This is a genomic window from Pseudidiomarina woesei (genome assembly GCF_001418345.1).
In the GTDB taxonomy this organism is placed as follows: Bacteria; Pseudomonadota; Gammaproteobacteria; order Enterobacterales; family Alteromonadaceae; genus Pseudidiomarina; species Pseudidiomarina woesei.
The window spans coordinates 1-48,938 of sequence record NZ_LIPW01000011.1 but is presented as its reverse complement, the minus strand read 5'-3'; the positions used below and the strand labels follow the sequence as shown (position 1 = coordinate 48,938).

Annotated in this window: 56 protein-coding genes; 18 read left to right on the top strand and 38 right to left on the bottom strand. The window is 47.2% G+C overall.

All coding sequences use genetic code 11. The annotated features are described in order from the left end of the window. A partial coding sequence (locus tag ASC40_RS11905) for a hypothetical protein (RefSeq protein ID WP_141656154.1) occupies positions 1 to 502 on the bottom strand: 502 nt, incomplete at its 3' end. Between the two features lie 304 nt (positions 503 to 806). Here ASC40_RS11905 and ASC40_RS11315 point away from each other — a divergent pair. Next, the gene (locus ASC40_RS11315) at positions 807 to 1,451 is read left to right on the top strand and encodes a phage integrase N-terminal SAM-like domain-containing protein (RefSeq protein ID WP_072243453.1); all 645 of its coding nucleotides are present in this window, start codon (positions 807 to 809) and stop codon (positions 1,449 to 1,451) included. A 13-nt stretch (positions 1,452 to 1,464) separates the two neighbouring features. On the opposite strand, the gene glmS is transcribed toward ASC40_RS11315, so the two are convergent. The 18 genes from glmS to ASC40_RS11225 form a co-directional block, all read right to left on the bottom strand. Beyond that, positions 1,465 to 3,297, bottom strand: a complete 1,833-nt coding sequence (glmS, locus tag ASC40_RS11310) for a glutamine--fructose-6-phosphate transaminase (isomerizing) (protein WP_055439924.1) — start codon at positions 3,295 to 3,297, stop codon at positions 1,465 to 1,467. Between the two features lie 5 nt (positions 3,298 to 3,302). Beyond that, positions 3,303 to 4,667, bottom strand: coding sequence for a bifunctional UDP-N-acetylglucosamine diphosphorylase/glucosamine-1-phosphate N-acetyltransferase GlmU (gene glmU, locus ASC40_RS11305; protein ID WP_055439923.1), 1,365 nt, complete (start codon positions 4,665 to 4,667; stop codon positions 3,303 to 3,305). A gap of 131 nt (positions 4,668 to 4,798) precedes the next feature. Beyond that, complete coding sequence (locus tag ASC40_RS11300) at positions 4,799 to 5,215, bottom strand: F0F1 ATP synthase subunit epsilon (protein WP_055439922.1); 417 nt, start codon at positions 5,213 to 5,215, stop codon at positions 4,799 to 4,801. 17 nt (positions 5,216 to 5,232) lie between these two features. After that, positions 5,233 to 6,618, bottom strand: a complete 1,386-nt coding sequence (atpD, locus tag ASC40_RS11295) for a F0F1 ATP synthase subunit beta (RefSeq protein WP_055439921.1) — start codon at positions 6,616 to 6,618, stop codon at positions 5,233 to 5,235. 39 nt (positions 6,619 to 6,657) lie between these two features. Next, positions 6,658 to 7,524, bottom strand: coding sequence for a F0F1 ATP synthase subunit gamma (atpG, locus tag ASC40_RS11290; RefSeq protein ID WP_055439920.1), 867 nt, complete (start codon positions 7,522 to 7,524; stop codon positions 6,658 to 6,660). A gap of 58 nt (positions 7,525 to 7,582) precedes the next feature. Further along, positions 7,583 to 9,124 carry a F0F1 ATP synthase subunit alpha gene (gene atpA, locus ASC40_RS11285; protein ID WP_055439919.1) on the bottom strand — a complete coding sequence of 514 codons (1,542 nt, stop codon included), beginning with the start codon at positions 9,122 to 9,124 and terminating at the stop codon, positions 7,583 to 7,585. Positions 9,125 to 9,138: 14 nt separating this feature from the next. After that, complete coding sequence (gene atpH / locus ASC40_RS11280) at positions 9,139 to 9,672, bottom strand: F0F1 ATP synthase subunit delta (protein ID WP_055439918.1); 534 nt, start codon at positions 9,670 to 9,672, stop codon at positions 9,139 to 9,141. Between the two features lie 18 nt (positions 9,673 to 9,690). Further along, positions 9,691 to 10,161, bottom strand: coding sequence for a F0F1 ATP synthase subunit B (gene atpF, locus ASC40_RS11275; protein WP_055439917.1), 471 nt, complete (start codon positions 10,159 to 10,161; stop codon positions 9,691 to 9,693). 47 nt (positions 10,162 to 10,208) lie between these two features. Then, complete coding sequence (atpE, locus tag ASC40_RS11270; RefSeq protein ID WP_055439916.1) at positions 10,209 to 10,442, bottom strand: F0F1 ATP synthase subunit C; 234 nt, start codon at positions 10,440 to 10,442, stop codon at positions 10,209 to 10,211. Between the two features lie 55 nt (positions 10,443 to 10,497). Next, on the bottom strand, positions 10,498 to 11,355 hold the full coding sequence (gene atpB / locus ASC40_RS11265; protein ID WP_055439915.1) for a F0F1 ATP synthase subunit A: 858 nt from the start codon (positions 11,353 to 11,355) through the stop codon (positions 10,498 to 10,500). 16 nt (positions 11,356 to 11,371) lie between these two features. Further along, the gene (locus ASC40_RS11260) at positions 11,372 to 11,767 is read right to left on the bottom strand and encodes an ATP synthase subunit I (RefSeq protein ID WP_245622270.1); all 396 of its coding nucleotides are present in this window, start codon (positions 11,765 to 11,767) and stop codon (positions 11,372 to 11,374) included. Positions 11,768 to 11,840: 73 nt separating this feature from the next. Further along, the gene (locus ASC40_RS11255; protein ID WP_055439913.1) at positions 11,841 to 12,743 is read right to left on the bottom strand and encodes a ParB/RepB/Spo0J family partition protein; all 903 of its coding nucleotides are present in this window, start codon (positions 12,741 to 12,743) and stop codon (positions 11,841 to 11,843) included. A gap of 14 nt (positions 12,744 to 12,757) precedes the next feature. After that, the gene (locus ASC40_RS11250; RefSeq protein ID WP_055439912.1) at positions 12,758 to 13,555 is read right to left on the bottom strand and encodes a ParA family protein; all 798 of its coding nucleotides are present in this window, start codon (positions 13,553 to 13,555) and stop codon (positions 12,758 to 12,760) included. A 4-nt stretch (positions 13,556 to 13,559) separates the two neighbouring features. After that, positions 13,560 to 14,180 (bottom strand): 16S rRNA (guanine(527)-N(7))-methyltransferase RsmG, encoded by a 621-nt coding sequence (gene rsmG, locus ASC40_RS11245; protein WP_055439911.1) that lies wholly within the window; start codon positions 14,178 to 14,180, stop codon positions 13,560 to 13,562. 3 nt (positions 14,181 to 14,183) lie between these two features. Beyond that, positions 14,184 to 16,085, bottom strand: a complete 1,902-nt coding sequence (mnmG, locus tag ASC40_RS11240; protein ID WP_055439910.1) for a tRNA uridine-5-carboxymethylaminomethyl(34) synthesis enzyme MnmG — start codon at positions 16,083 to 16,085, stop codon at positions 14,184 to 14,186. Positions 16,086 to 16,473: 388 nt separating this feature from the next. Then, on the bottom strand, positions 16,474 to 16,923 hold the full coding sequence (locus ASC40_RS11235) for a flavodoxin domain-containing protein (RefSeq protein ID WP_055439909.1): 450 nt from the start codon (positions 16,921 to 16,923) through the stop codon (positions 16,474 to 16,476). Positions 16,924 to 16,956: 33 nt separating this feature from the next. Then, positions 16,957 to 18,360, bottom strand: a complete 1,404-nt coding sequence (locus tag ASC40_RS11230) for a sensor domain-containing diguanylate cyclase (protein WP_055439908.1) — start codon at positions 18,358 to 18,360, stop codon at positions 16,957 to 16,959. A gap of 9 nt (positions 18,361 to 18,369) precedes the next feature. Next, the gene (locus ASC40_RS11225; RefSeq protein ID WP_169782100.1) at positions 18,370 to 19,764 is read right to left on the bottom strand and encodes a sensor domain-containing diguanylate cyclase; all 1,395 of its coding nucleotides are present in this window, start codon (positions 19,762 to 19,764) and stop codon (positions 18,370 to 18,372) included. A gap of 179 nt (positions 19,765 to 19,943) precedes the next feature. Between ASC40_RS11225 and ASC40_RS11220 the strand changes: the two genes are divergently transcribed. The 5 genes from ASC40_RS11220 to ASC40_RS11200 are packed head-to-tail and all read left to right on the top strand — an operon-like array spanning position 19,944 to position 25,289. Beyond that, complete coding sequence (locus tag ASC40_RS11220) at positions 19,944 to 22,397, top strand: M1 family metallopeptidase (RefSeq protein ID WP_055439906.1); 2,454 nt, start codon at positions 19,944 to 19,946, stop codon at positions 22,395 to 22,397. Then, positions 22,397 to 22,885 carry a DUF6702 family protein gene (locus tag ASC40_RS11215; protein WP_055439905.1) on the top strand — a complete coding sequence of 163 codons (489 nt, stop codon included), beginning with the start codon at positions 22,397 to 22,399 and terminating at the stop codon, positions 22,883 to 22,885. Before ASC40_RS11220 ends, ASC40_RS11215 begins: the two co-directional genes overlap by 1 nt. Positions 22,886 to 22,942: 57 nt before the next feature. Beyond that, positions 22,943 to 23,404 carry a hypothetical protein gene (locus ASC40_RS11210; RefSeq protein ID WP_055439904.1) on the top strand — a complete coding sequence of 154 codons (462 nt, stop codon included), beginning with the start codon at positions 22,943 to 22,945 and terminating at the stop codon, positions 23,402 to 23,404. Continuing rightward, positions 23,401 to 24,483: a PQQ-dependent sugar dehydrogenase gene (locus ASC40_RS11205; protein WP_055439903.1), complete on the top strand. Its 1,083-nt coding sequence runs from the start codon at positions 23,401 to 23,403 to the stop codon at positions 24,481 to 24,483. Before ASC40_RS11210 ends, ASC40_RS11205 begins: the two co-directional genes overlap by 4 nt. Continuing rightward, complete coding sequence (locus tag ASC40_RS11200; protein WP_055439902.1) at positions 24,480 to 25,289, top strand: S1/P1 nuclease; 810 nt, start codon at positions 24,480 to 24,482, stop codon at positions 25,287 to 25,289. The genes ASC40_RS11205 and ASC40_RS11200 overlap by 4 nt, the downstream gene beginning before the upstream one ends. Here ASC40_RS11200 and ASC40_RS11195 read toward each other — a convergent pair whose 3' ends face one another. From ASC40_RS11195 to flgA, 3 genes are all read right to left on the bottom strand, one after another. Next, positions 25,290 to 25,748 (bottom strand): flagella synthesis protein FlgN, encoded by a 459-nt coding sequence (locus tag ASC40_RS11195; protein WP_055439901.1) that lies wholly within the window; start codon positions 25,746 to 25,748, stop codon positions 25,290 to 25,292. Positions 25,749 to 25,754: 6 nt separating this feature from the next. Continuing rightward, positions 25,755 to 26,027 carry a flagellar biosynthesis anti-sigma factor FlgM gene (gene flgM / locus ASC40_RS11190; RefSeq protein WP_055439900.1) on the bottom strand — a complete coding sequence of 91 codons (273 nt, stop codon included), beginning with the start codon at positions 26,025 to 26,027 and terminating at the stop codon, positions 25,755 to 25,757. An 88-nt stretch (positions 26,028 to 26,115) separates the two neighbouring features. Then, positions 26,116 to 26,871 carry a flagellar basal body P-ring formation chaperone FlgA gene (gene flgA, locus ASC40_RS11185; RefSeq protein ID WP_055439899.1) on the bottom strand — a complete coding sequence of 252 codons (756 nt, stop codon included), beginning with the start codon at positions 26,869 to 26,871 and terminating at the stop codon, positions 26,116 to 26,118. Between the two features lie 151 nt (positions 26,872 to 27,022). Between flgA and flgB the strand changes: the two genes are divergently transcribed. The 11 genes from flgB to flgL are packed head-to-tail and all read left to right on the top strand — an operon-like array spanning position 27,023 to position 36,296. Beyond that, complete coding sequence (gene flgB / locus ASC40_RS11180) at positions 27,023 to 27,427, top strand: flagellar basal body rod protein FlgB (protein WP_055439898.1); 405 nt, start codon at positions 27,023 to 27,025, stop codon at positions 27,425 to 27,427. A 13-nt stretch (positions 27,428 to 27,440) separates the two neighbouring features. Beyond that, a complete protein-coding gene (flgC, locus tag ASC40_RS11175; RefSeq protein WP_055439897.1) occupies positions 27,441 to 27,845 on the top strand; it encodes a flagellar basal body rod protein FlgC in 405 nt (134 codons plus the stop codon). Between the two features lie 10 nt (positions 27,846 to 27,855). Further along, positions 27,856 to 28,533: a flagellar hook assembly protein FlgD gene (gene flgD, locus ASC40_RS11170; RefSeq protein WP_055439896.1), complete on the top strand. Its 678-nt coding sequence runs from the start codon at positions 27,856 to 27,858 to the stop codon at positions 28,531 to 28,533. Positions 28,534 to 28,544: 11 nt separating this feature from the next. After that, positions 28,545 to 29,729: a flagellar hook protein FlgE gene (gene flgE, locus ASC40_RS11165; RefSeq protein ID WP_055439895.1), complete on the top strand. Its 1,185-nt coding sequence runs from the start codon at positions 28,545 to 28,547 to the stop codon at positions 29,727 to 29,729. A gap of 24 nt (positions 29,730 to 29,753) precedes the next feature. Further along, positions 29,754 to 30,497, top strand: a complete 744-nt coding sequence (locus ASC40_RS11160) for a flagellar basal body rod protein FlgF (RefSeq protein ID WP_055439894.1) — start codon at positions 29,754 to 29,756, stop codon at positions 30,495 to 30,497. 22 nt (positions 30,498 to 30,519) lie between these two features. Next, positions 30,520 to 31,302, top strand: coding sequence for a flagellar basal-body rod protein FlgG (flgG, locus tag ASC40_RS11155; RefSeq protein WP_055439893.1), 783 nt, complete (start codon positions 30,520 to 30,522; stop codon positions 31,300 to 31,302). A gap of 31 nt (positions 31,303 to 31,333) precedes the next feature. Beyond that, positions 31,334 to 31,996, top strand: a complete 663-nt coding sequence (locus tag ASC40_RS11150; protein ID WP_055439892.1) for a flagellar basal body L-ring protein FlgH — start codon at positions 31,334 to 31,336, stop codon at positions 31,994 to 31,996. A 14-nt stretch (positions 31,997 to 32,010) separates the two neighbouring features. Continuing rightward, positions 32,011 to 33,105, top strand: coding sequence for a flagellar basal body P-ring protein FlgI (locus tag ASC40_RS11145; RefSeq protein WP_055439891.1), 1,095 nt, complete (start codon positions 32,011 to 32,013; stop codon positions 33,103 to 33,105). Continuing rightward, positions 33,105 to 33,419, top strand: a complete 315-nt coding sequence (locus ASC40_RS11140) for a rod-binding protein (RefSeq protein ID WP_055439890.1) — start codon at positions 33,105 to 33,107, stop codon at positions 33,417 to 33,419. The genes ASC40_RS11145 and ASC40_RS11140 overlap by 1 nt, the downstream gene beginning before the upstream one ends. A gap of 52 nt (positions 33,420 to 33,471) precedes the next feature. Then, positions 33,472 to 35,076, top strand: coding sequence for a flagellar hook-associated protein FlgK (flgK, locus tag ASC40_RS11135; protein WP_055439889.1), 1,605 nt, complete (start codon positions 33,472 to 33,474; stop codon positions 35,074 to 35,076). 23 nt (positions 35,077 to 35,099) lie between these two features. After that, positions 35,100 to 36,296 (top strand): flagellar hook-associated protein FlgL, encoded by a 1,197-nt coding sequence (gene flgL / locus ASC40_RS11130; protein ID WP_055439888.1) that lies wholly within the window; start codon positions 35,100 to 35,102, stop codon positions 36,294 to 36,296. A 142-nt stretch (positions 36,297 to 36,438) separates the two neighbouring features. Here the strand turns inward: flgL and fliR are convergent, their stop codons facing one another. The 13 genes from fliR to fliF form a co-directional block, all read right to left on the bottom strand. Next, entirely contained in the window at positions 36,439 to 37,218 is a 780-nt protein-coding gene (gene fliR / locus ASC40_RS11125) for a flagellar biosynthetic protein FliR (protein ID WP_055439887.1), read from the bottom strand. Between the two features lie 11 nt (positions 37,219 to 37,229). After that, the gene (gene fliQ / locus ASC40_RS11120) at positions 37,230 to 37,499 is read right to left on the bottom strand and encodes a flagellar biosynthesis protein FliQ (RefSeq protein WP_055439886.1); all 270 of its coding nucleotides are present in this window, start codon (positions 37,497 to 37,499) and stop codon (positions 37,230 to 37,232) included. Positions 37,500 to 37,508: 9 nt separating this feature from the next. Next, positions 37,509 to 38,252, bottom strand: coding sequence for a flagellar type III secretion system pore protein FliP (gene fliP, locus ASC40_RS11115; protein ID WP_055439885.1), 744 nt, complete (start codon positions 38,250 to 38,252; stop codon positions 37,509 to 37,511). After that, positions 38,252 to 38,623 carry a flagellar biosynthetic protein FliO gene (fliO, locus tag ASC40_RS11110; protein ID WP_055439884.1) on the bottom strand — a complete coding sequence of 124 codons (372 nt, stop codon included), beginning with the start codon at positions 38,621 to 38,623 and terminating at the stop codon, positions 38,252 to 38,254. Before fliO ends, fliP begins: the two co-directional genes overlap by 1 nt. Beyond that, on the bottom strand, positions 38,620 to 39,024 hold the full coding sequence (gene fliN, locus ASC40_RS11105) for a flagellar motor switch protein FliN (protein ID WP_055439883.1): 405 nt from the start codon (positions 39,022 to 39,024) through the stop codon (positions 38,620 to 38,622). The genes fliO and fliN overlap by 4 nt, the downstream gene beginning before the upstream one ends. Beyond that, on the bottom strand, positions 39,014 to 40,129 hold the full coding sequence (gene fliM / locus ASC40_RS11100) for a flagellar motor switch protein FliM (protein WP_055439882.1): 1,116 nt from the start codon (positions 40,127 to 40,129) through the stop codon (positions 39,014 to 39,016). The genes fliN and fliM overlap by 11 nt, the downstream gene beginning before the upstream one ends. A 45-nt stretch (positions 40,130 to 40,174) precedes the next feature. Further along, entirely contained in the window at positions 40,175 to 40,666 is a 492-nt protein-coding gene (gene fliL, locus ASC40_RS11095) for a flagellar basal body-associated protein FliL (protein ID WP_055439881.1), read from the bottom strand. 65 nt (positions 40,667 to 40,731) lie between these two features. Beyond that, a complete protein-coding gene (locus tag ASC40_RS11090) occupies positions 40,732 to 41,949 on the bottom strand; it encodes a flagellar hook-length control protein FliK (protein WP_169782099.1) in 1,218 nt (405 codons plus the stop codon). A 16-nt stretch (positions 41,950 to 41,965) separates the two neighbouring features. Further along, a complete protein-coding gene (gene fliJ, locus ASC40_RS11085) occupies positions 41,966 to 42,412 on the bottom strand; it encodes a flagellar export protein FliJ (RefSeq protein ID WP_055439879.1) in 447 nt (148 codons plus the stop codon). Continuing rightward, entirely contained in the window at positions 42,409 to 43,782 is a 1,374-nt protein-coding gene (fliI, locus tag ASC40_RS11080; RefSeq protein WP_055439878.1) for a flagellar protein export ATPase FliI, read from the bottom strand. The genes fliJ and fliI overlap by 4 nt, the downstream gene beginning before the upstream one ends. Next, entirely contained in the window at positions 43,775 to 44,461 is a 687-nt protein-coding gene (fliH, locus tag ASC40_RS11075) for a flagellar assembly protein FliH (protein ID WP_072243452.1), read from the bottom strand. The genes fliI and fliH overlap by 8 nt, the downstream gene beginning before the upstream one ends. After that, positions 44,445 to 45,482: a flagellar motor switch protein FliG gene (fliG, locus tag ASC40_RS11070; protein ID WP_211256888.1), complete on the bottom strand. Its 1,038-nt coding sequence runs from the start codon at positions 45,480 to 45,482 to the stop codon at positions 44,445 to 44,447. Before fliG ends, fliH begins: the two co-directional genes overlap by 17 nt. Continuing rightward, positions 45,469 to 47,238 carry a flagellar basal-body MS-ring/collar protein FliF gene (gene fliF / locus ASC40_RS11065; RefSeq protein WP_055439876.1) on the bottom strand — a complete coding sequence of 590 codons (1,770 nt, stop codon included), beginning with the start codon at positions 47,236 to 47,238 and terminating at the stop codon, positions 45,469 to 45,471. Before fliF ends, fliG begins: the two co-directional genes overlap by 14 nt. A gap of 171 nt (positions 47,239 to 47,409) precedes the next feature. On the opposite strand from fliF, the gene fliE reads away from it, so the two are divergent. Beyond that, entirely contained in the window at positions 47,410 to 47,754 is a 345-nt protein-coding gene (fliE, locus tag ASC40_RS11060) for a flagellar hook-basal body complex protein FliE (RefSeq protein ID WP_055439875.1), read from the top strand. A 23-nt stretch (positions 47,755 to 47,777) separates the two neighbouring features. Here fliE and ASC40_RS11055 read toward each other — a convergent pair whose 3' ends face one another. From ASC40_RS11055 to ASC40_RS11045, 3 genes are all read right to left on the bottom strand, one after another. After that, positions 47,778 to 48,125 carry a flagellar protein FlaG gene (locus ASC40_RS11055; RefSeq protein ID WP_055439874.1) on the bottom strand — a complete coding sequence of 116 codons (348 nt, stop codon included), beginning with the start codon at positions 48,123 to 48,125 and terminating at the stop codon, positions 47,778 to 47,780. 91 nt (positions 48,126 to 48,216) lie between these two features. Beyond that, on the bottom strand, positions 48,217 to 48,567 hold the full coding sequence (locus tag ASC40_RS11050; RefSeq protein ID WP_055439873.1) for a hypothetical protein: 351 nt from the start codon (positions 48,565 to 48,567) through the stop codon (positions 48,217 to 48,219). 161 nt (positions 48,568 to 48,728) lie between these two features. After that, the coding region (locus tag ASC40_RS11045; RefSeq protein WP_281175495.1) for a flagellin at positions 48,729 to 48,938 on the bottom strand (210 nt) is incomplete at its 5' end.

Genomic DNA, 48,938 nt, shown 5'->3' with positions numbered 1-48,938 from the left:
CAGACTCGTGACAATTACCATAATATTCAAACTCTACCGGAGACAATTGTTTAGTATTTTCATCCGCCTTAAATAGCTCAGCCTTGCATGATCTTGAAAACGAATGAAGTTCACCAGAAACTTTAATTTCATAACTCTCATTTGCTTTGGGACTAAATGAGGTGTAGATAGCGCAATTAATTGGGCCAGCAACTGACAAAATCATAAAAGTATATTTCTTATCTATTGACAATCTTACACCGGCTGGATTCAACTCAGAAATTAGTGGATTACCCTTGTCTAAAACCACAAGTCTTGCACCGCTATCAGAGCCAAACGATTTGCCACAAGGTTCTTCTTCTGTATGAACATTTACAAATGTTGAGTACCCAAGAAAAGGTGCTTCAAAATCGTGTTTAAATAGTAGCTTAGAAGAGGGTGTATCAGTTGGCGGTTCTGCATAATCCGGCAAACCAGCACATCCAGCGACTAGGCATACCAATAAAACAATGTTAAATCTCAAAATAACTCCTCAGGAACACATAACATTTGTATAGTGTTCTAGCACATGTCGTAATCGTTCGGTTTACTTGGTAACTCACCAAAAACAAAATAAAAACCATCCAAAAAGTCGCCTTTTCTTGCAAGCAAAGTAAGCACGCTCACTTTGCTTTTCGACTACGCCTGATAACACTATTTTTGTTTAAATTATGTAATTGAAAATAGGACATATTTATCCTCCATGCAAGCTTTAAGTGTGCGACTTTGAGCCGTGAAGCGTGCCGATTGATCGATTATGCTTAACTCACGATTATCAAAAATCATGGATGTTAATGATGCCGAGCCCTTTTATTGAAAAGCTTCGCGCTGATATGCGATTGCGTGGCTATAGCTTAAAAACTGAGAAATCTTATTTAGGTTGGATACGGCAGTTTATTTATTTTCATAAAAAGCGACATCCTAATGATATGGGTGCAGAAGAGGTGAAGTCCTTTTTAAGCTGGTTGGCGAATGAGCGCCATGTTGCTGTTAATACGCAAAAAGTTGCTCTAAATGCTTTGGTGTATCTTTATCACAAAGCGCTTAATCACGAACTGGGAGATCTCAATTTTAGCCTGGCCACTAAACAGCGTCAGTTACCTGTTGTGCTCTCACCTGAGGAAGTTCAGCGTATTTTAAACCAGCTTAGTGGTCGCAATAAGCTGATTATCGAACTCCTATACGGTAGCGGTTTGCGTGTAAGTGAGGCGCTACAACCTGCTGTGAAGGCGGCGAAAATCTTTAAAAAGGTCAATTGTCATACGTTTCGACATTCGTTTGCCACCCACTTATTACAAGCAGGATGCGACATTAGAACAGTGCAAGAGTTGCTAGGGCATAACGATGTGAGTACAACTCAGATTTATACCCACGTCATTGGTCAACATTATGCGGCCACAGCTAGCCCGCTTGATCGACTCTTCAGCAGCTAGTAAAACGGTGGAATTACTCCACCGTTACCGATTTAGCCAAGTTACGCGGCTGATCCACATCGGTGCCTTTTATAATGGCCACGAAGTAGGAGAGCAACTGCAGCGGAATGGTGTACACAATGGGCGCTATGAGTTCATCACAATGAGTGACGTTGATCACGCGCATGCTGTCGTCGCCTTTGAAATGGGCGTCTTTGTCAGCAAATACATACATGATGCCACCACGCGCGCGTACTTCTTCCACATTCGATTTAAGCTTCTCTAGCAGCTCATCGTTTGGTGCAACCACAATCACTGGCATGTCGGCATCAATCAGTGCCAACGGGCCGTGTTTGAGTTCGCCTGCAGCGTAGGCTTCAGCGTGAATGTAGGAAATTTCTTTCAGCTTCAACGCGCCTTCCATTGCAATAGGGTATTGCGTACCGCGGCCTAGGAATAAGCTGTGGAATTTATCCGCAAACTCTGGCGCTAAGGCCTCAATAGCGTCACTTAACAGCAGGGCTTCTTCTAATTTAGCTGGCAAGGTTTTCAGCGACTTGATCACGGTTTCTTGCTGCGCGGCGCTCATGCCACGGAACTGGCCAATGGCCAACGTCAGCATGAGCAAGCCCACCAACTGGGTGGTAAAGGCTTTGGTTGAAGCCACGCCAATTTCGGTACCGGCGCGTGTCATATAGGCTAAGTCTGATTCACGCACCATTGACGAGGTAGACACGTTACAAATGGTTAAGCTGCCTTTGTAGCCAAGCTCTTTACTTAATCGCAGTGCCGCTAGGGTATCAGCGGTTTCGCCAGACTGTGAAATAGTTACCAACAAGCTGTTACGGTGCACGTGCGACTGACGGTAACGGAACTCTGAAGCTATTTCCACATTGCACGACACGCCAGCCATGGACTCAAGCCAATAGCGCGCCACCATGCCAGCGTGGTAAGAGGTACCACAGGCAACAATTTGTACGTGCTCAATGTCTTTTAGTAGCTCTAGCGAGCCGTTACCGAACACGTCATCAGCCACATGGCCATCAACAATGCGGCCTTCAAGAGCATTACGCACAGCGCTTGGCTGCTCGTGAATTTCTTTGAGCATAAAGTGGCGGTACTCGCCTTTGCCGCCAGCGTCATAATTACCGTCCGACTCATGCACTTCACGCTCAATGCGCGCACCTGAAGCATCATACACTTTCACTTCAGTGCGAGTAATATCGGCCATGTCGCCTTCTTCAAGGTACATAAATTTGCGGGTTACCGGCAGCAAGGCCAATTGGTCCGAGGCGATAAAGTTTTCGCCAATACCTAAGCCAATAACGAGTGGGCTACCTGAGCGCGCCACGACTAAGCGACCCGGTTCACGGCAGTCCATCACCACGGTGCCATAAGCGCCTTCAAGTTGTTTAACGGCTGCTTGCACGGCTTCAAACAAATCGTCATGGGTTTTGCGCTCGTGGTGCACCAAGTGACAAATCACTTCGGTGTCGGTGTCAGACGCAAAAGTGTAGCCTAGGCCTTTCAGTTGCTCGCGCAGTTTTTCGTGGTTTTCAATAATGCCATTGTGTACCACGGCAATACAGTCATCAGAAATGTGTGGGTGGGCATTGGCCTCGGTAACACCGCCATGAGTTGCCCAACGGGTATGAGCAATACCTGTTGTGCCTGATAGTGGGTGCTCACCAACTGCATCTTTCAATGCTTGTACTTTACCGGTACGGCGTACGCTTTCAATCACGCCTTGGTCGTTCAACACGGCTAAGCCGGCTGAGTCATAACCACGGTATTCAAGGCGCTTTAAGCCTTCTAATAAAATTTCGCTAATACGGCGCTCTGAAGTTGCACCAACAATTCCACACATAGTTCTTATCCTTTTTTCACTGGGCGTTGCCAGCCTGTAATATTCCGTTGTTTGCCGCGCGCAACGGCTAATTCTTCATCTTCGACATTCTTGGTTACCGCAGAACCGGCGCCTACTGTTGCGTTTTTGCCTACGCGCACCGGGGCGACTAATGAGCTGTTCGAGCCAATAAACGCGCCATCATCAATTTCCGTGACAAATTTATTCACGCCGTCGTAGTTACAGGTAATAGTGCCTGCACCAATATTTACCCCAGCACCAATCATGGCATCGCCAAGGTAGGTTAAGTGGCTGGCTTTAGAGCCTTTACCCATACGGGTTTTTTTAATTTCAACAAAGTTGCCAACTTGCACACCTTCGGCTAACTCAGCACCAGGGCGCAAACGCGCATAAGGCCCTACAGCACAGTTTTCGGCTAATACAGCTTCTTCAATCACGCTATTGGCTTTAACCCGTGAGCCTGCGCCAATTTTGCAATTACGCAGCACGCAGTTACTTTCGATAACCACGCCTTCGCCAAGTTCCACACGGCCTTCAAAAATAACGTTCACGTCAACCACCACGTCATTGGCAATAATCACCTCGCCACGCACGTCAACGCGTGCGGGGTCCATTAACGTGGCGCCATCTAGCATTAATTGCTCAGCCTGCCATGCTTGGTAAGCTCGCTCTAAGCCTGCCAACTGCACCCGGTTATTCGCCCCTTCCACTTCACTAATAGCCTGTGGTTGCGCAGTGGCAATATTCACACCTTCGTCAGCTGCCATAGCAACAATATCGGTTAGGTAGTATTCGCCTTGGGCATTATTGTTTGACAAATTGCCGAGCCAGCGCTTCAAAGCCGCACCCTTTACCGCCATCATGCCGGTGTTTACTTCGCTAATGGCCAGTTGCTCGGTATTCGCGTCTTTTTGCTCAACAATTCCCACTACGGCACCGTTTGCGTTGCGCACAATACGGCCGTAACCGGTTGGGTCGGGCAGGGTAACAGTTAATAAAGCTAAATCGGTATTGATTGCAGCATCTAACAACCCCTGCAGGGTTTCTTTGCGCGTTAGCGGTACGTCGCCATATAAAATCAATACCGTTTCATTATCGCCTAGGTGCGGCACCACTTGTTGCACGGCATGGCCGGTGCCAAGCTGCTGCGCCTGTTCGACAAAATTCAATTGCTGCCCAGCGAGTTTATCCATTAAGACATCGCCACCATGACCATAAATAACATGCACGTTTTCAGGCGCAAGCGTGCGCGCAGTGTCAATCACATGCTGAACCATGGGCTTATGAGCAACCGGGTGTAATACCTTAGGTAAGGCCGAACGCATACGCGTGCCTTTGCCTGCGGCAAGTACAACAACACTCAGAGACATGAATCCTTCCGTTTCTGTTTAGTAAATTAAGCGTCTATTTTAATGCTGTTTACAACAAATTAACAGGCGAAAAAAAGACCCACAAACCGAGATTTGCGGGTCTTTTCGATTTTTTAAAGCTGGCGTGCTGATTATTTGCGTAATTTACGAATAATCTGCAACTGAGCCATCGCTCGAGCCAGTTCTGCTGCTGCTTCTGCGTAGCTTAAGTCAGAACTTTGATCTGCAATTGCTTCTTCAGCGTGTTTCATAGCTTCCAGAGCTTTTTGTTCGTCAAGCTCTTCACCACGAATGGCTGTGTCAGCAAGGACCGAGACGTTATGCGGCTGCACTTCAAGCACACCACCAGCAACGTAGATGATTTCTTCTTCGCCACCTTCTTTAACCACACGAACCATACCTGGCTTGATTGTGGTTAATAACGGGGCGTGACCTGGGTGAATACCCAGCTCACCTTCGCTACCGGTCACTTGCAGGGTCTCAACGGCACCTGAGAACAAACGTTCTTCGGCGCTGACCACGTCAAGCTGTACAGTTTTAGCTGCCATTTAAACCTCCCGGTTTATTACATTTTCTTGGCTTTTTCGACCGCTTCTTCGATGCTACCAACCATGTAGAACGCTTGTTCTGGAAGGTCGTCGTAGTCACCGTTTAAGATGCCTTTAAAGCCAGCGATGGTATCTTTAAGCGATACATATTTACCTGGTGAGCCGGTGAATACTTCAGCAACGAAGAACGGCTGTGACAGGAAGCGCTGAATTTTACGCGCACGGGCTACGGTCATTTTGTCTTCTTCAGACAATTCGTCCATACCCAAGATAGCGATAATATCTTTCAGCTCTTTGTAACGCTGCAATACTGACTGTACGCCACGCGCTGTGTCGTAATGCTCTTTACCGATTACCAACGGGTCCAACTGACGTGACGTTGAATCCAACGGGTCAACCGCAGGGTAGATACCCAGTGACGCGATGTCACGTGACAATACTACGGTCGCGTCTAAGTGAGCGAACGTGGTTGCTGGCGACGGGTCGGTCAAGTCATCCGCAGGTACGTATACCGCTTGGATTGACGTGATTGAACCAGTTTTGGTTGAAGTAATACGTTCTTGTAGTACACCCATCTCTTCTGCAAGAGTTGGCTGATAACCTACCGCAGACGGCATACGACCTAACAATGCAGATACTTCGGTACCGGCAAGTGTGTAACGGTAGATGTTATCTACGAAGAACAATACGTCACGGCCTTCGTCACGGAACTTCTCAGCCATAGTCAAACCGGTTAACGCAACGCGCAAACGGTTACCAGGAGGCTCGTTCATCTGGCCATAAACCAGCGCAACTTTGTCCAGTACGTTTGAATCTTTCATTTCGTGATAGAAGTCATTACCCTCACGCGTACGCTCACCAACACCTGCGAATACTGAGTAGCCGCTGTGCTCGATAGCGATGTTACGGATAAGCTCCATCATGTTTACGGTTTTACCTACACCTGCACCACCGAACAGACCAACTTTACCACCCTTAGCGAACGGACAAATCAAGTCGATTACCTTGATACCGGTCTCTAACAGTTCAGTTGCACTTGACTGTTCTTCGTACGACGGTGCAGCACGGTGAATCGACATACGTTCTTCTTCACCGATATCGCCCGCTTCATCAATTGGCTCACCCAATACGTTCATGATACGACCTAGGGTTTGTTTACCCACTGGTACCATGATTGGCTCGCCGGTGTTTTGAACGGTAATTCCACGACGCAGACCGTCAGTAGTACCAAGTGCGATACCACGCACAATACCACCGCCTAACTGCTGCTGAACTTCCAGGGTCAGACCCTTGAGGTCACCGTCGGTCACCTGCAGCGCGTCGTATACCTTTGGCACGTCTGTTTGTGGAAATTCGATATCCACAACCGCGCCAATAATTTGCACGACCTTACCTTGACTCATGACATTTCCTCTAACTCTAAAATTCTTGCAAGCTTCGCCTTAAACCGCTTCGGCGCCCGATACAATTTCCGAAATTTCCTGCGTGATCGCTGCTTGGCGTGCTTTGTTGTACACCAATTGCAACTGATCAATAAGGTCTTCGGCGTTGTCGGTAGCGGCTTTCATTGCCACCATCCGCGCTGCCTGTTCACTAGCGATGTTGTCCACTACGCCCTGATATACAGTCGCTTCTACATAACGACGAATCAGTAATTCTAAAATTGGCTGTGGATTCGGCTCATACAAGTAGTCCCAGCTACCTGATTGAACTTCGTCACGAGACTCAGCTTTTGGCAACGGTAGCAATTGCGCTACTGTTGGTTCTTGCTTCATGGTGTTCACAAACTTGTTGTACACCACAAACAGGCGGTCAATTTTGCCTTCATCAAAGGCATCTAACATTACCTGCACTGTCCCGAGCACATCATTCACGCTTGGCTTATCGCCCAAACCTGATTTTTGCGCCAGTAAACGGCCTCCAAAGCGTTTAAAGAAACCCGTAGCCTTGTTACCAATGGCTGCAAAATCAACGTCTACGCCGCTGTCTTTGTATGCTTTTGCGTGCTTAACCACCGCTTTGAATTCGTTGGTGTTTAAGCCGCCGCACAAACCGCGGTCGGTTGAAATTACAATGTACCCAACTCGTTTCACATCGCGTTCTTCTAAGTACGGATGCTTATATTCTAAGTTGGCATGGGCAACATGGCCGATCACCTTGCGAATGCTGTCGGCATACGGACGGCTAGAAGCCATACGTTCCTGCGCCTTTTTCATTTTAGACGCGGCAACCATTTCCATTGCGCTGGTGATCTTCTGAGTATTGTTAATACTCCCGATCTTGGTTTTTATCTCTTTACCGCCGGCCATGATATTCTCCTGTTAACTCAACGACTTGTGGCTACACACCCGTGTAGCCACGCTCCGCTTACCAAGACTGCGTCTTCTTGAAGGTTTTCAGGCCTTCGTGCAGCTTCGCTTCGATGTCGTCGTTATAGTTGCCAGTTTTATCAATATCAGCCATTAGTTCAGCGTGCTCGCTACGCATGTACGAAATTAACGCACCTTCGAAGTCGAGGATTTTGTCTTTCTCTACGTCTTTCAGGTAACCCTTTTCTGCAGAGAAAATAGACACTGCCATTTCAGCCACGCTCATTGGCTTATATTGGTTCTGTTTCATCAGTTCAGTAACACGCTGACCGTGCTCTAACTGCGCGCGAGTTGCTTCGTCTAAGTCTGAAGCGAACTGAGCAAACGCCGCCAATTCACGATACTGTGCTAATGCCAAACGGATACCACCACCAAGTTTTTTAATGATCTTGGTTTGTGCTGCACCACCTACACGCGATACCGAGATACCTGCGTTTACAGCAGGGCGGATACCGGCGTTGAACAAGTCAGTTTCTAAGAAGATCTGACCGTCGGTGATTGAAATCACGTTGGTTGGTACGAACGCAGATACGTCACCCGCTTGAGTTTCGATAATTGGTAGCGCCGTTAATGAACCGGTTTGACCTTTCACTTCACCGTTAGTGTACTTTTCAACGTAGTCAGCGTTTACACGCGCTGCACGCTCAAGCAAACGTGAGTGAAGATAGAATACGTCACCTGGGTAAGCTTCACGACCTGGCGGACGACGGAGCAACAATGAAATTTGACGATAAGCAACAGCTTGCTTCGACAAGTCATCATATACGATTAGTGCGTCTTCACCGCGGTCACGGAAGTATTCACCCATGGTACAACCTGAGTAGGCTGCCAAGTATTGCAACGCTGCTGATTCAGAAGCAGAAGCAGCAACAACAATGGTGTTTTCCAATGCGCCGTGTTCTTCAAGCTTGCGTACGACGTTAGCGATGGTCGATGCTTTCTGACCGATGGCTACGTACACACACTTAATGCCTGAGTTTTTCTGGTTGATGATGGCATCGATAGCCAAAGCCGTTTTACCGGTTTGACGGTCACCGATGATCAACTCACGCTGACCACGACCAACTGGAATCATGGCGTCGATTGATTTGTAACCAGTTTGTACTGGTTGATCAACTGATTGACGCTCGATAACACCTGGTGCGATTTTTTCAACTGGCTCAAAGCCGTCTGCGTCAATCGGACCTTTACCGTCAATTGGCTCACCCAAGGTGTTTACCACACGGCCTAACAAGGCACGACCAACCGGTACTTCTAAGATACGGCCAGTAGATTTAACTTTTACGCCTTCTTGCAAATCAGCATATGGACCCATAACAACGGCACCTACGGTGTCGCGCTCAAGGTTCAATGCGATAGCGTAACGATTGCCAGGAAGCTCAACCATCTCACCTTGCATACAGTCTGCAAGGCCGTGAATGCGAATAATACCGTCGGTTACAGATACGATGGTACCTTCGTTACGAGCTTCACTGACCACTTCGAACTGTTCAATTCGTTTTTTGATCAGCTCTGCGATTTCATTTGAATTCAGTTGCATGCTCAAGTCCCCAATTAGGATTGCAGTGCGTGTGCAAGTCTATCTAACTTGCCGCGCACCGTGCCGTCGATTACCGTGTCACCAGCTTTAATGTATAAGCCACTGACAATTGCTGTATCGACAGTGCAATTCAGCTTAACTTTGCGTGAAAAACGTTGCTCTAACGTTTTCGCCAGATTGTCTTGCTGTTTCTTCGTCAATTTCACCGCAGAAGTTACGTCTACCGCGATTTCTTTTTCGTAGTCGGCGCGCAATTCAGCGAACAGCGCAACCACAGCAGATAAAGCTTTCAAACGACCGTTTTCGGCCATAACGCGAACAAAATTCTGGCCTTTTTCGTCCAGTTGCTCACCACATACGTTGATGAAAACTTCAATTTTCTTATCTAGCGTTTCAGCGCTACTCAAAAACATGGCCATAGAGGCGTCTTCTGCAACCGCAGTCGCAAACGCCAACATTTCATGCCATTTCTCGATAGCGCCGTTCTCTACTGCAAAATCAAAAGCTGCTTTTGCATAGGGGCGAGCAACCGTAGTCAATTCTGACATTTGCACAAACCCCTTTGGTTAGAGTTCAGCGACCAGTTTTTCAACAATGTCACTGTGAGCGTCTTTATCAATTTCACGCTCGATGATTTTGCTTGCACCAGCAACAGCCAACACAGCTACTTGCTTGCGCAATTCTTCGCGTAAGCGATTGCGTTCAGCGTCAACTTCGGCATGACCAGCAGCAATAATTGCTTCGCGTTCGGTTTCGCCACGTTGTTTGCCTTCTTCAACCGTTTGCTCTGCGCGTTTTTTCGCTTGAGCAATGATTTCGGCAGCTTGAGCTTTCGCTTCTTTAAGTTCGTCAGCAATTTTTGCCTGAGCAAGCTCTAAGTCTTTTTCGGCACGTTCGCCGGCTGCAAGACCATCAGCAATTTTTTTCTGACGAGCTTCAATCGCATTATTAAGCGGAGGCCATACGAACTTCATACAAAACAGTACGAAGACGATGAACGCGATTAATTCTCCGATCAGGGTCATGTTGATATTCATTAACCCCCCCTCCTATAAGTTCTATTGTTCGAAAGTTGAATGGCTTATTAAGCAGCGAACAATAAGAACATGGCGATACCAACACCGATCATAGCAACGGCGTCGATAAGACCAGCTAGGATGAACATTTTAACTTGCAAAGAAGGCGCTAATTCTGGCTGACGTGCACACGCTTCCAAGAATTTACCACCCATGTTACCGAAGCCAAGACCAGTACCGATAGCACCGAAACCGATCAACAAAGCTACAGCGATATATTTAAGACCTAATGCTAGTTCCATTGTTTTCTCCAATATTTCAAAGGTTAAGTTAAAAAATAAAAGTTAATACAAAAAATTAATGGCTTTCAGCGCTGGCCATGCTTAAGTAAACAATGGTCAACATCATGAATACGAATGCTTGCAGTACAATAACCAAGATGTGGAACACAGCCCACACAAAGTGCAACGGCAACTGGAACAAGCCAATAGCACCAATCAAGATGAAGATCATCTCGCCAGCGTATAAGTTACCGAATAGACGCAAGGCCAACGAGAACGGCTTAGCAACTAACGCAATGGTTTCTAACAACAAGTTAAATGGAATTAACAGCGCCTGCACAAAAGGATTGCTCGCATGAAACGGGTGCAAGGTTAATTCTTTAATGAAGCCCAACACACCTTTCATACGAATGGCGTAGCCGATCATGAGTAAGAACACGCCTGCGGCCAAACCAACGGTCATGTTTAAATCGGTGGTTGGTACAATTTTCATGTACACGTCGTGCGAGTCCATGCCAAAGAAGGTAGCGCCTACCCAACCCGCAAACGCAGGTAAGAAGTCAACGGGCACTAAGTCCATTAGGTTCATCAGGAATACCCAGACGAAAATGGTCAGTGCTAACGGCGCGATTAATTTACTTTTACCGTGGAAGGTATCGCGAACGTTGTCTGAAACCAGCTCAACGATCATTTCGATAAAGCATTGCAATTTACCAGGTACGCCTGTGTCTGCTTTCTTTGCCGCTGAGCGGAAGATCATCAAAAACAGAATACCTAGTCCAATTGACCAAGCGAGGGTATCAATGTGCCATGTCCAGAACCCGGCTTCACTACACGCTTTATTAAAGGCAATACCATTTTCGGTAGAGCACATTTTGGCGTTAGTTAAGTGGTGCTGGATATGGCTTTGGAGCGTTAACTCTTCTGCAGCCATGTTGTTTCCCACAATTTTAAGTTGATTTTAAAAGTAAAATTGGTGCTAGCCATTGCACAATAAGGGCTGCAGTGTAGCCGCTAACAACCGCGCTTAGCGGGAGCGATGTCAACACCAACAGGCCTACAAGCAAGGCCCCGGCAAGGATTAATTTCAACGCCTCACCGGCAAAAAAGTTACTAACTATGTCTTTTGCAGAGCGTGCGCCACCTATTGCGAAAGCGCGCCATGCAAACAGTGCTGTCGGAATAATTACGGCTACTCCGCCACCCACAACACCCCAAAAATACGTATATCCAGCAATGGGTTGTACCAACGAAAACACGCAAGCCAATAAAAATATGGCGCCAATTTGCACGCGAATTAACTTCGCCGCGAGCTGTTTTCCAGTTGCTGTCATTGTTTGTTTCACGGGCTAAAAACCTCGGTTAAAAGCCCGCGATAGTATAAAGATTTGGCGTTGAATTGCAAACAAATTGGGACGGCTAGCTGTCGTGTTCTAATTGAAAATGCGTCAAGATGCCATCAAGCTCATCTAAACTACTGTAATTAATCACGACTTTGCCTTTTCCTTTGCGACCGTGGTTAATTGCGACGTTGGCACCAAGGCGTTCACTGATAAGCTTCTCAAGCCGCTGAATATCAGCATCTGGCTGAGGTTTTGCTGCTTTTTCTTTGGCGGGTTCTAATGCTTGGCGAACCAGTTTCTCGGCTTCTCGCACCGTCATGCCTTTGGCCGCAATTTGTCGTGCAATTTCAGCTTGTGGCTCGCCTTCAAGCGCTAATAATAACTTGGCGTGACCTAGTTCAATATCGCCACGTTCAAGCAAGGTTTTGGTTTCTTGCTGTAAGTTATTTAACCGCAATAAGTTGGTGACTGTTGCACGTGACTTACCTACCGCATCTGCAACTTCTTGATGAGTTAATTGAAACTCAGTCAGTAAACGTTGTAGCGCCGTGGCTTCTTCCATAGCGTTTAAGTCTTCACGCTGAATATTTTCAATGAGCGCAATAGCCACTGCGGCTTCATCGGGAACCGGTTTAATTAAACAGGGTACTTCTGGCAAGCGCGCCATTTGTGCGGCACGCCAACGGCGCTCACCAGCAATAATTTCATACTTTTCATGGGCTACTTCGCGCACCACTATTGGCTGAATAATACCTTGTGCTTTTATCGACGCGGCTAAATCTTCAAGAGCCTCTGGGGTCATATCTTTACGCGGTTGGTATTTACCCGGTTGCAACCATTCAATCGGCAACTTTTGTAGTTCACCTTTGGTATAGTCAACTTCTGGCGTCGTGTCGTGTTGTTCTTTGTCACGTGCCGTTTTGCTAGTTGTCAGTAACGCGTCTAAGCCGCGTCCAAGTCCTCGTTTTTTGGCAGACATAAAGCGTGTTTCCCTTAAGCTTCAGCCGCTGCTTCGGCCTTTTTTTGTTGTTCTGCGCGGCGAATAAGTTCGCCTGCAAGCGCTAAGTAGGCTTTGGCACCAGCCGATGATTTATCATAGTACATGGCTGGAGCACCAAAACTAGGTGCTTCAGCAAGGCGCACGTTGCGTGGAATAACCGTGCGGTAAACTTTTTCGCCAAAATGCGTTTTCAATTGTTCTGAAACATCATTCGCCAAGCGATTACGTGGGTCGTACATGGTACGCAGAATGCCTTCAATTGTTAAGCGCGGATTCACCGCCTCGGCAAGGCGCTCAATGGTATCCATTAACGCGGTTAACCCTTCTAATGCGAAATATTCACATTGCATTGGCACTAACACGGAGTCAGCAGCAGCCATGGCGTTAACTGTGAGCATGCTTAAACTTGGTGGGCAGTCAATAAAAATGAAATCGTAATCGTCAACAACTGACTTTAAAGCCTGCGCCAACCGTTGCTCACGGGCAAATTCTTCCATCAGTTTAATATCGGCTGCGGTGGTATCGCTATTGGCCGCTATGAGGTGATATTTGCCATTGGTTTCGCGAATAATCACGTCTTTGGCGGGTTTTTGTTCAATCAATAGTTCGTAAGCGGTATTGTCCACGTCGTATTTATCAACGCCGCTACCCATGGTTGCGTTGCCTTGCGGATCAAGATCTATCAATAATACTTTGCGCCGTGTTGCCGCCATAGAGGCTGCTAAGTTCACCGCTGTGGTGGTTTTCCCTACACCACCTTTTTGATTCGCAACTGCAATAATTCTGCCCACAGGACTAACCTCTCGTTGTAATTATGGCCAAATGGCGCTCGCCATCGGCTTCGGGAACCTGTAATCGAATAATCTGTTCAACCTGATATTTTACTGGAATATCAGCAATTTCGGCTTCTGGATAAACGCCTTTTAAGGCATAAAATTTACCCTGTTTATTGGGTAAATGCCCGCACCAATTCAGCATATCACTAAGCGAGGCAAAGGCTCTACTTATCACCCCATCAAATTTTAGGTCAGGTTGATAGTCTTCTACTCGGCTTTGCACAGCCGTTACATTCTTAAGGCCTAACTGATGACATACCTGGCGAATAAACCGTATGCGTTTACCTAAGCTGTCTAACAACACAAATTCTTGGTCAGGAGCGGCAATGGCCAGCGGCAAACCTGGTAAACCAGGGCCGGTGCCAACATCTATGAACCGTTGCCCCTGTAAATGCGGTAATACCACCAAGCTATCTAAAATATGGCGGCTAAGCATCTGCTGTGGGTCGCGCACTGAAGTTAGATTATAGGCTTTGTTCCATTTGTCCAACTGCTCAACTAACGTCACCAATTGCTGTTGTTGGTGCTCGGTAATATTTAGCGTGGTTTGCGCTAATAATTTATGTAATTTTGTTAGCATGAGTTACGCGCTTTTCCGCAATAGTCCTTGTTTTTTCAAATGCACGAGCAACATAGAAATAGCCGCTGGCGTAATACCTGAAATGCGTGACGCTTTGCCCACGGTTTCCGGTTGATGTTGATTTAACTTCGCCACCACTTCATTCGACAGGCCTTTGATAGTGGCGTAATCAAAATCGAGCGGCAATTTGGTATTTTCATGACGTTGCTGTTTGGCAATTTCGTCTTGTTGGCGCGCAATATAACCTGCGTACTTAGTTTGAATTTCAACCTGTTCGGCGGCTTTATCGTCAGTTAAACCAGGACCTATCGCATCAATTTTCATGAGCTCACTGTAGGTAATTTCTGGCCGACGCAATAATTCTTCAGCGTTTACTTCGCGAGTAATTGGCGTTTTAACCAATTCATTAACTTGTTCAACAGCTGGGTGATCTTTATGGATCCAAGTACCACGCAAACGCTGTTGCTCTTGTTCAATCGATTCAAGTTTGTGTTCAAACGCCGCCCAGCGCAAATCATCTACCAAACCTAATTGGCGGCCTTGTGCGGTCATGCGCATATCCGCGTTGTCTTCGCGTAATAGCAAGCGATATTCAGCGCGCGAGGTAAACATACGATACGGCTCTTTGGTTCCTAGGGTACTTAAATCGTCAATGAGTACGCCCATATATGACTGATCGCGCCGCGGTGCCCAACCGTCTTTGTCTTGTACTTGCAAGGCAGCATTGGTACCTGCCACTAAGCCTTGTGCTCCGGCTTCTTCATAACCGGTTGTGCCGTTAATTTGGCCAGCAAAAAACAACCCATGAATATATTTAGTTTCTAGGGTTTGTTTGAGATCGCGCGGATCAAAGTAGTCATATTCAATGGCATAACCAGGGCGCGTTATATGCGCATTTTCAAAACCTCGAATAGAGCGTACTAATTCAACTTGAACATCAAATGGCAAACTTGTTGAAATACCATTTGGGTAAACTTCGTTGGTAGTTAGGCCTTCGGGTTCGACAAATATCTGATGCGAGTTCTTATCGCTAAAGCGCATGACTTTGTCTTCAATGGACGGGCAATAGCGCGGACCAACGCCTTCAATAACGCCTGAATACATGGGTGAGCGATCAAGCCCACCATGAATAATTTGATGGGTACGTTCGTTAGTATGCGTGATCCAGCACGAAATTTGCTGCGGATGATCAGCTTGCGAGCCCATAAACGAGAAAACTGGTGTGGGCGTATCACCGGGTTGTTCTTGCATAACGCTAAAGTCGATAGTTTTTGCGTCAATACGCGGTGGCGTACCGGTTTTTAAGCGATCAACGCGTAATGGTAATTCGCGTAAACGGCGCGCTAAATTGTTGGCTGGCGGATCGCCCGCTCGGCCGCCTTGATAGTTATTCAAACCAATATGAATTTGACCACCCAAAAACGTACCAACGGTTAAAACCACTGTTTTGGCGGAAAACTTCAAACCCATTTGGGTAACAACACCAACCACGCGATCGTTTTCAACGATCAGATCGTCGCATGCTTGCTGAAACAGACTTAAATTAGGTTGGTTTTCTAACATATGGCGAATAGCAGCTTTGTACAAAGCTCGGTCAGCTTGAGCACGAGTTGCACGAACTGCAGGGCCTTTAGAAGAATTTAATGTACGAAACTGAATACCCGCTTGGTCGGCCGCTATGGCCATAGCACCACCAAGCGCATCAATTTCTTTCACTAAATGGCCTTTACCAATACCACCAATAGCTGGGTTGCAAGACATTTGCCCCAGTGTATCAATGTTGTGCGTTAGCAACAGTGTGTTACAGCCCATGCGAGCTGAGGCTAATGCAGCTTCAGTGCCGGCATGTCCACCACCAATGACAATAACGTCATAATGCTGGTGGTAAGTATTGGTATTTGGCATACAGTGCGATCCTAGAACGTCAGTGATGTCTTTAATAAAACGTAGCCGGATATTTTAACCTGAATTGGCTCAGATCAAAACGGTTAAATTTTAGTCGTGAAGTATGAGCGATTTTTAAGTGAACAGCTTAAGGATCTAAGTAGTTAAATAAGATCTTTTTTTTTGATCTTTTTTATTACTCTTACTATTAGCTGCGGGAATTTTGTGGATAACCCAAGCTAAGCCATATCGAGTAAGGATCAAAGCGATCCGGTAACATGTGATCAGATCATGATCCTTTCGGTGATCAACCAGTGGATAACTAGGCCACTTATACACAGGATAAGTTATTCACAGAGTTATGCAGTGGGTATGTACAGGGTTCTTTTAATCTTATACATAGGATTATTCACAAAGATTTAATGAACGATTCAAGCCATGTTGATGATTTTTCATCCGGATCATCTTGCGACATGTCTATTTCTAGGTGTGTGATCAGCCGTTTTGCACCTAATATAGCGAGCATAGCGTCGCAATCTCGCCCTGCAGCACAGTAGGTGTCATAGCAGCTGTCACCAACGGCAATAACGCCATATTTAAGCCCATTTAAGCTTGGTTTGTGTTGGTGTAACTCTTCAGCGAAGTCGAGCATGCTGTCGGCATAGTCACCCGCGCCGTGACTGGCAACGCAACATAGCCATACAGATTCGTCGTGAAGAGCTTCAATGAGGTCTGAATAATCAGGTTCATAATGCATGTTTGTGCTGTGGCCGGCTTGCTGAAGTTGATTCGCAAGTTGATCGGCTAAGTATTCGGTATTGCCTGATGTGGTTGCGACTAGAATGTCGATAGCAGCCATGGATTCGTTCCTAATTAATTGTGTGCTTGTGCATTAAACGGCAACGACAACCTTGTTACGCCCCATTTGTTTTGCTTCACGGGTTGCGTGTAGAGCGCGTTGAATTGTTTCGTCAAAGCCTTCGCCAAATTGTACTTGTACAACACCAAAGCTACCACGAATTGGTAGCACGAGTTCATCAATTCGAAGTACCGGCATTTTGCGGCGAATTTCTTCTGCACGCTCGTGAGCTTGAGTGATATCTAAGTTGGGCATAAACAAAACAAAACGATCGCCACGGTAGCGAGATAGAATTTCACTGTCACGTAGCTCTGTTTTTAAGACAGCAGCTAGTTGTTGTAAAACTTTGTCACCGACGTCTTCACCATATTCAGCATTAATGAGCGCAAACCGGTCAATGTCAAACAGGGCTAAGCTATGATTTTGGTTTGGCTTTGACGATTTGATGACTTGCTCTACTAATGTTTTGGTAAGCCAACGGGTTGGTAGCTGCGTAAGTAGGTCGAGCATAGCTAGCTCTTTTAGTGAATTATTTTCTTGCGCTAACGCCGGCACAGTAATCGCAAAATAAGACATAAACGCCATAATAAATAGAGCAAATTGGTAGGTAATTGCTTGGTCTGTGACATTAAATAAGCCTACGCCAAAGGCTATTACGGAAGTAATAATTAACAGACTTAATGACGCTAGCGAAGTTCGCTCGGTAAACACTATCCACAATTGCGGAATTGCTAAGAAAAATATGAAGTAAGCCACACCAGGATGCTCTACAGCACTATCAAGTAGCATGATAGTAATGATTGTGACAATGGCTGCGGTTAGTTTTATAGCAAAGGGAAGCAAATTATTAGACAGTCGTTTGTCGTGTTCGAAAAATACATCTATCCAGGTTAGTTTTGTTCCGGTTAATTTGGTCAGGACAATAGCTAGTGTTGGGGTAACGACAATTAAGCCAATAAGGTCGCCAAGCCACCAGGCAAACCAGCCTGTGCTTATAATATGTTGGTAGTCTTCGGTTGCGTATTCCCAAATAGAAAGTCCTGAAAGCGCAGCAAGTAAAGCCGTTACTATGGAAATTAATAGTAATCCAATGATTTTTAGTGGCAGTGGTTTTTGCACAAAATGACTTAGCCAGTACCGAGCGGTTAGGCCGCCGGCACCATAAGATAGCGTATGAACTAATGAAAATAATAGCGCTGTTGCTAGTAGGGTTGGGTCAAAACCGCCTAAAATTTGTTCTTCAAATTTAAACGAAACAAACAAAATACCGAAAAATACGGGAAAGAAACCGCGTTTACCGAGTATCAAAAAAGCGGAAAAAGAAACGCCAGCAGGCATATACCAGAGGCTGATGAACTCCGCGTAGGCCATTAAGCTTGAAGCGTAAAAAGAGCTCACCCAAAGCGCAAAAACAAAAACAAAGGTGCTGATTTTCAAACGCCATCCTTAAGTACGAGCGTACGTCTTTTGTTTTAGTAACTGTTTGTCTGCACGTTCTATAGCGAGTTTTAAGCTTTCATCTGGTGCTATTTCTACTATGCCAAAACTACCCTGTATGGTGAATTGGCTATCATCATTTTTAGCTTCGGCTAATTCTTGTTTAATGCGTTCAACAATATTCGTCGCGCCTTGCAGATTTTCTTTTGCCAAAAGTAGAATAAATTCGTCACCGCCATAACGTGCAAATAAGTCATCTTCTCGCAACGATTGTTGCACTATTTTTGCAGTTGTGACAAGTGCTTGGTCACCGGCAGCATGACCAAAGTTGTCGTTTATGGCTTTAAATTTATCAAGATCGAACAATACCAGAGACATTGGATAATTTCGTCGGTCGCGTAACAGTTGTTTTGCCTGCTCGGCAAAGTGTTGACGATTAGCTATTTGAGTTAAGCCGTCAGTATTGCTGCGCTTTAATAAATAATTGTTGGTGGTAACTAAACTAGGTACGGCCATGCCGAAATAAGCATTGGCACTAATCACACAAAGCGCAAATTGGTAGGTAATGGCGCTGGAGTTCATGTCTAAAATTTGAAATGACAGGGTAATAAAAATGGCTAACACGCTCAAACTAACACATTGGCGAGGAATACTTTCGGTGAACACAATCCACATTTGTGGAATACACAAAAAGAAAATGAAGTAAGCAAACTCGGGGTTTTCCAACCAAACATCGAGCATTAAGTGCATAGTCGTCAAACTTAATAAAACACCAAGTTTGAAAATAAAAGGCGGCCATGCGCGTTTCGGCGATTTGTCATAGCGAAATGCAAAGAGACGGCTGTCGCGTTTCGCATCAGGCCAAATTCTTGCAAAAAGTAAGAGAAAAACAGGTGTTAGAATATAAACACCGGCTAGATCACCTATCCACCAAGGTAGCCAAATAGCTGAATTAGCGCTTTCACTTAGCATTTCGGTGGCATTAAGGGTGGCAATACTCAGAAATGTTGCCACTAACGTGGTGATAAAAGCACTTAGCAAGAACGTGAGAATTTTTTGCACGATTTGTAGGTGGTTAAAGTGACCGATAAAAAACCGACATGCCATACCGCCTATGCCATAAACCACCACATGTACCAACGCAAACGGAGCTGCCTTGGTTATTGCACCAACAAGTTCAAGGGATTCATTGGAAGAGAAATTCAACCCGAAAGTTGTTACTAATGCAGCGATAAAAATAGGAAGGGCTGCCAGCCAACGAAACATAATAAAGGCAGCAAATGAAAGCCCCGCAGGAATAAACCACAGGCTAGCGTGGGCTTGATATTCCATCAACCCAGACAAGTGCCACGTAATAATCCATAGTGCAAACATTAGTGCAAACGGAAGCAGAGCGCGTTTCACTATCAACTTAATCATCCTTATTTAGTTGCTGCTGTAACTGTAAGCCAGAATTCAAAACACGACAAATGGTTAATTTTCACGCCCAGTGTAATGGAGCACAAATAGCATTCTTGGTACAGTACGCGGAATATGTTTTATCTAATCATCTAAGTAGTTAGAAAATTAACAGAGAATTAATCATGAACAAATCAAAGGTATGGTTAATTGCAGGGCTCGTATTAGCTAGCAATGTACAATTTGCGCAAGCGTCAGCTGTTTCGCAACCCAAGGGCAACTTTGTCGATAAATTTCGTCAACTCGATGAAGTGTTGCCAACGCCCAATGTGTATCGTAACGCCGCTGGTGAGCCAGGCGAAAATTACTGGCAACAGCAAGCAGACTACACCATTAAGGTTCGATTAGATGAAGAGAAACGCCGTATTGATGCGCAAGAGACGATTCAATATCACAATAACTCACCTTATACGCTGAAATATATTTGGATTCAGCTCGATCAAAATATTTTCCGTAATGACTCAATGTCTGAACGAACGTCAACGTTTAACAGTAAGCCAGATATAAGCTTGGGTGGTGTTGATAAGCCAGCAAAAATTTCATTGAATCAATTACGTCGTCAGCAGTTCATGGCAGACAACGAATTAGGTTTTAGCATTGATAAAATTGCGGACTCTCGCGGTCGAGCATTAGATTTTGTGATTGTCGGCACCAACATGCGCGTGGACTTGCCGACACCTTTAAAGCCAAATCAGAAAACCGAGCTTGCCATCGATTTCGGTTTCAATATTGTTGAAGAAGACGCCGTTGGTGCGCGTTCAGGTTATGAACATTTTCCTGACGATGCTCGCGAAGGCGGTAACGACATCTTTTTAATGGCGCAATGGTATCCGCGCGTCGCCGCATTTACCGATTATGAAGCCTGGACCAACAAAGAATTTTTAGGTCGCGGTGAATTTACTCAAGAATTTGGTGACTTCACGGTTGAAATTGACGTACCTGCTGATCACATCGTGTCGTCAACCGGTGTCTTGCAAAACCCGCGTCAAGTGCTGAGCAACGCACAGCGCGAGCGTCTTGAGCAAGCGAAAAAGGCAGATAAGCCAGTATTTATTGTCACACCTGAAGAAGCGCTTGAGAACGAGAAAGCCGGCACTGATAAACGCAAAGTTTGGAAGTTCAGTGCAGAAAACGTTCGTGATTTTGCTTGGGCTAGTTCACGAAAGTTTATTTGGGACGCCCAAGGTTATCAGCAAGGCGGTAATGTACAGCCGCTGGTTATGGCCATGAGTTTTTATCCAAAAGAGGGCGGCGAACTGTGGGAAAAATATTCAACGGCTTCGGTTATTCATACCATGGAAGTGTATTCGCGTTTCTCATTTGATTACCCATACCCAACTTCGCAGTCAGTGAATGGCCCTGTGGGCGGTATGGAATACCCAATGATTACTTTCAATGGCCCTCGTACAATTTTGCAAGATGATGGCAGCCGCACCTATTCGTTGTCAGAAAAACGCTTTTTAATTGGCGTGGTTATTCATGAAATTGGCCACATTTATTTCCCCATGATTGTGAACTCTGACGAGCGCCAATGGACCTGGATGGATGAAGGTTTAAATAGCTTTTTAGATGGCGTTGCCGGCCGTGAATGGGACCCAACCATTCCTTGGGGGGTAGAACCGCGTTCTATTGTTGACTATATGAAGTCAACTAACCAAGTGCCTATTATGACGCAGTCGGACAGCGTATTAAATTTAGGTCCGAACGCATACACCAAGCCGGCTGCAGCATTGAATATTCTGCGCGAAGTTATTTTAGGCCGTGAATTATTTGACTATGCCTTTAAAGAATACGCTCAGCGTTGGGCATTTAAGCGCCCAACCCCAGCTGATTTCTTCCGTACCATGGAAGAAGCCTCTGGCGTTGATCTGGATTGGTTTTGGCGTGGTTGGTTCTATTCAACAGACCATGTCGATATTAGCCTAGAGCGAGTTTATAAATTACGTTTGGATACACAAGACCCAGACATTGATTGGGAGCGCCGTCGTCAAGAAGAAGCCGATAAGCCAACACCGTTGTTTGTGAAGCGCAACCAAGCAGAAGGCCGCAAAACCTGGGTTGAATTAAACCCAAGCGTTCGTGATTTCCATGACGACAATGACCGCTTTACAGTAACCAACAAGCAACGTAACGCTTACCAAAGTTTCTTGGAAAAACTGGAGCCGTGGGAGCGTCGTGTATTTGAACGAGCGGTAGCCGAAGATAAAAACTATTACGTGCTCGATTTTAAAAACATCGGCGGCTTAGTCATGCCTATTTTATTACAGGCAACCTACTCAGACGGCACCACAGAGAGCTTACATATACCTGCTGAAATTTGGCGTCGCAATGCGCAGTCAGTGAGTAAGCTTATTGTGACGGACAAAGAAGTTGTTGAGTTTGCGGTAGACCCGAACTGGGAAACTGCAGATGTAGATATTGAAAATAACTACTATCCACGTCGTATTATGCCGTCGCGCATTGAAGCGTTTAAATATAACCGGTCAACCGATCATATTTCACGTGACTTAATGCAAGACGCCAAAACCAAACTGAAGTCTTCTGAAACCGAAGACAACAATGAAGAGGAACAAAATTAATGCGTACGTTGTGGCTCGCATTAATGTTGCTGATTGGGGTGAGCGCGGCCAGCGCTCACCAGCTCAAAACAGCCAGCACCACTATATTGTTCAATGAGCGTACCGGGAACATAGAAGTTTTACACCGGTTCTTTTTGCATGACGCAGAGCATGCGGTTAAGCAGCTTTTTGATAAAGAAGCCGATATTCATCAGCTGGAGCGAACCCGTGAGCAATTTAGCGACTATGTGCAACAGCGGTTTAGCTTGGCGACGTTAGACAATCAAACCTTGCCACTCAGTCATGTCGGTTATGAAATAGACGGCAATAATTTCTGGGTGTATCAAGAAACACCAGTGGTAGCGAATTTAAAGGGTTTGAAAATACGCCATAAGGCACTGCAAGACGTATGGCAGAGTCAGCAAAATTTAGTTAATGTTGAAGGCAATGGTCCACTGCAAAGTGTGACATTTAAAGCTGCAGATAACTGGCTAGAAGTTTACTTTTAGGCCTTCCATTTAGGCGTAAAAGTAAAAACGTTACCGGCGCCGATAACGGAGGTTGCCATGCTACGTGTTTTATTGGCTTTTGTAATAGCGATTGCTGGCGCTGCTTTAGTTGGCAGCGTTATGCAAACACAGTTTAATTTGGCAGAAATAACCGCGTTGTCGGTAAGTGTTGATATGCCAACACGCATGAACACCATTGTTCATGATCTGCTGCACTTCGGCCCAGTGTTTGCGGCTATGTTAATTCCTACCTTACTCATTGCTTTCATTATTGCTTGGCTAGTTGCCAAACGTTGCAAACGGTTTGAGCGGTGGTGGTTTATTGTTGGCGGCGGCTTGGGCCTAGCCACAGCCTTTATTATTATTGACTCTCTTGCCCCAATGCCTACGTTAATTGCCGCTAACCGCACTACGTTAGGGTTTGTGTTAATGAGTGCCACAGGGGCGTTTGCCGGTTGGATATTTGATAGGTTGTGGCACCCACAAGCGCGAGAGCTAAATGAGGAGCTGCCGAAATGATCAGGTTATGTGTCAAATTAACCGTTATTGCCCTCGCTCTGTTTGCGAGTGCAGTGCAGTCATCAGCTGTCGTGACAAAAACCACGGTGATTGCAGATAAATTAGCGTTTCCTTGGTCAATGGCAGCCTTACCGGAAGGTGGCTTTGTGGTGACGCTGCGCGGCGGGCAGCTAATTTATGTTGCACCTAACGGAGCCAAACAACCGATAGAACTTAGTCTTCCAGATCTTTATGCAACCGCGCAGGCAGGATTATTTGAAGTGCTGTTGGCGCCAGATTTTTCCAGCACACGTGAATTGGTATTAAGTTATGCCTGCGGTAACGAGGCGGCTAATAACACCTGTGTTGTCAAAGGCACATTGTCAGCGCAAGCACCCTATAGTGTATTTAACGCCCAGAATATTTTCACAGCGTTACCGAAAAAAGCCGGCGCCGCGCATTTTGGTGCGCGCATGACTTGGCTAGCCGATGGCACCTTGCTGGTGGCTTTAGGTGACGGGTTTGTGCATCGTGAACAAGCGCAACTTTTAGATAACCATCTTGGCAAAATAGTGCGTATTCATCGCGATGGCAGCACCCCAAACGATAACCCCTACAAGCACAGCCAAGCTTCGCAAATTTTTAGTTATGGTCATAGAAACGTGCAAGGTTTGATCTATGATGAACAGCGTGACGCCATATGGCAGCACGAACACGGCCCGAAAGGCGGTGATGAACTCAATAAAATTGTGGCTGGCGGTAACTATGGTTGGCCTATTGCAACCTATGGCATTGACTATATCGGGGCTAAAGTTTCACCCTTTAATCAGTTGCCGGGAGTTAAAGCACCTTTGTATACGTGGACGCCTTCACTAGCACCAGCTGGTTTAGCCTTGTACAAGGGCGACTTATTGGTGTCGCACTTGGTTGGTCGGCGTTTACAACGGTTTCATTATAGTAACGACAGCTGGACCTTAACCGATGAATACCTGAGCGAATTAGGCCAGCGCATACGGGCGGTGTATACCAGTCCAGATAACCAGGTTTATGTGCTTACGGATAGCGCCGAAGGCCAATTAATTAGAGTGGAATTGCCATGAAAATTATTCAGTCTCTAGTTTTAACTGCAGCAACAGTATTTATGGCTGCGTTGGTAACGCCCAGTGCGCATGCATACGGTGGTATTGGCCATCATGCGTTTTGCGAAATAACTTATACCTTAGTGCAGCCAGCAACACGTGCGCGGCTTGACGCTATGGTGGCAGAGCATCCAGATTATGACGACTTTGGTAGTATTTGTAGTTGGGCCGACCATATTAAAAGTAACGACCAATGGGACTGGGCGAAGCCGCATCATTATGTCAACTTTCCGCGTTCAGAAGCCAAAGTTCGGCCTGAAAATTGCAGTGACAAAGGCTGTATTTTGAGTGCTATTCAACATCATTATGACGTATTAAAGCACGACCCAAACGACTGGGTTGCACTAGCGTTTTTAGTGCATTTTATGGGCGACTTACATCAACCGATGCATGTGAGTTTTGCCGATGACTTAGGTGGCAACCGAGCTAGCTTAGTTTACTTTGATCAGCCAACGAACTTGCATCGTTTGTGGGATACCGACATGTTGGCTCAGCGAGGTGGCGAGCAAAGTAGCGCAAAAGCACAGGAGCTAACCAAAGAGCTTGAGCCACTAGCGCCGCTTTCGGTGAACCCAGAGCAAACCTTGGCGTGGGCCAATGAGTCAGCAGCCATTACCCGGCGAATTTATTCAAACTACCGTGAAGGCCAAGAAATAGCTGACGATTATACCGCGCAGTGGGGGCCTGTTTTGGAGCAACGCATGCAACAAGGTGCGCAGCGGTTGGCCGCAATTCTTGATGGGCTATATGCGAGAACGAATAACTAATTAAGCTTTAGAATTGAGGCGCTGTGGAGTGGTTTCTTGGCTACCGTCAGCGCCATAAATAGCTGCGCCACCGGTACCTGCGGCATCGCGCAGAATATTCAGCATTTGTTGGTTATGGTGCAGACGATGTTGAATAAGCTCGCCATTTAAACTATTCAGTTGGGCAATACGTTGTGTGCGTTCAAGTAATTGTTGCCATACATCTTCACAGTCGGCCTGCTGCGCGGCTTCACGAGCTCCAGCGGCATCGTTGCTAAAACCAAGTTTTTGCTGTGCAGCTCGGCGCTTGGTTTCATTTGTTTCAATAGCGTGTTGCAGAGTTTGTTTCTGCTCAGCAAGCTGCTTGAGCTGTTCGCCATCTATTTTACCGTCGCCAAGTAGCTTCTGCTCTTGTTCAAGCAGGGCGTTGAGCTGATCTAAACGTTCAACTTGTGCGGTTAAATGCTGGCGTAAACTCATAAGCGCTTACAGGCCGTCCGTTAAGCTTTTCAGTAAAGCTTCGGCAATATTGTCGGTGTTCATGTTTAATTTACCGTCACGAATTGCTTCGCGCAGCTCTTCAACACGGGCCATATTAATGTCTTGGCTAGCGTCTTGCGGTAGTTGGCTTAAGTGCGTTACAACTTCCGCTTGCTTGGCTTCACCCGCACTGGCTTTCTCAGTTTTCTGGGCCGCTTGTGAACGGCTAGATTCTGACTGAGTAACACTATTAGGTGGTTGATAACCATTGATTTTCACGGGAAATCCCTCGCTATTATTGGCGTTGCTAGATTATTTATCGGCACTAGCGCCAAATTCTTTAAGTCTATTTGCACATATTTAACAGTTATTGTGCGGGTTCAGCCCTGCCCGGTGCAACAATTTTAACTCGTATGAGCTGTTTGTTATTTAATCGAACGCGAATTATATCACCAATTGCCCCAGTATCCATGGCCTCGGCCGTTCGCGTAATTTGAAACCCTTTACCGCGGGCTTCAATTACTAGCTCATCGCCAAAATTAACCACTTGTGGCTTGGTTAATAGGTTTTCTTGCAAAATACTGTGTTGGCTTAGCGCCCGGCGTAACTGTTGGCCAATAACTTGCTGCATTGCCTGTGGCGTTGCTAACAATGCATAACGTGGCAAGCGGCCTAAATCACCCTGTTCAATGGTGATGTCGTTACGTGCCAAAGTATGCTTTGCAGCTAAGTCTCGGGTCACCACCAAATAATTTCCTATTACCGACACATCTATTTGTACAAAACGCGGATTGTCACGCAGGCTATCGCCGCACGATAAGGTCACCATGGTGCGCCCAGCTAAACGTTGCGGCTCACGGGAAAAGCGCGCATGAATGTTGGGGCAGCTCAGCAGTGGTTGCAGCGTTTCTGCGGGTGTTAAAAGTTCAACATGATGGCTTGTTGTGGTTGGGGGTAAGTGACGCGCAACCAGTTGCATTATGGCGCGATACCAGTTGGTTTGTGCAACGGTGCTCGTTGTGTCGTCAGCGTGCACCCGAGAGCTGCCCACACTAAGGAACACCAACACAACCAAAGTGCAAGTGTGCAGCAAGCTATGTCGATTTAATGTGGCAACGCCCATGAAAATACCAATAAAAATAAATGACCGTTCGAATTATAGACAGTTTCGCAATGAGGTATTGGCAGAATTGGGGGTAAAAAAGGCGCTTATTCTTTGCTTTGTATTTACACAAGCCGAAGTACTCTGCAACGTGAACAGGAGGGTCTGCACCATGATCGACAAATTAACCAGTGCGTTGCAGTTTCAACAACAGACTTTAGCGCTGCGCCAACAACGCCAAGAAACATTGGCGGGCAATATCGCGAATGCCGATACGCCGAACTATAAAGCGCGAGACTTTGATTTCTCACAAGAGCTCAAGCGCGCCACAGCACAGCAGTCGGGGCCGGTAAAACTGGCAACAACCCATGCTGGGCACATGCAGTTATCGGCTTCAAACACGGCGGTGGACATGAAGTATCGAGTTCCGGCCCAAAACCGGCTTGACGGTAACACTGTAGATATGGATATGGAACGCGCACAGTTTTTAGATAACTCATTGCGCTACCAAGCAGACATTCAATTTTTAGACGATCGCATTAGTGGCCTGAAGAAAGCCATGCAACCAGAACAATAAAAGGGGCTGAAATATGGCAATTTTTTCAATTTTAGATATTTCAGGTTCGGCCTTAACGGCGCAGTCACAACGCATGAATGTGGCGGCCAGCAATATGGCTAACGCGAATAGTGTGGCTGGCCCCGATGGCCAACCGTACAAAGCCAAACAAGTTATTTTTGAACAACAACTGCAAGCCAATGGCGTTGGTGGTGTGCAAGTAAAAGAAGTGGTTGAGTCAGAAGCACCGGCACGGCGCGAGTATCAACCAGGCCACCCACTTGCAGACGAGCAGGGCTATGTGACTATGCCGAATGTCGATCCGGTTGCTGAAATGGTCAATATGATTTCGGCCTCGCGGTCTTATCAAGCCAACGTAGAAGTGATGAACACCAGTAAAGACTTACTGATGCGCACACTCACCATTGGCAAGGGCTAAGGAGTAACCAATGAGTACCATTGATGCAAGCGTGTTAAATCGCGTTAACCAAAGCGCTAATAACGCAAAGGTGGCTTCGAATAGTCAAGAAATGCGCGATAACTTTATGACGTTGTTGGTAACGCAGTTGCGCAACCAAGACCCATTGAATCCAATGGAAAATAACGAAATGACCTCGCAGTTGGCGCAAATTAATACGGTAAGCGGTATTGAGTCGTTAAACGACACTATGCAAACCATTAACGGCCAAATGGAAGCGGCAAAAACCATGCAAGCCTCAGCCTTAATTGGCCGAGCGGTATTGGTGCCTGGTGATCGAATTTTGGTGGGTAACGACGGTGAAGGCGATGCTACGCCATTTGGCATTGAGCTCAATGCGCCTGCAGAAAGCGTGAAAATTAATATTTATAACGCCAGCGGTATGCTGGTTCGCCGTATGGATCTTGGCGAAGTGGGCTCGGGCCCACAGTCGTTCTCATGGGACGGCAAAATGGATGATGGCACAGCAGCCCCTGCTGGCGCTTACAAATTTACAGTTGAAGCCACCAACGGTGACCAGCCGGTTACTTCAGAACGCTTTAACTATGCACAAGTTATCGCGGTGAGTATGACAGACAGCGGTCCGCGACTCGACTTGGGCGGTATTCTAGAACCCGTTCGTCTTGAAGACATTCGGCAAATTATTTAAGGAGCTCGACCATGGGTTTTTCTCAAGCATTATCAGGTTTACGTGCAGCAGCCACTAACTTAGACGTGATTAGTAACAACGTTGCGAACTCACAGGTAGTAGGTTTTAAAAGCGCTCGCGCACAGTTCTCAGATATTTATGCCAATGCCCAAGTGGGTTTAGGTGTACGTGTAGCTGGCGTATTTCAAGACTTCAGCGACGGTAATATAGAAACCACTAACCGCAATATGGACTTAGCCATTAGCGGCAAAGGCTTCTTTCGGTTTGAAAACCAAGGCCAAATTGAATACTCGCGCAACGGCCAATTAACTATTGATAAACAAGGCTTTATTGTTAACGCGCAGGGTGCACAGCTAACCGGTTATCCACAAGGCGTTGAATTTGGGGGCCAGCCAGAAGTATTGCGTGTGCCACCAGGTGGTATTCCAGCGAATGCATCAAGCGAGCTTAGCGGCGTATTTAACTTAGATACCAGTACTGCAATTGTCGACCGTGCAGCAGTGCCGTTTGACCAAGCCGACCCAGATTCGTATTCCTACGCGAACTCGGTCACCTTGTTCGACTCTTTAGGTAACCCGCACCCAAGCATGATGTACTTCACTAAAACTGGCGATAACCAGTGGGAAGTGCGCATGTCACGTGGTACCGAGCTAGCGCCGGAAGTGGGCCAACTAGACTTTGATACCAACGGTTTGCTTACCGGCACCACCAACATGGACGGCTTTACTTTTGCGCCAGGTGAAGGTGCTGCCAACATGTCCATCGCCATGGACGTTACCGGTACCACGCAGTTTGCCAACGAGTTTGAATTAACCTCAATGGAACAAAACGGCTATATGTCAGGCACGCTGATGCAAGTAGCGGTAGCCGAAGACGGCAGCATTATTGGTACCTACTCAAATGAACAACAAGTTGTGCTCGGTACTATTGCACTGGCGAACTTCCAAAGCCTTGAGGGTTTGAAGTCGGTGGGTAATAACGCATGGGTTGAGTCGCAACGCTCAGGTGTTCCTATTTTGTCAGTGCCTGGTGAAGGCCAGTTTGGCTCAATTATGGCGGGTGCTGTTGAGGCCTCAAACGTTGACTTAACTCAAGAGTTAGTAGCCATGATTATTGCTCAGCGTAATTATCAAGCGAACGCGCAGAGCATTAAGTCGCAAGACGAAGCTCTGCAAACCACCATGCAGTTGAAGTAATACCTAAGGTAAAGAGGCTTAATCATGGACGCCATTTTATATACGGCAATGAATGGGGCACGACAAACGCTCGATGAGCAGTCAGTGGTGACCCATAACTTGAGTAACGCATCAACCACTGGTTTTCGGGCGCAGCTTGCTGCTGCCCGCGCGGTGCCTGTTAACGGCCCTGGCGCGTTAGATACACGCGTGGCCGCAGTGACAACCACGGGTTTGTTCGATACTTCGGCGGGGGCTATTCAAACCACCGAACGTGATTTAGATGTGGCGTTCGATCAAGCCAACTGGCTTGCCGTACAAACACCAGCAGGCGAAGCCTATACCAAACGTGGCGATTTACAGATAGATGCCGATGGTCAGTTAATGGTGAACGGCATGCCGGTGCTTGGTGATGGCGGCCCAATATTGTTGCCGCTAGGAACTCAAGTGACTATTGGTAACGACGGTACTGTAAGCGGCATTGGTTTAGGCGGTGACGCCAATGAACTAGTACCGCTTGATCGTTTAAAACTAGTGCGTGTTGATCAGCCGAATCAGTTACAACGCAGCGACGATGGTTGGTTTCGTACTCCTGTGGGCGCGCCATTGCAACGTGACGAAACGGCACAATTGGTGTCCGGCGCGTTAGAGGGTAGTAATGTAAACACGATAGAAGCCATGGTGGCCATGATTGATACGCAGCGCCGCTATGATTTGAATATGAGCGTGATTTCAACCGCTGACGAAACGGCCCAGCAAGCAAATAGTCTGCTGTCGGTGAAGGGCTAAATAGGTTTACTGGAGAACAATTATGATTAAATCGTTATGGACGGCCAAAACCGGTTTGACCGCGCAACAACAGCAGCTTGATGTTATTACCAACAACTTGGCTAACGTAAATACCGCGGGTTTCAAACGTTCACGAGCTGTTTTTGAAGACTTGTTGTATCAAAACATGCGCCAACCAGGTGCTATGAACAATGCCCAAGATAGTTTGCCTTCAGGCCTACAAGTCGGTACGGGTGTGCGTACGGTTGCGACAGAACGTTTGCATACTCAAGGTAGTATGAATAACACCGAAAATTCACGTGACTTAGCTATTAGCGGAAAAGGCTACTTTCAAGTGCTCATGCCAGATGGCTCGTTGGCTTATACCCGCGACGGTAGCTTTCAAGTGAATGAAGACGGCCAAATGGTAACAGCCAACGGTTTTCCATTAGAGCCAGCGATTTTTCTTCCGGCAAACGCTATGAGCGTAACCATTGGCCAAGACGGCATTGTCACCGTGACCCAACCGGGTAATACCCAGAACGTTCAGGTTGGCCAAATTACTTTGGCGATGTTTATGAATGACGCGGGTCTAGAGGCACGTGGTGGTAATTTGTTTGTCGAAACCCAAGCCTCTGGAGCACCAACCGAGTCATTACCAGGCATGAACGGCGCCGGAACTTTATTCCAAGGCTTTGTTGAAGCCTCAAACGTGAATGTGGTGGAAGAAATGGTCAACATGATTCAAACCCAGCGCGCTTACGAAATTAACAGCCGAGCTATTTCAAGCAGTGACGAAATGCTGGCGCGGTTGAGTCAGTTATAACAATCGATTAGGCGAATAAGGCAGATAGCATATGCGTGCGGTTTTGATAGTAACGATGGCGGTGTTGTTAGCGGGGTGCAGCAGCTCGCCACCTGAACCTGTAGTGGTTGATCCTTACGAACCGGTGGTTATACCGGAGAACGCGTATGGGGTACCAAACGGTTCTATTTATCAGGCGCAAAATGGCTATATTCCATTATTTGAGGACCAGCGCCCACGTCGCACGGGCGATATCATTACTATTATTCTTGAAGAGCAAGTGAGTGCGACCAAAAACGCTTCGTCACAATCGTCTCGTGCGAGCAATATTGGTGTGGACCTAGAAGGCTTGCCAGATGCTCTTGAACAACTGGCGGAGTATGGTTTTAGTGTTGGTAGTGCGAATGACTTCGCCGGCTCAGGCGGCAGTAGTGCGTCAAATCAGTTTTCTGGCGTGATTACCGTGCAAGTTATGCAAGTGCTACCTAATGGGAATTTGCGCGTGCGCGGCGAAAAGCAAATCGCCATTAATCAAGGCACTGAATATATTCGTTTTTCGGGCGTCGTGAATCCGCGCAGTATTAATGGCCAAAACAGCGTGTTGTCAACCGCTGTGGCCGAGGCACGCCTAGAGTACATTGGCGATGGTTATATCAACGATGCACAGAAGCAGGGTTGGTTGCAGCGTTTCTTTAATTACATCGCGCCGTTTTAAGTAGAGGTTTTATCATGTTACGACAGTTCATGACGCTTATGACTATAGCCATTATTGGCTTATCAAGTGCACACGCAGAGCGTATTAAAGATCTCGCTGATTTTGCCGGCGTGCGTAACAACAGCCTTGTTGGCTATGGCTTGGTAGTTGGCCTTGATGGTAGTGGTGACCAGACCATGCAGGCGCCGTTTACCGGTCAGAGCATGACAAACATGTTGGCCCAACTCGGTGTCACTATTCCGCCGGGTACCAATATGCAGTTACGTAACGTAGCGGCAGTGATGGTAACGGCTACGTTGCCGCCGTTTGCACGCCCAGGGCAAGAGCTCGATATTGTCGTGTCATCAATTGGTAATGCTCGCAGCTTACGCGGCGGTACCTTATTAATGACACCACTGAAAGGTGCTGACGGCCAAGTCTATGCATTGGCTCAGGGTAATTTATTAATTAACGGTGCAAGTGCAGAGTCGCAAGGTTCATCCGCTGTCATTAATCAACAAGCCGGTGGGCGAATTACTGGCGGAGCCACGGTCGAGCGCAGTGTTGCCCATGATATTACTTACGGCAAAATGCAGTTGAACCTCAAAGAAGCCGACTTCACCACAGCCTTACGTATGGTGGAACGCATTAATCAAGAATTTGGTTATGCGGTTGCCATGGCTCTGGATGGCGGCACCATTCAACTTGATGGCCCAGCAGATGCAGCAAACCGTGTGCAATTTATGGCGCGGGTTGAAAATGTTGATGTGCGTCCAGGCTCGGCTAGCCCTCGGGTTGTTTTAAATTCACGCACAGGTTCGGTTGTTTTAAGTGGGCCAGTAACCCTGCGGCAAGCGGCGGTTGCGCATGGCAATTTATCTGTAACCATTACCCGCCAACCTTATGTTAGCCAGCCGCCGGCGCTTAGCGGCGGCGAAACTGTGGTTGGCGAAACCAGCAACATTGCCATTGAACAAGAGCAGGGCTCCTTGCAAATGGTTGAGGGCGTTGAGTTAATGCAAGTAGTGCAAGCGCTGAATAGCTTGGGTGCTACGCCAAGCGATTTGATGGCGATATTGCAGGCGCTGCATACTTCGGGTGCGCTGCGAGCTGAACTGGAGATTATTTAATGGCTAACTCTGTTACATCGGTCGGTTTAGCGTTAGACGCACAACAATTGAATAAGCTAAAAACGCAAAGCCAGCAGCAACCTAAAGAAGCTGCTGCAGAAGCCGCTCGGCAGTTTGAAGCCTTGTTTATTTCGCAAATGATGAAGTCAATGCGCCAAGCTGGTGGTGAGTCCGAATTATTTAATAGTTCAGCGATGCGTACCTACACCGATATGTTCGACCAACAAATGGCAACTGAAGTTGCCGGTAAAGGTATTGGTTTAGCCGAACAGCTATTACAGCAATTGCAGCTGGAACAAGGTAAAAAACCATAAAGTTATACGTGCTGATGCCGATAAACAAAGGTAACAGCATTAGGGAGTAGGCATGAGTATCTTTTCAATTGGCTTAAGTGGTTTACGCGCGGCGCAAACGGGGCTTTATGCCACCAGTGGCAACATTAGTAACGTGAATACGCCTGGCTATAACCGAGAGCTTGTACAGCTTGGTGAAAACCGTTCGTACGGCGTGCTAGTCAATGGTGTTGAACGCCAATTCAACCAGTTTGTTGCCACCCGCTTAAATGCTGCCAGTGGCTCACTTGCTTCATTAGAAACCTACCACAGCCAAGTGCGCCAAATTGATAACTTGCTGTCAGATGAACGTTCAGGTTTAGCCCCTGTTATGCAAGAGTTTTTTAACGCGCTTGGGCAAATGAATAGCAGCCCAGCAGACCCCGCTGCCCGCGCCGGTGTGTTAGGTACTGCGAGCACGTTGGTTAGTCAATTTAAGTCGTTTGATAACTACCTTGAAGACATTGAGCGCAGTGTGAATGCCGAAATGAAATTTGAGGTGGACTCAATTAATTCGCTTACTGGGCAAATTAGTCAGTTAAATAAAGAGATTCTTTTAGCGCGCTCTGGTGCCGGTGATGCACCAAATAGCCTGTTAAACCAGCGCGATAAACTAGTGCACGACTTGTCACAGCGCATTGATGTGCGTGTGCACGAACAAAAGTCAGGGTCTTATACCATTTCGTTAAATAATGGGTCGCCTCTGGTTTCTGGAGACACCTCGTATCAGCTTGATGCACGAGCTGACGACAACGATCCTACCCGTACTGCTATATTTTACAATGACGTGTCAGGCAACCAGGTTCAGCTCAAAGAGTCGACGTTTAATCGTGGTAGCTTAAGTGGACTTATGGAGTTTCGTTCAAAAAGCCTAGATACCATGCGTAACCAGCTTGGCCAAATGGTACGAGTTTTTGCTGACTCATTTAATCAGCAACATCAAGCCGGCGTCGACCTAAACCAAGAGCCCGGCCAAGCAATGTTCGGCACAGGAGAGCCGGTTGCTTATAGCAATTCACGGAACACTGGAACCGGTGTTGCGGGCGTACAGATAACCGATGCTAATGCATTATTGGCGACCGATTACGACATTAAACTAACCGACACCGGCTACGAAGTTCGCCGTGTTGATAATGGCAAACTGGTTGATGCAACTTTTGATGGTGCCACCGATACGTTGGCATTCAATGGTGTTGAAGTGGCGATGACTGGAGCCGTTGATCAAGGTGACAGCTTCCGTGTGCGACCTTTAGTTAATCAGGCGCAGAGCTTTGAATTATTGCTTACCGAAGGTGCTCAGTTAGCTGCGGCACAGTCTAACGCAAGCGGCGATAACCGTAATGGCTTAGCCATGCTGGACTTACAAAACCAGTTATTAGTTGAGGGCAAAGGTACTTTTAACCAAGCCTACGGCACTATGGTGAGTACTTTAGGCAACCAAATTAACGTGGTACAGGCTAACTTAGCGGCGCAGCAGGGGTTAACAGAACAGCTAACAGCATTGCAGCAGTCAGAGTCGGGCGTAAACCTTGACGAGGAAGCCGCAAACCTGATTCGTTACCAACAATATTACCAAGCCAATGCCAAAGTTATCGAAACTGGTTCAACCATTCTCGATACCATTTTGCAATTGCGCTAACCAGACACTGCGGAGTATAGATTATGCGAATTAGCACTCTCACCATGTACAACCAAAACGTGTCGTCAATGAACCGACAGCAAACAGAGTTCATGAAAATTGGTCAGCAAATTGCCAGTGGTAAACGCATTGTGAATATTTCTGATGACCCACAAGCGATGACGCAAGCAATAAATATTTCGCAATCAAAGTCTGTGTCAAATCAGTTCAATGACGCGCGAGTTGGCGTGCGTAACTCTTTGTCGCAAGAAGAAAGTGTTCTAAACACCGTTAATGATGTGTATTCACGCGCAAAAACATTGATGGTACAAGCTTCAAGCGACACTTTGTCGGACGCGGATCGCGCTTCAGTCTCGAGCGAGTTGCGTGGCCTGTACGAGTCGTTAATAGGCTTAGGCAATACCCGCGACGGCAATGGCCGTTATTTGTTTGGCGGTTACCAAGACGATACAGCGCCTTTTGTGCGAGACGCGAACGGCGATGTGAGCTATGTCGGCAACACAGAGGTGCGCGAGCAGCAAGTCGACGGTGAGCGTCGCATGGCTGTAGGGCATTCGGGTGATAAAATCTTCCGCTCGGTGCACAGCAGCGCAGGTTACTTAGCCGATGCAGGCTTGAATAACCAAGGTACCTTGCAGTTTGGTGGCATTAATATTGTTGACTCAAACCACCCTGACTTTGGGCAAGCGTACGACATTGAGTTTGCCGACAATGCGGGCCAAATGCAGTATCGCGTGAATGGCGGTGCGTGGGCTGATTATAGCAACCCAACTAACGTTGCATTAGGCGGTATTGAAGTTGAGTTAGAAGGTACGCCGGCGGACGGTGATACATTGCGTGTAGCTCGCGGCCAAGATAACAACATGGATATTTTCCGTACCTTTGAAAAAGCGCTAGCGGTGCTTGATAACCCAGCAACCACCGACGCCGAAAAGGCACAGCGCACAAATACTTTGCGCACGGTTATGCGTGAATTAGATAATGGTATGGATAACGTGTTGACCACTCGCGCGGAAGTAGGCGCCCGTCTTAATGAACTAGATGCGTTAGACACTATTGGTGGTAATCGTACATTAGCCTATGAGCAGGCTTTATCTGATTTGGTTGACTTGGATTACGTGGAAGCGGCGTCACAGTACAGCGTGCGTATGGTTGGCTTACAGGCGGCGCAGAAAGCCTTTGTTGACATGAAAGACATGAGCCTCTTCAACTTCCTTTAAGTGCAAGAGAAGATATTAGATATTAGATATTAGATATTAGATATTAGATATTAGATAGTAGATCTGATGTTTCATGCTTTTACCAATATCCAATATCTAATATCCAATATCGCTTTTGCTTTTTCCAATATCGCTTTTGCATTTACAACGCGAGAAGTACTTGTTCGACCATGTTGAGGCCGAGCCGAAATAGGCGCTGTAAATAGCCACCAAGTTCCGTCATTAATACCGTCATCAAAACCAAACCAAGTGTCAATGACATAGGAAAGCCCACCGAGAATACCGTTAGCTGCGGCGCTGAACGATTCAAAATACCCAAGGTTAAGTTGACGATAAGCAACGCACCAAATACCGGCAACGCTAGTAATATTCCAGAGCTGAACACCACCATACCAAAGCGTGCAACTTGTTCGAATGCGCCGGCATTTAAACCTAATGTGCCAATGGGCAGAAACTCGAACGAACGAGCAAGAATTTCTAGCATGATTAAATGGCCATCAATGGCGAGAAACATCAAGATAGCGAAGGTATAAAACACGCGCGATAAAATCATGGTATTCGCGCCGCTGTCGGGTGAAAAGAAGGTCGCAAAGGCAAGACCCATTTGTAAGCCGATATACTCACCAGCGGCCTGTACGGCAGCAAAAACCACCTGTACCACTAAGCCAATCGCAACCCCAATAATGATTTGCTCGACAATGATGCCGAAACTTGCCCATGAAAACAGTGGGATGTCGGGTAAGGGGGGTAATACAGGACCAATAATAATGCTAAATATAAGCGCCAAGCCAATTTTTACACGGTTAGGAATGCTAGAGTGACTAAACACGGGGGCTATCAACAATAGGCCAGTGAAACGGCAGAACGGCCATAGAAATAGGCTGATCCATTCTTGAAGTTGCGCAAAAGTGACCGTGATCATGCGCGACTCCGTTATTGAATCATGGACGGAATATTGGTGAATAACCGCGTGGTGAAATCAATAATAAGCTGCAGCAAATAGGGCCCAATTAATACCAGCACCGCAAGCACGCCAAGAATTTTTGGAATAAAACTCAGGGTCATTTCGTTAATTTGGGTGGCAGCCTGAAATAAGCTGATCAATAAACCAAGCAGCAACGCAGTGAGCAACAGTGGCCCAGCCAAATACACACACAGCAGCATAGCTTGGTAGGCAATGGTCATGACCGTTTCAGGAGTCATTGGCGGCCCCTACACGTAAAAGCTGGCTGCAAGCGAGCCAATAAGTAGTTGCCAACCGTCAACCAATACAAACAACATGAGTTTAAACGGCAAAGAAATTGTGGCTGGCGGTACCATCATCATACCGAGAGCCATAAGGACACTGGCTACCACTAAGTCGATAATTAAGAATGGAATAAAAATAGTGAAGCCAATTTGAAACGCGGTTTTCAACTCGCTGGTGACAAACGATGGCACCAATACGTGAAACGGCACGTCTTGGGGGGTTGCCATAGGGCCTACGTCTGCTAAGCCAGCAAACAATGCCAAGTCGGGCTCGCGTGTTTGGGCTAGCATAAACTCGCGCATAGGGCCTGAAGCAAGCTCTAAAAATTGCGGAAAATCAATGGCATCTTGACTAAATGGCAGCCAAGCAATGTCATAAATTTGGTTGAATACCGGCGCCATAATAAAAAAAGTTAGAAATAACGCTAGACCAAGTAGCACCTGATTCGGCGGCGCCGATTGTGTACCCATTGCGGTACGCAAAAGGCCAAATACAATAATGAGCCGCACAAAGCAGGTCATCATTAAAAGTACGGCTGGTAAAAACGTAAGGCTGGTTAAAAATAGTAACGTTTGTAGCGACAAGGACCACTGCTGACCACCATTTTCAGTGGGCTCGACCACAACGCCCGGAATAGACTGCGATAACGCCTCAAAGGGAACGATAAAAATAGTAAGAGCAACAATGGCAAGCCAAATAATGCGCATTATTTGGCCTCTTCGGTTGGCTTATCTGAAGTTTTGTTCAGAGCCTGTGAGAAACGCGCAGCAAAACTATTTAACTGTGGCTCTGGGCGCTCTTGCGCGGGTAATTCATGTAGCTTAGTAACCTGACCTGAGGCAACGCCGAGCACTAGCCAGGTGCTATTCACTTCAACAATGACAACGCGCTCACGCTGCCCAACCGCAACTGAGCCGACAACATGAAGTAATTTTGAATGACTAAACGAGGTTCCGTTTATTTTTCGAAATAACCATGCACACAGCAGAATAATACCGATAATTAGTATCAGCACTAAGGTTACTTGGCCTAGTAATGCAAGGCCTGTATCAAGTTCTGCCGTAGATGTTTCGTTCATCGATTTAGTTTTTGTACGCGCTCTGAAGGCGTGACAATTTCGGTAATACGAATACCGTATTTGTCATCTAAAACAACCACTTCGCCTTGTGCAATTAAATAGCCGTTAATCAAAATGTCCATTGGCTCGCCCGCTAAGCCATCAAGCTCAACGACCGAACCCTGCGCTAATTCTAGCAGCTGTTTAATAGTAATGCGCGTGCGGCCTAGTTCAACACTAAGTTTCACTGGAATATCCATAATGATATCCAGCTCGTTCATTGAGCTAGCGGCGGCTGAGTTCTCTAGAGGTTTGAAAACGCTGTTGGCATTTTCGTCAGCGGCAGCACCGTTTTCTTCGTCTAACGCGTCAGCCCACGGATCTTGTTCATTGTCTTGGGTTACGTTGTCTTTATTCGTCATCAGAGGACTCCTTTGCGCGCATTGGGGTAAAAATGCCGCCTTTATTGCGTTCACGCATGAATGATTGCGGGAATCGGTGATTTTCAAGCAACCGCTTCACTTTAAGTGCGCGATTGTCATTTAAGCTACCAAATTCGCATTCCATAATTGGCAATGCGTTCACGGTGGCAGTAACCGTTTCTGGCAGCTCAATGGGTAGCACGTCGCCAGGCTTAAGAGACATGACTTGTGGAATACGCATGGGAATATCCACAAAGTTGGCAATAAGTTCAACGCTAGAGGCTTGTAACTCATGCGTAATACGTTGGCGCCAAGCTTTATCGTTACTATTACCGCCAATGTCAGCACGCAAGTTAGTGAGTTTGTCGCGTAGAGGCTCAACCATGGCGTAAGGCATACAAATTTTGAAGTTACTGTCGAGGTTACCTACTTCTAAGTGGAAGGTGGTGGTCACGACAATTTCACTTGGCGAGCTAGTAATTGCCGCAAACTTCGGCTGCATTTCTGAGCGAATGTAACTAATTTCAAGCGGGTGCACCGCGCGCCAAGACTCTTGGTAAGCATCTATTGCTAAGTTCAGCACTCGGTTGATAATGCGCTGCTCGGTACCAGTAAACTCCCGAGCTTCGTTGCGTGTCATAAAGCGGCCATCGCCACCAAACAGGTTTTCGACAATCATAGAAACGAGCGCATGAGGAAATACCACCAGCGCACTGCCGCGTAGCGGTTTCATCGAGATAATGTTTAAGTTTGTTGGTGTTGGCGTGGCGTCGGCAAAGTCACTAAAACGTTGGTATTTAACGGACTCAACCGTAATATCCGCGTTACGACGCAACAAGTTAAACAAATTCATACGAAACTGACGCGCAAAACGCTCGTTAATAACTTCAAGGGTATGCAAGCGTTCACGGACAATACGTGCTTGCGAACCTGGGTCAAACGGTTGTTGTTTGACCTTACGTTTCGGTTTTTGAGCAAGCGCATCGATACCAACATCTGCGGCAGTGGCAGCTGCGGTGTCAGGATCGCTAGATGCATCATCGTCGACCACGCCGGCCAATAATGCATCAAGCTCTTCTTGTGACAGTTGGTGTCCGTTACTCATAAGTACTCTTAGTTATTTAAGTTACTGAACAACTTATTGCTCACCTTATTGAACAATAAACTCAGTAAATAATACGTCGTTTATGGCCAGCGCTTCGTCGCCTTGATAAGGAGCGCTAAGCGAATCCATAATACTTTTTGCTAGAATTTTCTTACCCTCAGACTGGGCAATTTTTTCCGCCTCTTGCCCCGACAGCAGCACCAACAGACGGTTACGAACCTGTGGCATATTCTTCGTTAAAGTCATTTTTACTTGTTCGCTCGGTAACTCAAGAGTTAACCCAGTGTAAAGTAAGCGTGGGCCAAATTGATCGCTCGCTAAGTTCACGGTAAATGGCTGTATAGATAAAAATACTGGGTCGGTCGGTTCAGGTTCAGCTGGTGTTGTGCCCATAGCCGTCGCCGCCGCTAAATTACGCGTGTCCCACAGTAAGTAGGTGTTTGCACCAATCAGCACGAGCACCAATATTAAAATAATCAGCATGATTGGCGAATTGTTTCCGCCTGGAGCTGCCTGTGTGTCGTTTTTACGCGCCATGTTAAATTCCTTCGTTCTTTATCAGCTAAGCCTTTGCTTTATTATCGCTTATTGTTAGCGCACGATTAAGCAAAGGTATCGACTTGACCATTTAAGGCGGCGGCAGTATGCCGAGAATTTTCGCCCATGTCAGTATTTTCGGCCGATTCCGAACTTTCTACAGTATTTTCGTCAAAATTTTGTGCATTGTTTTGCGCATTAGCGGCCCATTGCTGTGCCTGCTGCCGTGCTTGTTGCTGAGCAAACTGTTGACCTTGATCATTGACGTTAGATTCGCCTAATTGAATACCCTGGTTTGCCAGCGCCTCGCGCAGTGTAGGCAGGGCGTGCTCAAGTGCACCGCGAACCTGCTGGCTATGGGTCAAAATATTTAGCTGCGCGGTAGTGTCATCCATACGCAATTGCACTTGCAAAGGCCCTAACTCGGCTGGATGTAAGCGTAATGTCATTTCGTTTTGGTTGTGCATAACCATTTGCAGTACGTTTTGCTGCAGTTGGTTGGCCCAAGCTTGACTACCTACGGGGGCGGCAAGAGAAGCCGTTGTTACTGTTGTGCTAGGTGTCGCTGGTATAGCTTGTGTCGACGGTGCTGACTGCGCAACAGGTGCATCAATCATGATCACGCTGGTGGTCATGGTGGCCGTGGTCACTTGTGCCGGCCGCGTACTATCAATAGGTGTTATTTGGTCAACCGGCTTCAAATCAGCCACCCATGTAGTCGACGCAACACGAGCGTCTGTCTGTTCTGGATTGCGCGGCGCTACTGGAGTGGTAAACACTGGTGGCTGAGCTTGTTTAGCCGTCTCGGTAATTTTACCTGATAATAAAGGCCCAGCAGTTAAGGGGGCGGTGTTCTCAATTGTTTGTTGCCCCACAGTTGCGCTAGAAGCTTGCGCCTGTGATTGCGTGGCTAGGTTTGCAGCCACATTTCTAGCTTTGCTTGATTCAGCGACTTGAGGCAATGTGGCGGTTGGTTGTTCTGCAGCAACTTGAGGTTGTTGAATGGCTTGTTGCTGTTGCAACTGGGCAACAATGAGCGCGATAGTTTCAGGGCTCAAATCGGCCTGCTCAAGCAACTGCTCCTGCTCATTCGCGTTCAGGTTTTTAGCTATCTGCTGTAGCTGAGCTTGCGTGGGCGCTTGATTTAAGTGGTCAGTTTGCGGCTGTAACGCTGCAAATAAGGCGGCGAAACCTTGTGACGGTGTAGCACCTTCCGACGCATTTACCGAGCCTTTGTTGGCGCCCGGTGCGGTATTCACTAAATTATTGAAATTTACCATCATGCTCACCTTGTTTCTCCTAACGCAGCCCGCGCTGACGCATGTACATTGCCAGCGAAAGTTCATCCGCCAGCTTCTGTTCTCGTTGATTAGCTACTTTGGCTGCGGCGGCTTGCTTTCTGTCGCTGAGCGTTTCGTAAGAAGCCAGTTTACGTTGTTTGGTCTGCCAAAGTTGTTGGCTTTTATCGACTTTACCTTCTTGATCGACTAGCGCATTTTGCGCTCGTTGAATGGCATGATCTAAGCTTGCCAAAAAGTGCCGGTAATTGGTTAATAAATGCGTTGCAATGCCATTTTGCATTTGCTGTTGTAACTGCACGGCATAGTCATTGCGATACTGCTGCAACGTTTGTAATTGCTGGGCAATTCTTTGTTTGTTTTGACGCTCTTCAGCCAATAATTTGGCCGCTTCGTTGCGTGCTTTTTCAGCTTGCTCGGTTAAGTGGGCGAGAACGACGCTATTCATGACGACGAACCTCCTACTAATTCAGTTAAGCGTTGTAGTGCTTGGGCAATCGGTGCTTGGTCGTTCATTTTTTGCTGCAAATAGGCCTCTATTTGCGGGAACTTTTGCACTGCTTGGTCAAGTAACGGGTCGTGCCCTGGGCTATACGCCCCAACGCTAATTAAGTCGCGATTACGCTGGTAAACAGAGAATAATTTCTTCAAGCGTTGAGCTTGTTGTTGATGACCCAATGTCGTTACCGACGGCATTACACGGCTGATAGAAGCTTCTACGTCAATAGCCGGGTAATGACCGCTTTCCGCTAAGTTGCGAGACAACACAATGTGACCGTCCAAAATGGCGCGGGTTGAATCGGCAATGGGGTCTTGTTGGTCATCACCCTCTGTTAATACAGTATAGAACGCTGTGATTGAGCCGCCGCCACGTACGCCATTACCTGTGCGCTCAACTAGCGCTGGAATTTTTGCAAATACGCTGGGTGGATAGCCTTTGGTTGCTGGAGGCTCGCCAATAGCGAGGGCTATTTCACGTTGTGCCATAGCAAAACGCGTTAGCGAGTCCATGATGAGCAGCACATGTTTGCCCTTATCGCGAAAGTCTTCCGCTAAGCGGGTCGCGTATGAGGCGCCTTGCAAACGTTGTAACGGCGATGCGTCAGCTGGGGCGGCAACCACTACCGAGCGCGCCATGCCTTCGGCCCCTAAAATATGGTCTATAAATTCTTGCACTTCGCGACCACGTTCACCAATTAAGCCAACCACAATAACATCGGCTTTGGTGAAGCGCGCCATCATGCCCAGCAATACCGACTTACCCACACCAGAACCGGCAAACAGGCCCATGCGCTGGCCGCGACCCACGCTTAACAGCCCGTTGATGGCACGAATACCCACATCAATTGCGGTATCAATAGGCGCGCGTTGCATGGGGTTAATGGTTTTTGTCGCTAAATAGCCATAGTCGGCTTGTTTAGGTAGCGGCTTGTTATCAAGCGGGCGGCCACTGCCGTCGAGCACGCGACCCAACAAGTTTTCGCCAAGCGGAAATCGACGGCTATCATTGTGGCCATCGTTCAGCGGCATCACGCGTGCGCCAGGTACTAAACCCTGCACCGCGTCTAGTGGCATTAAATAGGTAATATCGCCGGCGAATCCAACTACCTCGGCTTCAACCAAGGCCTCGCCGTGTTGTGGCAACTCAATTACGCAACTGCTGCCCACTGGCAGCTTCAGGCCAACGGCTTCAAGCACCATGCCGGTTGCGCGCACCAATCGACCGCACATATACCACTGGGGTAAGTGCTGCAGGCGCTGGTTAACACTATTAAGCGTAACCTGCCATTGGTCGAGTTGCTGCTGGGCGCTAGCCATGGCGTCCTCTTAGTTGGTGCACAATACGTTGCCAACGGGTTTCAATGGTGGCGTCTAGCTCACCGTTGGCGCTAATTAAACGGCAACCGCCGCGTTCTAATCGCTCATCGGCTCGCAGTTTCCAGCCGACAACGGCAATTTCTTGTTCTAAATGCTGCTTCACCAGTGCTAAATCGTCAGGGTTTAACAGTAATACGGGTTTGTCAGTAAGCATGGGGTCTTCGTGCAATATGGCACGAATAAGCTCTAAAACTTGTTCTGGGTTTGCGTCAAGGGCTTCTCCAGCTAATTGTCGACCTACGGTTAACGCCAGTTGCAACAAACTTTCTGACAAATGTGCGTCCATACCCTGTACGGCTGCGTCGGCTTCTTTAATCAGCGCGCTCAACGGCGCTAACGCTGTGTTCAATTGCTCGTTGTAATGCGCTAAGCCTTCTTCACGGCCAGCTTTTAAGCCTTCTTCATGACCAGCTTGGTAACCCGCTTCGCGACCCGCTTTCAAACCCTCTTCATAGGCTTGCTGGCGCGCTTCCTCGCGGAGCTTGCGCAACTCACTTTGCTGATCAAATTGTGCTTGCTCAGCTTGTGCTTGTTGCTTGGCATCGCGTTTTTGCTTCGCGGCCAATGGCTCCATGTTCCAGCTACGCCACTGGTTGTTCGTATTAGACGAAGGCATCATCACCACTACTCAACACAATTTCACCCGAGTCGGCCAAGCGACGAACCACTTGTAGAATTGCTTTCTGCTCGCTTTCAACCTGTGAAACACGAATAGGCCCACGAGTTTCCATTTCTTCGCGAATAAGCTGTGCGGCACGCTGCGACATATTGCGCAAGAATTTCTCGACTAAGCCATCGTCGGCACCTTTGAGTGCCACCACCAGCGAAGTCGTTTCGATTTGCCGTAGTAGTACCTGAATACTGCGATCGTCCAAGTCCATAAGGTTCTCGAACAAGAACATTTCGTCGACAATTTTTTGAGCCAATTCGTCGTTGTAAGCACGAATGTTTTCCAACGCGGTGTCTTCTTGGCCTGCACTAAGCAAGTTAAGAATTTCGGCTGCGGTGCGTACACCACCCATTTTGCTGCGTTTCAGTGACTGACCATCGAGCATGCCGCCCAGTACTTCGGTGAGCTCTTGCAGCGCCGCTGGTTGCACACCAGTAAACGTAGCCACACGCAACACCACGTCATTGCGCAAGCGCTCATCAAATAGCTCTAATACACCAGCTGCTTGTGCGCGGTCTAAATGAATCAAAATGGTGGCGATAATTTGCGGATGCTCATCGCGAATCATCTCGGCCACTTCAGGCACGTCCATCATGTTTAGAGCGTCAATACCAATACCGCCAACTTTGTGCTCAAGTACATCTTCAATGAGTGTATTGGCGCGGTCTGAGCCCAAGGCTTTGGTGAGCACGGAACGCACGTAGTCGTCGTACTTATCCAGAGACGGCGTGTTCGACAAGTCGTTATGGAACATCTCCAGCACAGCTTTAATATCTGCGTGAGACACATCCGAAAGCTTGGTCATTTCTTTACTGATTTTCTGAATCTGGTTCGGCGGAAAATGCTTAAACACTTCCGCTGCCGACTCTTCTTCCAGCATCAATAACAGCAGCGCCGAACGACGCAAGCCGCTCATTTCTTTGGCAACACTCTTGTCAGCGTTACGGTCGGTTGCGTTAGACGTGGTCATCTTCGTTCATCCAATTCTGTAAAATACGGGCTACTTGGCGCGGGTTAGACTGCGCAATTTCTTTCGCTTTCGCCAAGGCTTGCGTGTAACTCTTGTTTTTACGCTGCTCTGGCCAATGGAAACTGTCGCCTGCGGCTTCTTCGTCGTCAAAGTCGTTTTCGTCATCATAGGTTGAACCGTCTTTGCGACGACGGCGTTTCACCACAACTTCTTCCATGTCGTCATCATCGCCTACAACGGCTCGAAGCGTACCTTTACCGTTGGTTGCGACGGCGCCTTCGGCGGCTGGCGTAATATGCACATAACGTTTCATTAATGGGCGCAGCAGCATTAAATACAGCAGTAAAATACCAATGCCCGCCAACACGTAGCGCACAATGTTTTGTGCTAGTTGCATTACTGCTGGTTGCTTATACCACGGCTCTTCAACCACGTTGTCACGCTCGTTTACAAACGGGCTATTAACCACTTCAATTTGGTCACCACGTGCTTCTTGAAAGCCCATCGCTTGGCGCACAAGACGATTAATGTACTCTAGCTCTTCATCACTACGTGGCACCATTTGCGGGTTGCCTTCTTCGTCTAGCGTGGTGCGATGGTTAATTACCACAGCAACCGATAAACGCTCTAGTTGGCCGCGTTGGTGATCAACGTGCTCAACAAAACGGTCAAGCTCATAGTTCACCACTTGGTCTTGCTGCACAGCGCGGGTGCCGGTATTTGTTGCCACTTCACCTTCATCGCCTTCAGCAGGCGCTTCTACTGGCGAAGGCTCAACACCTGGTGGGGTATTGGTTAGCGCACCAGGAATGCCCATAGCGCCATTGCCTGAACCTTGCAAATTGGTATTGCGTTGAATGCTACGAATTGCTGCAGTATCGGCGGTTTGGTTCGGGCTGTAACGCTCGGCAGTGGCTTCACGTTTTGAAAAATCAATTTGCGCCACTACCTGTGCTTTAATGTTGTCGCGACCCAAAATTGGTATCAGGATGTTCTCAATGCGCTGCTGATATGAGCGTTCTACTTGTTGAATGTAGTCTAGTTTTGAGCCGCTTAATGCGTCGTCACGGTTATTTTGTGACAACAGTGCGCCGTATTGATCCACCACCGTCACGTTGTCCGGTGCAAGTTCAGGCACGCTGCTAGACACCATATGAATAATAGCCTGAACTTGGCCGTCACCGAGTTTTCGGCCAGGGTGCAGGGTTAAAATAACCGAGGCTTTGGCAGGCTCGCGCTCGCGCACAAACACGGAAGCTTTGGCCATGGCCAAATGCACACGCGCTTTTTGCACTGGGCCTAAAGATTCCATAGAACTGGACAATTCACCTTCAAGTGCTCGTTGGAAGTTAACTTGCTCAGCAAATTGGCTAATACCAAACGCCTGGTTGTCCATCAGTGAGAAACCGGCGTTGCCACCTTGCGGCAAGCCTTGCTCGGCCATTTGTAAGCGCAACTTATGCACTTGATCACTCGGTACCAAAATAGTGCCAGCACCATTTAGCTGGTATGGAATTTGACGCGTATCTAGCTCGTTCACAATACGGCCGCCATCGGCCTCGCTTAAATTGCTATACAGCACGCGGTACTCAGGGGCGCTGGCCCACATGACCAAGGCAAACACCAAGCCGATAAAGGCCGCACCGCCAATAAGCAGCGGCACTAAACCACTTTGTTTTAGCTTGTTCAGCCATTGCTGTGGCGCTACTGCGCCAGGTGCTGGGCTGTTCATTGTTTGCGCTTGCGTTGCTTCCATTGGGTATCTCAATTCAATTTGTGCACGGATTTATCTACTGCACATTATGCCCAAGGTAATGCAAGTCAAAGTGACAATAAGCGCACTTTTTTATGCTTTATTACAGGCTTCACATTACTTGCGCGCGCGTATAGTTGCTGCATGTTATTTCAGTAGGAAAGAGGGATTTCCATGAGCGTACCGGCTATTCAAACCGCGCTACAGCAAATGCAAACCATGAAGGCAGAAGTAGCCGCACCGGCCGCGGCTAAAGTGAATTTGAACGTGCAGCCAGGCGTTGAAAAAGCGCAAAACGGCGGCTTTGCAGGCGAATTAAAGAATTCAATAGAGCGCATTAACTCGCTGCAACAAACTTCAGCGGCAACCACCAAAGCGTTTCAGTTGGGTGATCCTAACGTGTCGCTCAACCAAGTGATGGTTGATAAACAAAAAGCCGGTTTGGCATTTGATATGGGCGTGCAGGTGCGCAACAAGCTGATTAGCGCTTATAAAGACATTATGAATATGCAGGTATAGTTGCGGGTGCGGTGAAAGAGGCCTTAGGCCTCTTCGCGCACCAATAGCCCTGACATTTCGTGCAAATGCTGGGCAATACGTAGTACTTCTTCGTTAGGAATTTGACGAATCACTTCACCAGTTTCTTGGCTAATAACCTTAATCACCATTTTGCCGGCATCGTCGTTCATCTCAAAGTGAATACCGTAGTTATTCATCACTTCGTTGATTTGTTGAACGGGTTTTACCAATTCATCTTTTTTAATTTCACGCTGCGCTTCACTTTGACGCACCGCAGGCAATTGCTGCAATACTCGGTCTAAACGCTGCTTTTCTGCGGCAGCGGTTGTTACCGGCCAATTTGAAGTGGCTTCATTAATTGGGGTAGCCATACTGTATTCTCCAAAAATGCGAATTTCGTTTCATTTCGCTTACATTGGATATCGGCCAAAATTGTACAAACTTTAGCCGCGCTTATTAAGGTTACAAAGTTGATGCTAATGCACTGACTTTATTATACAAATTCATAATAGCTGATAACGCCACGCGTTCGCTATCGTCGAGTTCCAAATAGGTGTTTTCCGCTCGTCGCCCCTCGGGTTTAATGATATCTGCATACCGACTCAGCAAATGATCTAAGTTCATTTGAATCATCATTAACTCCAACTCAAACTCTTGCTGCTGGCGTTCATACTTGGCTTTTTGCTGCGCATCCGTGCTGTTTTGAATTGCGGCTTTGAGTTTGCTTTCCAAAATAAACTCGACCGTTTTAAGCTTTGGAATCACATCATTAATTAACTGCTCTGACGTGACGGTTGCGCTTGCTACTTTCATGTTATTTACCTTGTACGCGAATTAGGCCGTTTTTAAGGCCATCTAACGTTATCGGCGGGTATTCAAGTAACTTTAATTTATTTGTCGAGACATGATCAGCCAATAAAAAAGGCACCCGAAGGTGCCTTTCATCATTGCTAAGGGGATTAGCCCTGCCGGTATTAACCCAACAGTGACAATACGCCTTGTGGAACCTGGTTTGCTTGCGCAAGAACCGAAGTACCCGCCTGCTGAAGAATCTGCGCACGCGTCATGTTCGCAACTTCTACCGCGTAGTCAGCGTCTTCGATACGTGAACGCGCTGCTGCCAAGTTGGTTTCGTTGGTTTGCAAGTTAGTGATTGCAGACTCGAAACGGTTTTGGATAGCACC

Bases quoted from the DNA above. Each gene is read 5' to 3' on its own strand.
- ASC40_RS11160 (WP_055439894.1), top strand. From the start codon at position 29,754: ATGGACGCCATTTTATATACGGCAATGAATGGGGCACGACAAACGCTC.
- atpG (WP_055439920.1), bottom strand. From the start codon at position 7,524: ATGGCCGGCGGTAAAGAGATAAAAACCAAGATCGGGAGTATTAACAAT.
- ASC40_RS11200 (WP_055439902.1), top strand. From the start codon at position 24,480: ATGAAAATTATTCAGTCTCTAGTTTTAACTGCAGCAACAGTATTTATG.
- ASC40_RS11235 (WP_055439909.1), bottom strand. From the start codon at position 16,923: ATGGCTGCTATCGACATTCTAGTCGCAACCACATCAGGCAATACCGAA.
- ASC40_RS11210 (WP_055439904.1), top strand. From the start codon at position 22,943: ATGCTACGTGTTTTATTGGCTTTTGTAATAGCGATTGCTGGCGCTGCT.
- ASC40_RS11255 (WP_055439913.1), bottom strand. From the start codon at position 12,743: ATGTCTGCCAAAAAACGAGGACTTGGACGCGGCTTAGACGCGTTACTG.
- atpA (WP_055439919.1), bottom strand. From the start codon at position 9,124: ATGCAACTGAATTCAAATGAAATCGCAGAGCTGATCAAAAAACGAATT.
- fliI (WP_055439878.1), bottom strand. From the start codon at position 43,782: ATGGCTAGCGCCCAGCAGCAACTCGACCAATGGCAGGTTACGCTTAAT.
- rsmG (WP_055439911.1), bottom strand. From the start codon at position 14,180: ATGCTAACAAAATTACATAAATTATTAGCGCAAACCACGCTAAATATT.
- flgL (WP_055439888.1), top strand. From the start codon at position 35,100: ATGCGAATTAGCACTCTCACCATGTACAACCAAAACGTGTCGTCAATG.
- fliE (WP_055439875.1), top strand. From the start codon at position 47,410: ATGAGCGTACCGGCTATTCAAACCGCGCTACAGCAAATGCAAACCATG.
- ASC40_RS11090 (WP_169782099.1), bottom strand. From the start codon at position 41,949: ATGATGGTAAATTTCAATAATTTAGTGAATACCGCACCGGGCGCCAAC.
- fliQ (WP_055439886.1), bottom strand. From the start codon at position 37,499: ATGACTCCTGAAACGGTCATGACCATTGCCTACCAAGCTATGCTGCTG.
- glmS (WP_055439924.1), bottom strand. From the start codon at position 3,297: ATGTGTGGAATTGTTGGTGCAACTTCAGAGCGCCGTATTAGCGAAATT.
- ASC40_RS11140 (WP_055439890.1), top strand. From the start codon at position 33,105: ATGGCTAACTCTGTTACATCGGTCGGTTTAGCGTTAGACGCACAACAA.
- flgB (WP_055439898.1), top strand. From the start codon at position 27,023: ATGATCGACAAATTAACCAGTGCGTTGCAGTTTCAACAACAGACTTTA.
- fliG (WP_211256888.1), bottom strand. From the start codon at position 45,482: ATGACCACGTCTAACGCAACCGACCGTAACGCTGACAAGAGTGTTGCC.
- fliH (WP_072243452.1), bottom strand. From the start codon at position 44,461: ATGATGCCTTCGTCTAATACGAACAACCAGTGGCGTAGCTGGAACATG.
- atpD (WP_055439921.1), bottom strand. From the start codon at position 6,618: ATGAGTCAAGGTAAGGTCGTGCAAATTATTGGCGCGGTTGTGGATATC.
- ASC40_RS11220 (WP_055439906.1), top strand. From the start codon at position 19,944: ATGAACAAATCAAAGGTATGGTTAATTGCAGGGCTCGTATTAGCTAGC.
- fliN (WP_055439883.1), bottom strand. From the start codon at position 39,024: ATGACGAATAAAGACAACGTAACCCAAGACAATGAACAAGATCCGTGG.
- flgG (WP_055439893.1), top strand. From the start codon at position 30,520: ATGATTAAATCGTTATGGACGGCCAAAACCGGTTTGACCGCGCAACAA.
- flgA (WP_055439899.1), bottom strand. From the start codon at position 26,871: ATGGGCGTTGCCACATTAAATCGACATAGCTTGCTGCACACTTGCACT.
- fliM (WP_055439882.1), bottom strand. From the start codon at position 40,129: ATGAGTAACGGACACCAACTGTCACAAGAAGAGCTTGATGCATTATTG.
- fliR (WP_055439887.1), bottom strand. From the start codon at position 37,218: ATGATCACGGTCACTTTTGCGCAACTTCAAGAATGGATCAGCCTATTT.
- fliO (WP_055439884.1), bottom strand. From the start codon at position 38,623: ATGAACGAAACATCTACGGCAGAACTTGATACAGGCCTTGCATTACTA.
- ASC40_RS11050 (WP_055439873.1), bottom strand. From the start codon at position 48,567: ATGAAAGTAGCAAGCGCAACCGTCACGTCAGAGCAGTTAATTAATGAT.
- fliJ (WP_055439879.1), bottom strand. From the start codon at position 42,412: ATGAATAGCGTCGTTCTCGCCCACTTAACCGAGCAAGCTGAAAAAGCA.
- ASC40_RS11195 (WP_055439901.1), bottom strand. From the start codon at position 25,748: ATGAGTTTACGCCAGCATTTAACCGCACAAGTTGAACGTTTAGATCAG.
- fliP (WP_055439885.1), bottom strand. From the start codon at position 38,252: ATGCGCATTATTTGGCTTGCCATTGTTGCTCTTACTATTTTTATCGTT.
- flgE (WP_055439895.1), top strand. From the start codon at position 28,545: ATGGGTTTTTCTCAAGCATTATCAGGTTTACGTGCAGCAGCCACTAAC.
- atpB (WP_055439915.1), bottom strand. From the start codon at position 11,355: ATGGCTGCAGAAGAGTTAACGCTCCAAAGCCATATCCAGCACCACTTA.
- flgK (WP_055439889.1), top strand. From the start codon at position 33,472: ATGAGTATCTTTTCAATTGGCTTAAGTGGTTTACGCGCGGCGCAAACG.
- fliF (WP_055439876.1), bottom strand. From the start codon at position 47,238: ATGGAAGCAACGCAAGCGCAAACAATGAACAGCCCAGCACCTGGCGCA.
- ASC40_RS11300 (WP_055439922.1), bottom strand. From the start codon at position 5,215: ATGGCAGCTAAAACTGTACAGCTTGACGTGGTCAGCGCCGAAGAACGT.
- ASC40_RS11145 (WP_055439891.1), top strand. From the start codon at position 32,011: ATGTTACGACAGTTCATGACGCTTATGACTATAGCCATTATTGGCTTA.
- flgD (WP_055439896.1), top strand. From the start codon at position 27,856: ATGAGTACCATTGATGCAAGCGTGTTAAATCGCGTTAACCAAAGCGCT.
- atpE (WP_055439916.1), bottom strand. From the start codon at position 10,442: ATGGAACTAGCATTAGGTCTTAAATATATCGCTGTAGCTTTGTTGATC.
- ASC40_RS11315 (WP_072243453.1), top strand. From the start codon at position 807: ATGTTAATGATGCCGAGCCCTTTTATTGAAAAGCTTCGCGCTGATATG.
- ASC40_RS11150 (WP_055439892.1), top strand. From the start codon at position 31,334: ATGCGTGCGGTTTTGATAGTAACGATGGCGGTGTTGTTAGCGGGGTGC.
- mnmG (WP_055439910.1), bottom strand. From the start codon at position 16,085: ATGCCAAATACCAATACTTACCACCAGCATTATGACGTTATTGTCATT.
- ASC40_RS11215 (WP_055439905.1), top strand. From the start codon at position 22,397: ATGCGTACGTTGTGGCTCGCATTAATGTTGCTGATTGGGGTGAGCGCG.
- ASC40_RS11055 (WP_055439874.1), bottom strand. From the start codon at position 48,125: ATGGCTACCCCAATTAATGAAGCCACTTCAAATTGGCCGGTAACAACC.
- fliL (WP_055439881.1), bottom strand. From the start codon at position 40,666: ATGGCGCGTAAAAACGACACACAGGCAGCTCCAGGCGGAAACAATTCG.
- ASC40_RS11205 (WP_055439903.1), top strand. From the start codon at position 23,401: ATGATCAGGTTATGTGTCAAATTAACCGTTATTGCCCTCGCTCTGTTT.
- atpF (WP_055439917.1), bottom strand. From the start codon at position 10,161: ATGAATATCAACATGACCCTGATCGGAGAATTAATCGCGTTCATCGTC.
- atpH (WP_055439918.1), bottom strand. From the start codon at position 9,672: ATGTCAGAATTGACTACGGTTGCTCGCCCCTATGCAAAAGCAGCTTTT.
- glmU (WP_055439923.1), bottom strand. From the start codon at position 4,667: ATGTCTCTGAGTGTTGTTGTACTTGCCGCAGGCAAAGGCACGCGTATG.
- flgC (WP_055439897.1), top strand. From the start codon at position 27,441: ATGGCAATTTTTTCAATTTTAGATATTTCAGGTTCGGCCTTAACGGCG.